This window comes from Microbispora rosea (assembly GCF_900156315.1).
Taxonomy (GTDB): domain Bacteria; phylum Actinomycetota; class Actinomycetes; order Streptosporangiales; family Streptosporangiaceae; genus Microbispora; species Microbispora rosea.
In genome coordinates this window covers 110,221-166,412 of the sequence record NZ_FTNI01000019.1, presented here as the reverse complement: position 1 = coordinate 166,412, position 56,192 = coordinate 110,221, and the positions used below count along the sequence as shown (strand labels likewise).

Sequence of the window (56,192 nt, the reverse complement as noted above, 5' to 3'; positions counted from 1 at the left end):
GCGAGCGGGTCCAGTGGGGCCGGCCGGTCGGCCAGCACGAGGCCATCGCCCGCAAGGTCGCCTTCATCGCCGCCACCGCGTACGCGCTCGAGTCGGTGGTGGACCTGTCCAGCCGGATGGCCGACGACGAGGGCAATGACATTCGCATCGAGGCCGCGCTCGCCAAGCTGTACAGCACGGAGATGGCCTGGCGGCTCATGGACGAGCTCGTGCAGATGAGAGGCGGGCGCGGTTACGAGACCGCCGAGTCGCTGCACGCCCGCGGGGAGCGCGGCGTGCCCGCCGAGCAGATGCTGCGCGACCTGCGGATCAACCGCATCTTCGAGGGCTCGACCGAGATCATGCACCTGCTCATCGCCCGCGAGGCGGTGGACGCCCACCTGTCGGTCGCGGGCGAGCTCGTCGATCCGAAGGCCGGCCTGCGTGCCAAGGGCCGGGCGGCCACCCGGGCCGGCGCCTTCTACGCCAGGTGGCTGCCGGGCCTGGTGACCGGGCCCGGCCAGGTGCCCACGTCGTACGCCGAGTTCGGCCCGCTCGCCCAGCACCTGCGCTACGTCGAGCGGACCTGCCGCAAGCTCGCCCGATCGACGTTCTACGGCATGTCGCGCTGGCAGGCGCGACTGGAGCACAAGCAGGGGTTCCTGTCGCGGATCGTGGACATCGGCGCCGAACTGTTCGCGATCACCGCGGTCTGCGTGCGCGCCCAGGAGGACGCGGCCGAGTTCGGGCGGAAGCCGTACGAGCTGGCGGACACCTTCTGCCACCAGGCCCGGCAGCGGGCCGAGGCACTGTTCGACCGGCTCTGGGACAACACCGACACCCTGGACGTGCGGCTGGCCCGGCGAGTGCTCGACGGGCGCTACACCTTCCTGGAGGAGGGCATCGTCGACCCGTCGCTGGAGGGCCCGTGGATCGCCGCCCAGCGCACCGGGCCGTCCATGTTCGACGACGTCCACCGGCGCATTGGCTGACGGGAACGGCACGGCCCCACCCCCGGGACGCGGGGGCGGGGCCGTGCGGCGAGGCCGGTCAGGCTCACACGTCGAGGCACCACATCGTGCCGTACCCCGGCACGTAGCAGCGGTACCAGCCCTCGGGCATCTGGGCGTGCGCCGGGGCGGACAGGACGCCGAAGGTGGTGACCGCGACGGCGGTGGTGGCGAGAACGGCCGCGACGCGCTTGAGTGACTTCATTGGTATCTCCTGTGCAGGGAACGTCTCTCTGACGCGGTTGAGTACACAGGAACCCACTTGTCGCAGTCTGGTGAGCCGCTTGGAAGCGGCTTGGTCGCCTTGGACGGAACGAAAACCCTTTGTCCGGCGATACGGCGGCTTGTTACTGTCATCCGCATGTGGATTCTCTACGGCGACCGCTGATCAGCTCTCTGAGCCGCTGATCCGCTCAGCTTTCCGGCCCTGTCCATCCGACGCGGCAGCTGAGTGACGGCACCTCGGTGCCGCGTTCCCGACGTACAAGGAGATCCCGTATGCGTACTCGCGCGTCCAGCAAGAGCGGCAAGCAGCAGAACCCGCGCACGCCGCAGCCTCAGCGTTCCTTCCCGCCGCCGCGCCAGATCCCGGCCCCGCCCATGCGACCGGTACGGCAGCCGCGGCGACTGCCGAGAGCCAAGTAACCGGCCCGGCAGGCAAAGGGCACCCCGGATCGATCCGGGGTGCCCTTTTTCTTTCGGCGAATGATCAGAGACGCTCGATGATCGTGACGTTGGCCTGGCCGCCGCCCTCGCACATCGTCTGCAGGCCGTACCGCCCGCCGGTGCGCTCGAGCTCGTGCAGGAGCTTGGTCATGAGGATCGCGCCGGTGCCGCCCAGCGGGTGCCCCAGCGCGATGGCGCCGCCGTTGGGGTTGGTCCGCGCCGGGTCGGCCCCGATCTCCTTGAGCCAGGCCAGCGGCACCGGGGCGAACGCCTCGTTGATCTCGATGACGTCGATGTCCTCGATGGCGAGCCCCGCCCTGGCCAGCGCCTTACGCGTGGCCGGAATCGGCGCCGTCAGCATGTAGACCGGGTCGTCACCGGTCAGCGCGAGCGTGACGATACGGGCGCGCGGCACCAGGCCGTGCTCGCGCACCGCCTGCTCCGAGGCGATGAGCAGCGCCCCGGAGCCGTCGGAGATCTGCGAGGAGGTGGCCGCGGTGATCCGGCCGCCCTCGCGGAGGGTCTTCAGCTCGGCCATCTTCTCCAGCGTGGTGTCGGGCCGCGGGCCCTCGTCGTCGGTCACGCCGTTGACCGGGGCGATCTGGTCCTTGAAGTGTCCGTTGGCGATCGCCTTCGCGGCCCGCTGGTGGCTCTCGTAGGCGTAGCGCTCCAGCTCGTCGCGCTCCAGGCCCCACTTCTCGCACATCAGCTCCGCGCCGCGGAACTGGGAGATCTCCTGCTTGCCGTACCGCTCGACCCACTTGTCGCCGAACGGGAACGGCATGCCCTTCTCCAGCGCCGCCGAGATGCTCGACCCCATCGGCACGATGGACATCGACTCGACGCCGGCCGCGACGACCAGGTCCTGCGTCCCCGACAGCACACCCTGCGCGGCGAAGTGGATGGACTGCTGCGACGAGCCGCACTGCCGGTCGATCGTGACCCCCGCCACGGTCTCCGGGAGGCCCGCGCTGAGCCACGCGTTGCGCGCGATGTCCATGGACTGCGGGCCGAACTGCATGACGCAGCCCATGATCACGTCGTCCACGGCGGCGGGGTCGACGCCGGTGCGCTCGATGAGCGCGGAGAGAGTGTGGGCGGCCAGGTCGACCGGGTGGACCGTGGAGAGCCCGCCCTTCTTCTTGCCGACCGGCGTGCGGACCGCCCCGACGATGTACGCCTCTGCCACAGTGCCTCCATAAGAAACCGAGCAATGTTCGGTTAGTGAGAGGTTACATCAGAACTTTCGTCGGGGGAGGCGGCGATACGGGCACGGTTTATCCATGGGCAGGGCTCAGGCATATCCCCCCGGCAGCACGTCGGCAGGCTCGGCAAGCTGGAAACCCCGGCTGTCGGCCGCGATCCCCCGGAGCGCGTTGGCGAGCGTCACCGCGACGGCCGCCCGGACGAGCAGCGCCGCCCGCACCTCGTCGGCGCCCTCCGCGTCGTTCCCGCTCGGCACGTCCTCCGCGTCGGAGCCGGCGTCCGTATCGGATCCGGCGTCCGTGTCCGCGTCCGTGCCCGATGCGGCGTCCAGCGGGCCCGGGGCCGCGTCCGCGTCCGGCACGCCTTCCGCCGGGCCGTCGGCAAGGTCCGCGTCCTCGCCTTCCGGCTCCTCCGTACGCGTCACCGGGGAGACCCGGGCGATCGCGATCTCCGTGAGGTACGGCCAGCGCGTCTGCGCGGCGGGCGGCAGGCGGTGCCCCTCCTCGATCGTGACCAGCATGTCGGCCCCCGCGTAGACGTCGGCCACCCTGCCCCCGCGGACGGGGACGTGGACGACGCCCTCGATCAGCTCACCTTCCGGCCACCTCTCGGCGTCCACCGCCTCGGCATGCCGCAGCGCCTCGGACAGAACCGGCAGGATCTCCTCGGGCTCGGGCACGGCCGGCAGATAGACCAGCGGGTCTCCGGCGTCCTCCGCCGGATCGAGCGGCTCGCCCTGGCACAGCGACCAGCCGCCCAGGCGGTAGGCGATGCCCTCGGCCAGGCTCTTGTCGAAGAAGTCCACCGGCAGCGGCCCCTCGGCCGCGATCCGGCACGCCCAGAGCCCGTCATCGTCGGGCACGCCGAGTTTGGCGAGGACGTCCGCGGTCAGTTCGACGGGCGGCTGGATGCGCGATCCGCCCGCGAGGATGTCGTCGCCGTCGGTTCTCGCCTCGGGATCGGCGAGCTGTGCGACCGCCAGCAGTGTCTTCGGATCCGGCCGGGCAGGCAGCAGCGCCGTGGGCCCTGTGCGCAGCCGACCGGGCAGCAGGAGTTTCGAGAACCAGCTCACAGGCCCTCCTCATGATCGGTCGAAGAGACCATAGCCTCCACGGCCTGCCCGCCACGAGCCCTTCCCGGGAGGTGCTCCGGCTCAGGACTTCGTTTTCGCCAGACGCGTTCCGGTCATCGTGGCGTAGACGATGACATTGTCGAAGTAGTGACCGGTCGAATAGTTGTATTTGCCGCCGCAGGTGATCAGCCTGAGCTCGGCGTTGTCGGCGTGGCCGTACACCCGGTTGGTGGGGAACGTCTGCTTGTCCGCCTGCTCGATACCGCCCACGGTGAAGATGGCCACGGTCCCGTCGAGGCGGTACACCTCGATCTTGTCGCCGTACGCCAGCTCGTGCAGGCGGCTGAAGACGGCGCCGCGCGAAGTGGTGTCCTTGTGGCCGAGCATGACCGCCGGGCCCGCCTCCCCCGCCGTCGGGCCACCGCGATACCAGCCGACCAGGTTCGAGTTGCTGATGGGAGGCGTCTGGATCGCGCCTGAGCGGTCGAGGCCGACCGACTTGATCGGCGCGTTGATGCCGATCTTGGGGATGACCAGGCGCTTGGGTGTGGACGGCTGCATCGCCGGAGCCGCCGGAATCTTCGGAACCGGCGGAGGCGCGGTGGCGACGGCCTGCGTCAGCGGCTGCCCGACGCCGCCCGGCCCCACCGAGGGGGCGAGCCCGTTCTGCGGCGCCGCGAGCCTTACCGTCGAGCGGCTCGGCGTGCCGTACTCGTCGGGGTTGTTCACCATGATCACTACGCCCACGATCACGACGACCAGGCCCACGATGGCCGCCGTGATCAGCAACCGCCGGACCGCCGCCGCACTGTCACGGGGAGGCTTCTCCTCCGGTGGCTGCGGCGGGGGCACCGGCTGCATCTGGGGCAACATCACCGGCTGGAAGACCGGCTGGCCGTAAACCGGCTGTGGGTAGCCCTGCCCGCCCGGCCCGGGAGGCACGCCGTACGGCTGGCCCGGCGGGTACTGTCCAGGTGGCGGGGTGGTCATGGTTCGTCCTACTGCCTCACCGGGCGGCGCCGGGCCCGGAGCACGAGGCCGCCGGCGCCCGCCGCCAGCATGAGCGCGGTGCCGGTGAGGACGAAGAGCCGAGCGTCGGGGCCCGCCTCGCCTCCACCGCCGGTGGCCGCGCCACCCCCGGGCGTGTTCTCGACCTGGGCGGCCTTCGTCTTCGTCTTGACCGGTGTGGGCGATGCGAAGACCGTTTCGAACACCGTCCTGGTGCCGCGCGGCGAGGGCGAGGCGCTCGCGGAGGGGCTCGCGCTGGGGCTGGCACTCGCGCTCGGAGACGCCGAGGGGCTGGTCACCGCGATCGTCGCGACGGCGGGCGCCGTGTTGGCGCCCGTGGTGGCGATCAAGCAGTTGTAGAGCGCGGTCGGCGTCGTGGTGGTCGTGCCCGTGCCGGCGGGCGCGATCATGCTGATCTTGAAGTCCTTCGCCGTCAGCACGACGGAGGTGGCTCCGGCCGACGGCGTGACGGTCAGCGTCGCCGTGGGAAGCGGCGGCATCGTCCCCTGGGCCGTGACGGCCGCAGTCAACGGCGTGCCGATCGGCGAGGGCGTGGACACGCCCGCGGTCATACCGGCAGGAAGCGCCGACGCCGACACGGTGGGCTGCAGCTCGATCGTCGCGCCGCTCGCGATCTGCACCGGCGCGGGGAACGGCGAAGTCGATACAGGTTGGATGCTCAGGGTCGCGGTGTACTGGGTGCCGGTCACCGCCGAGGTGGCGGCGGTGAGCGTCACCGTGAAATCGTGCGCCACCGCGGCGCCGCCCGCGCTCGGACTACAGCTGTACGTCACGGTCTTCGTGTCGGCATGCGCGCCGAGCGCGCCCAGGCCCAGGAGAAGGCCCGCGCTGACCACTCCGGCCGCGGCGGCCCTTCCGGCGACACGGCCCCGCGCCTTTGACTTCAGCACTGACGTCTCTCCACTTCGATGCTCGCAGTCAACAGGCGTACCAGCATTCCAGCATACGGTCACAGTCAGGTAGAGATCTTACGGACAAAAGCCCCAAGACCGCCTCCGATTGCTCAAACTTTCTTCCGTTCTCGGCATGTTCATGTCAGCCGAACGCTAGCGCCTGCCGTACGAGCCGGGGTTCGGACCGAAGCGCCGCAGCAGCAGCCCTCCGGCCGCCGCGGCTGCCATCAGCGCCAGGCCGGTGAGCACGACGAGCCGGGCGTCCGGGCCCGCGTCGCCACCGCCCCCGGTCTGCGCGCCGCCGAGCGGCGTCGTCTTGATCTGCTTGGTCGTCGTACGGGAGACCGACGCGGTCGCCGTGACCGTGGTGGTCGTCGTGGTCCTCGGGCTCGGGCTCGGGCTCGTCGATGCCGCGGCGCTGGGACTGGGCGAGCTGCTCGCGTTGCCGTTGCCGGCCGGGCTCGGCGAAGCGGACGGTGACGGAGACGGCGAGGGAGACGCCGCGGAGGCGGCCACCGTGACCGCGAGCGACGCCCGGGTCGCGGTCGCCGGCAGCGTGCACGTGTAGAGCGCCTCACCCGCGCCTGTCGTGTCCCCCGCGGCTCGCAGCCTCAGCGTGAAGTTCCCGGCCGCGACTCCGACCGTGCCCACCGCCGTCGGAGTCAGCGTGACGAGCAGTTCGGGGATCGGCGTCAGCGTGGCCGACGGCGAGAGCGACGACGCGAGCACCGTGGAGGCGGACGGGGTCAGCGTGATGGCCGGACTCTCCTCCTGCGTGCCGGTCTCCGTGTCATCCGTGGCGGAGCCACTGGCGGAGGGCGACGCACTGGCGGAGGGTGACGCGCTGGCGGAGGGTGACGCGCTGGCGGAGGGTGACGCGCTGGCGGAGGGGCTCGGGGAGGTGCCCGTCGCCACCCGAGACTGCGTGCCGCCCTCCGACCCGTTGAGGGAAGGTGATGCCGAGGGCGACGCCGAGGCGGATGGAGAGGCCGACGGACTCGGCGTCGGCGAGCCGGAGGGGCTGGGGCTCGGCGACGCGTCCGCGGGCTCGCTCACGACGGGAGCGCCGGTCACCTCCACCAGACCCTCGGCGATCATGACGTCGTTCGCCGCGATGCCCGTCGCCGGCGCCACCATCGCGCTCTGGCCCTCCGGCGGCGACGCGGGCGCGATCCGCCAGGTCACGGTGGCCGTGCTGCTCACCACCGGGTCGTCGGGCGCGACCAGGGTCACGTTCACGGGGTAGGTCGCGGCGGCGCCGCCGGCCGGGGTGCAGGAATACGGCACAGTCGTGGTTTTGGACGCCGCGAGAACCGGCCACGTCATCAGGGCCAGCGCGGCCGTCGCTCCCGCCGCCGACCGGGCCGCGATGCGACGCCGGGCACTCCTGCGCCGGGCACTGGGGTCGGGCACGACGTCTCTCCTGCCACCTCAGTCACGTACACGTGGCGAACAGTCTCTCAGAGTTGACCACCGACATAACCCGTGGGTGCCCGATGTCAGGAAATTCCCAGGGAACCTTCATCCCCCTCCCACGGTAGGGAGGGGTGGAGGTGGTGAACATGAGACGACTACTCGTGGCCCTCGCGGCGATGGCGGCGTTCCTCGCGCCGGCCCTGCCCGCTCACGCGCGGGCCGGCTTCTGGGCCGTGACCGAACTCGACCCGTTCCCCGGCAAGGTGCGGCCCGACGTCTCCTACACGGTGGGCTTCTGGGTGCTCCAGCACGGCACTCATCCGTACGAGGGCCCCGGCGCGCTCGAACCGATCGGCCTGCGCCTGACCGGGGAGGACGGCACGACACTGACGTTCGACGGGACGCCGCTGCCGGAACCCGCGCACTATGCGACGTCTGTCACTGTGCCCGCCGGCCGGTGGCGGGTGCAGGGTCTGCAGGGCATGTTCGCGCCGTACGAGATCGGCACGCTCACGGTGCCGGGCGGGCTGAAGGCGGCTCCGCCGCAGTTCCCGGTGCCCGCCGGCACCGAGGTCATGGACTATTGGGGGCCCGTGAAGCCGCCTGGGTTCCCCTGGAAGGCGGCGGCCGTCACCCCCAACCGCCTGCCTGCGGCGACGCCCGCCGCGTCCGCGCAGCCGGTTCCGGCCGCCCAGCCGGCCCTGGCCACCCAGCCGACCCGGGTCGCTGCGGCCGGCGGCGACTCCTCGCCGTGGCGTCAGCCGTACGCGCTGGTGATCGTCGCGTTGGCAGCGGTGGCGGGCACGCTGCTGATCCAGCGCGCGGCCCGGACGGTCGCACGGCGCAGGCCCCACGATCCGCCCGAGCGCGAGGCGCGGGAGGGCGAAGAGGTGATCAGCGCGGGCTGATCACCCCGTGATCACTTGCCCTTGGTCTCGGTCAGCGTCGCGTAGACGATGATGTTGTCGGTGTAGTGGTGCTGCTTGGCGTTGTAGACCCCGCCGCAGGTGATCAGCCGCAGCGACGACGTGATCGTGTTGTTGTAGACCCGCTTGGTCGGGAACGTCGACTTGCTGACCTGCTCGATCCCGTCCACCGTGAAGATCGCCATTTTGCCGTCCGCACGGAGAACGGCGATCTTGTTGCCGCGCTTGAGCTCGCGCAGACGGCTGAAGACGGCGGCGCCCTTGCGGGTGTTCACGTGCCCGAGGATGATCGCCGGCCCCTGGTCGCCGGGGGCCGGTCCGTAGCGGTACCAGCCGGTGAGGCTGGGCTTGCTCAGCGGGGGCGTCTGGATGACGCCGGACTTGTCCACGCCCACCGAGCCCACCGCGGCCTTCACGCCGATCGCAGGGATGCTGATCTTGAGCGGCCTGCCGGTGACCTTCGTGGTCGTCGTCTTCTTCGCGCCGGACGACGAGGACGACAGCGGCTTCGAGGACGACGAGGCCGCGCTCGTGAGGGTCAGCGGAGCGATCGGCTGCAGCGCGGGAGCCGGCGGCGGCGCGGTCGGGTCCGCCGCCGTGAGCGGCACGCCCGGCCCGCCGGGGCCCACGGTCGGCGGCAGGAAGGCCACGTTGCCCGCGTCCTGGACGTTCACCGCGCCCGGAACCGGCCCGCTCTCCTGCGGGTCCGAGGGGCTCAGCACGACGAGCATCCCGGCCATCACCGCCGCGATGCCGGCGAACGACCCGGCCACGAGCAGGGTCGCGAGGACCGGCTGAGGCAGCGGCTTGCGCGTCTTCTTGGCGTCGGTGTCCGCGCCGCCCTGGTCGGGAGCGCCGCCCTGCTCGGGAGCGCCGTCGTCAGGAGTGCCGTTCATCGTCATCCTCCTCAGCCCCGCTCGCCCGAGTGCGCCGCCCTGCGCCGGAGCAGTGCCACACCGCTGAGCATGCCGATCAACAACAGCGCGCCGCCCGAGCCGATCAGCAGCATGCCCGAGAACGAGACACGCTCCGGAGCCTCACCGGTCTGCGCGCCGCCCTGCGGCGTGATCGCCACCTGCGCCACGCTCGGCGTCGCTGTCAGAGTCACCGTCCTCGTCGCCGTCGGCGACGGACTGCCCTGCGTCACCACCGCTGTCACGACGTAGTTCTGCGTCTGCACCGCAGCCGGCGACGGACTGGCCGACGGAGAGGGCGAAGGCGTGGCCGAAGGCGAAGGCGACGGCGATTCATCGCCCGGGTTGTCGTCCGTGGGACTGGCCGAAGGACTCACGGAAGCGCTGGCCGATGCGCTCGGCGACGCGTCAGGCGAGCTGTCCGGCGACGGGCTGGCCGGATTGTCGCCACCGCCACCGATCTTGACCTGAACGGCGACCGGCGCGCTGACGATCTCGCACGTGGCGCGGTACTCCTGCGGCGGGTTGGCCAGCTCCCGCGTGACCACACGGAAGGCGTCAAGCTGGCCCCACTTGCCGTCCTCGACGTTCTTGACACTGATCGTGTGTTCGCCGAACTTCAGGCCCCGGAACTTCCACAGGGTCTGTCCGCCCTTGTTGGCGTCGTTGACCACCGTGCCGTCTTCGTTCCTGGAGGGGTCGACACGCGGCGGGGTGCCCGGCTCATTGTCGACGTAGATGTCGACCGGTCCGGCGCGCTGGTCCCTCTGCGCGATGTAGTCGATCCCGGTGCCCGTGAAGGTGAACGACGCCCACGCGTCCTTGGCCGTGGTCCTGTGCAGGTCCAGATGATTGTCGTTGTTCTGGCTCGGCTGGTCGTTGAGGTCTTCCCACCCGGGCCCGTAGGAGATCCGAGGATCGTCGTCGTTGACCACGACCTCCGAAGCAGGCGGGCGGAAGTCGATGAACAGCCTGCCGGGCTTGACCGTGAGGGTGCCCTCCCGGTCCGTGTAGGCGAAGTCCGCGATGCCTTCGGGAAGCTTGAGCGGAGTGCCCTTGACCATCGCCCCCGGCTGGTCCACGAACCCCTTCGGCTGAAGCTGCCCGATCCAGCTGCCGCTGAGGTTGACCCGTCCGGTCACCTCGACGCGGCCGCCGTTGGGCAGGAGCGCGGGCGCTCCCAAGCGCGTCGCGTCCTTGTAGCCGAGCTTCCAGGAGACGTTGAGCGGATCGCCGACGTTCAGCGTCGTCGGGACGGTGAGCTTCGTCCGGAGATGAACGGTGCCCGAGCCCGAGGTGGCGATGCCCTGCTGACAGGCATAGTCCACCACGAGGTCGGCGGTATTGGCCTCCGCCGTCACCGCCGGGACGACAATCGCCGCCGTACCGGCCAGGCCGAGGGCCAGAGCGGCCATGGTCCTAGGGAGACCAGCTTTCCACCGAATCACCGCATACTCCGATCACAGGACCGCCCTGGCGGGCCTATAGCAAACCGAAGGTAGATCTTAGAGGCAACCGAAGCGGTCAAAGGGGGCGTTATGGCGATGGTTTCGGAGTTGTGACCGTCCGTACAACGTGGAGCCGATCGACCGGGGATGACTAGAATCGTATTCTGGTGCGGCCAACAGACCCTGAGCCGGAAGGCGTACCCGATGCGGCGAGACCTCTTCGACGAGGAGCACGACCTCTTCCGCGAGACCGTCCGTGAGTTCATGGCCCGCGAGGTCGTCCCCCACCACGCGCAGTGGGAGAAGGACGGCATCGTCCCCCGCGAGGTGTGGAAGAAGGCGGGCGAGCTGGGCATGTTCGGCTTCTCGGTCCCGGAAGAGTACGGCGGTTCCGGGATCACCGACTTCCGCTACAACACGGTGATCGTCGAAGAGATCATCCGCGTCGGCGCCACCGGCCTGGGATTCGGCCTGCACAACGACATCATGGCGCCCTACATGGTCGATTTGACCAACGACGAGCAGAAGCAGCGCTGGCTGCCCGGCTTCGCGTCCGGGGAGCTGATCACGGCCATCGGGATGACCGAGCCGGGGGCCGGCAGCGACCTGCAGGGCATCCGTACCACCGCCGTCCGCGAGGGCGACCACTACGTGGTCAACGGGCAGAAGACGTTCATCACCAACGGCATCAACTCCGACCTCGTCGTGGTCGTGACCAAGACCGACCCGTCGGCGGGCGCGCGCGGCACCTCGCTGCTGGTGGTGGAGCGCGGCATGGAGGGCTTCACCCGCGGCCGCAATCTGGAGAAGGTCGGCATGCACGCACAGGACACCGCCGAGCTGTTCTTCGAGAACGTCCGGGTGCCGGTGGCCAACCTCCTGGGCGGCGAGGAGGGCCAGGGCTTCTTCCAGCTCATGAACAACCTGCCGCAGGAGCGGCTGTCGATCGCGGTGGCGGCCGTGGCCGCGGCGGAGACGGTGCTGGAGGAGACGATCGAGTACTGCCGCAACCGCACGGCCTTCGGCCGCAACATCGGCAAGTTCCAGAACACGCGGTTCCTGGTGGCCGAACTCGCCACGGAGGTGGAGATCGCCCGCCACTATGTGGACAAGTGCGTGCGGGCGCTCAACGCCAAGGAGCTCACGGCCGTCGACGCCGCGAAGGCCAAGTGGTGGACGACCGAGCTGCAGAACAAGGTCGTCGACCGGTGCGTCCAGCTCCACGGCGGCTACGGCTACATGCTGGAGTATCCGGTGGCCAAGGCCTGGCTGGACAGCCGCGTGCAGACGATCTACGGCGGCACCACCGAGATCATGAAGGAGATCATCGGCAGGTCCTTCGGCTTCTAGAGCCACACGTCAGCTCTGCTGCTGTCCCCAGATCAGCAGCATGGCCACCACGAACACGACCATCACGCCTCCGTAGGCCACCGGGCCCAGCCGGAAGAACCGGCGCACCTTGTTCAGCAGCCACGCGAACAGGAGCGCCAGGAAGACCAGAAGGATGAGTCCGGTGTCCACACTGATCAGTATGCGCGGGTTTCCCCGGCCCCGCGTGTCCCTCGGCACAAGCGGCGCGGGAAGACTCAGCGAGGGTCGCCGTCTTCGCGGGCGCTGCCTTCGAGAATCACCCGCGCGACCAGGTCAGGGTCGTCGCTCATCGGCACGTGGCCGCAGCCCCGCAGCAGCAGCGTCCGCTGCCCCGCCCACCGCGCCGCCCGTACGGCTTGACGGCACGGCAGCAGCCGGTCGCGGTCGCCCCAGGCGATCGTGACCGGCACCTGGGGCGGCGCGGGCGGCGCGGCCCACGCCAGCGAGTCCAGCGCCTCTTCGAACCCCACGCACTCACGCATCGCCGTGGCCGCCGCGACCACGGCCTCGCGCGACAGCCGCTCCGGGCGGGCCACCAACAGGCCCATGGCCAGCGCCCTGCCCTCGCCCGTGCCGGCCGCGAGCGCGGGCAGCCCGTCCGCCCGCGTCGCCAGCCGCAGCAGGCGCAGCACGGCCCGCGCGTACGCGTGCTCGGTCCGGGACCAGAACCCCGCGGGCGACAACGCGACGGCCGTGCGGACGTCGGCGGAGGACGCCAGGTCGAGCGCGATGTAGCCGCCGAGCGAGTTGCCCGCGACGTGCGGCCGGCTGAGGCCGAGCCCGCTCCAGAACTCGCGCACCGCCCGCCCCAGCGTCTCCACGTTGTACGGCGTGCCGTACGGCAGCGGCGGAGACTCCCCGAAGCCGGGCAGGTCCACCGCGATGACGTCGTGCCGCTCGGCGAGCAGATCGAGGACCGGCAGCCAGCCGTGCCTGTGGTGGCCGATGCCGTGCAGGAGGACCAGCGGCGGACCGCTGCCGCGGCGGTCGTGGGCGAGCTCCATCAAAGTCTCCCGAGGGGACCGTCGCCTTGAGAAGACGGTGGAATCGGGATCGGGAGGGCGGCCAAGGTTCGAACGTGCCCTGACCTTCGTGGTCTGCGCATCACAGATTTCCTTCCGGGTTTTGTCGGTGCCTTCCAGTAGCGTGATGATCTGATTACTGAGTGTGGGAGGTGGGTGTGCGCCGGTCGTTCAAGTTCCTGCTGCGCCCCACCCGTAAACAGGCCGCCGCGCTCACGCAGTGCCTGCACGACCACCGGGAGCTTTACAACGCCGCCTTGGAGCACCGCCGTACGGCCTACCGCAGAGCCGGGGTGACGGTTCGGTACGGCGACCAGTCGGGCGAGTTGAAGCACATCCGCGCCGACGACCCCACCGGTCAGGGCCGGTGGTCGTTCTCCTCCCAGCAGGCCACGCTGCGCAGGTTGGACAAGGCGTTCCGTACGTTCTTCGCCCGTGTGAAGGCCGGGCGCACGCCGGGGTTTCCTCGGTTCAAGGGGTGGGGCTGGTTCGACACGGTGGAGTGGCCCAAGGACGGCGACGGCTGCCGGTGGGACTGTCAGCCCGAACACCCGGCCGTGACCTACGTGCGGCTGCAGGGCATCGGGCATGTCCGGGTTCACCAGCACCGCCGTGTGCTCGGCACCGTCAAGACGATCAGCGTCAAGCGGGAAGGCGCCCGCTGGTTCGTCGTGCTGTCGTGCGATGAGGTGCCGGCCGGATCCCTGCCCGTGACGGGCGCGGTCGCGGGGATCGACATGGGCGTTGCGTCGCTGGCCACCACATCCGACGGTGATCACATCGAAAACCAGCGGCACCTGGCCGCGTCCGCTGACCGGCTGGCCGCCGCTCAGCGGGATCTCGCCCGTAAGAAGCGTGGGTCCACGCGTCGCCGTACGGCGGTGGCGCGCGTCGCCGCGCTGCATGCCAAGGTGCGCCGTCAGCGGTTGGACGGCGCGCACAAGGCCGCGCTCACTCTGGTCCGCGCATACGACGTGATCGTGCACGAGGACCTGCGGATCGCCGGTATGACCCGCTCGGCCGCCGGCACGATCATCCAGCCTGGGCGGAACGTCGCGGCAAAGTCCGGGCTGAACCGGAGCATCCTGGACGCGGGGTGGGGGGTGTTCCTGCGTGTGCTCGCGCACAAGGCTGAAAGCGCCGGTCGAGAGCTGATCGCAGTGAACCCCGCCAACACCTCCCGCACCTGCTCGCGTTGCGGGCACTGCGCGAAGGACAACCGCCTCACCCAAGCCGAGTTCGCCTGTAAGGCGTGTGGGCACACCGCGCACGCCGACGTGAACGCGGCCAAGAACATTCTCAGGGCAGGGCTTGCCCTTCGCGACGCTGCGGAAGCGGCTTAGCGAGAAGCCGCTCCCTTCAGGGAGCGGAGGAGTCACGCGTCCGAGTCAAGCACCCGGGACGGCCGGAAAGAAGCGTCAGCGCGTCGCGTTCGTCGATGTCAGTTAACAGGCCCGCCGTTCGCTCGTCTTCTGCGCCTGCAATCATGTTCCGTCGCAATGGTTGAAAATGGAATGAATCGACACATGACTATCACCAAGCCGGAGGAACACTCCGGCCTCGCCGATCTGCCGGAGCCGGACACGAAACCCGGCGTCGTCGATCCACCGGAGCCGGACGCGAAGGCCAGCGTCGTCGATCTGCTGGAACGCGGCGGATCGGTCGTGGTGCCGATCGGCATCGCCCTCTACGCGCTGCTCTACCTCGGCATCCAGCAGGTCTACGGCATCTTCAACATCAGCCCCGAGCAGGCGGGCATCGACCAGGCCACCATGTTCGGCCGCCTGGTGGGGTCGCTGGTCCTGCTCGTCATCGCCGGCGCCCTGCTCACGGGCATCGTCGTGGCTGTCGTGTGGCTGCTCGACAAGGCGACCCTCGGCTATCTGTTCCGCCTCGTCCAGGCCACAAGGGTGCGCCCGTGGGCCGCCGCGATCGTCGGCGCGCTGTGGTGCGGGGCGACTTACTGGGGCTTCCTCGGCTACCTCGGGCTGGGCGAGGGCGTATCGATGGCCGGCGTCGTGATCACCTCGGTGCTGATCGGTGCCCTGGCCTTCCTCGTGCCGTTCCGGCTGCTGCGGCGGCGGCCGTCCGGCCGCGCGGGCATGAAGATCGTGGTGGCGGCGTTCACCGGCATCGGGCTGGGCTTCGCGCTGATGGGGCAGATGGAGAGCGACGCGATCGCCGTCGCCGAGAAGGGCAGGCCCGCCAGCATGCTCCTGTCCATGGTGGGCTTCCAGGACCAGTGGGTGGTGCTCAACGACCGCGAGAGCGGCAAGGTGCTGCGCGGCGGTGCGCAGGTGCTGCTGCTCGGCGAGCGCGAGGGCACGTACGCGTTGTACGACTGCGCGCACCAGGAGACCTTCCGCATCTCCATGGAGGCGACCGTGCTGCGGCAGGTGACGCTCGAACCCGAGCGCCCGGATGGATACAGCTGCCTGGACCAGAAGAACTGACGGTCACGTGTCGCGCCCCCCGCGCCGGGGGGTGCGACACGACCTAACGACCGCCGATGGGGATCTCGAACCAGACCGCCTTGCCCTCGGGGGTCGGGCGTGACCCCCAGCGCCGCGCGAGCTGGTCGACGAGATAGAGGCCGCGACCGCCCTCGTCGTTCTCCCCCGCGCTGCGGATGCGGGGCAGGCGCAGATCCTGGTCGAAGACCTCGACCCAGACGGACTCCGCGCCCCTGCGCAGCCGCAGGGTGAACTCCTTGTCGCCGGTGATCTCCTCCTCGAAGCCCGGCACGTCCCACGACTCGTCGAACGGCAGCGGCGGCCCGTCGAGCACCAGCTCGCGGCGCGGCACGCTGGCGCTGGCGGCGTGCAGGACCACGTTGGTGACGACCTCGGAGACGAGCAGGCAGGCCAGCTCCGCGCGTTCCTCCGGCACCTGCCACCCGTCGAAGGCCTCGGACGCCATCCGCCGCGCCTCACTCACCATGATCGGCTGAGCCGGGAACGTGCGCTCCTGGGACTGCAGCTCCGCGCCCGCGGAACGGACGACGAGGATGGCCATGTCGTCGTCGATCTCGCCGGGGACGGCCACCGTGGCCAGGTCGGCGATGCGCTCGACGGACTCACCCGACGCCTTGACGAGCTTCTCCCGCAGGATGTCGAGCACCTCGTCGTCGCCGGGGACGCCCGTGGCGGAGTCGCGCGGCGGCCTGCGGTCGACCAGGCCGTCGGTGTAGAGGAGCAGGGTCGCGCCGGGCGGCAGCACCCTCGTCTCCTCCTTGTAGACCAGATCGGCGTGCATGCCCTTGGCCCGCACCCCGAGCGGCTGGCCGACCTCGGTGATGTCCAGGTCTCTGACCTCGCCGTCCACGATCAGCAGCGGCGGCGCGTGCCCGGCGTTGGCGAACGACAGCTGCCTGGACCACGCGTCGTACACCATGTATTGGCAGGTGACGATCGGCGGGTTGGTGATGTCGGCGCCGAAGTCGTCGTGCTCCGGCGCGGCGACGATCCTGGTCCACTCGTCCAGGCGGGCGAGGATGTCGGCGGGCGGTTTGTCGTCCTGGGCGAAGGCCCGCAACGCGGCCCTGAGCTGGCCCATGACCGCCGCCGCCTTGGCCCCCCTGCCCTCGACGTCGCCGATCACGATGCCGACGCGGCCGGCCGACAGCGGGATCACGTCGTACCAGTCGCCGCCCACCTGGGTCTGGATGCCCTGGCCGTGCGAGGCGAGCGGAGCGGCCGGGTAGTAGCGGACGGCGATCTCCAGGCCGTCGAGCGAGGGCAGCGGCTGACGCGGGAGCAGGTGCTTCTGGAACGACTCGGCGGTGTGCCGTTCCTCCTCGAACAGCAGCGCGTTGTCGACGGCGAGCGCGACGCGGGTGGCGATTGCGCCGACGAAGTCGCGGTCGAAGGTGTCGTAGTGGGGCGATCGCCGGTTGGTGAGGTTCGACAGGCCGAGGTACATGAGGCCGAGCGTCTCGCCGCGCACGCACAGCGGGGCGACGATGGCGGAGGTCATCCCGATCTCGCCGCACAGCCGCGCCGCGCCCTCGCTCGCCGACGGGTAGCTGACCTGGGAGAAGTCCTCGACGAGGATGGTCTCCTGGCGGCGCAGGGCGGTCTCGGCGTAGTGCCCGAGGGGGTATCTGATCTCCGCGCCCACCGGCCGCCAGGTGTCCGGCGGCGGCGTCCAGCCGTTCACGTGGGTGGAGACCTTGCGCACCAGGCGGTCGCCCTCGTTCAGCTCGATGAAGCAGTGGTCGGCGAACTGCGGGACGAGCATCTCCGCGACACGGTTGAGCGTCTCCTCGACGTACAGGGAGCCGGCGAGCCGCTCGCCGATCCGCTCCAGCAGGCCGAAGCGGTCCTTCTCACGCTCGTTGCTGCGCATCGCCTCACGTGCGGTGATCACGATGCCGCTCACGGAACCGGAGGGGTGCCGCAGCGGCACGGCCTGCGCGCGCACGTAGATCGTCGTGCCGTCGCCGCGGGCCACGTCGAACGTGCCCTCCCACACTCCGCCGCGCAGCACGTGCTTGGCCAGTTCGGCCGCGAGCGGATGGTCCTTATCGGAGATCCCGAGGGTGTGCAGCGACTCCCTGCCCGGAGACGCGCCCACGCGGCCGAACAGCTGCTCGGCGAAGGGGTTCCAGTACAGGACATTGCTGAAGCGGTCGGTCACGACCACGGCCATCTCCGCGTGGTCGAGCACGGACCCGGCGGAAAGGTGGTCGTCGGCGTCCTGTGACAGATCTCCCCATCGCCTCATGCCACGACCGTCCCTTGACGAGGTGGGTTCGCTATGCCGGGCACGGGCGCTCCTGCGATGGCTGGGTCGCGAGAAATGAAAGGACTCCCTAGGGGATTCAACCAGGCACAACTCATTCCGTCATCGTCTGGTGACAAAAACGTGTGAGGCGACGTCCCTCGGAAGGTCCGCGGTCGTGGTTCCCACCTCACCATCACCAGTCACCGTTACACCGTTGTCACTCGCCGCGAGCGTCACCTCGCGTCCGGGTTGTATCCCAACTTGCTTGAGTTTAAGCATCACGGCGGGGTCGCTTTGCACTTGTTCGCTGATTCGGCGCACTACAACGGGCACGGGGGCCTGTCCTGCGAGGGTCACCATGGGAGAGACCGTCTCATCTCCGGCCGAACCGGACTGGGGCACCCCCAGCTCGTCGAGACCAGGGATCGGGTTGCCGTGCGGGCACACCCGGGGGTTCTTGAGAAGGTTCACGAGCCGGGTCTCCACCGACTCCGACATCACGTGCTCCCAGCGGCACGCCTCGATGTGGACCTCTTCCCAGGGCATGCCGATCACCTGGGTCAGCAGGCATTCGGCGAGGCGGTGCTTGCGCATGACCCGGATCGCCAGCGTGCGGCCCAGCGCGGTCATGCTGAGGTGCCTGTCTCCCTCGACCTTGACCAGGCCGTCGCGCTCCATGCGCGCCACCGTCTGGCTGACGGTCGGACCGCTCTGCTGCAGCCGCTCGGCGATCCGAGCGCGGAGCGGGACGATGCCCTCCTCTTCGAGCTCGAAGATCGTCCGGAGATACATCTCCGTCGTGTCGATCAGGCCGTGTGCGGTCAAGGCTCCTCCAGTCCTTGTAAATCGATGCTACGACCTCCCCCGTGTTCGCAGCCGACCCTATTGGGGAAGCGACCCAGGATGGGAAACATCGGCGCCGAGCGATTCCTTCCTGCGGAGATCAGCCTGCCCGCGCTCAGGGAGGCCGCAGCGCACTGCGAGGGTTGCGACCTCTACCGCGCCGCCACGCAGACGGTCTTCGGCGAGGGCGTTCCCGGCGCGCGGTTCATGCTGGTCGGCGAGCAGCCGGGCGATCAAGAGGACCGCGAGGGCGCGCCGTTCGTCGGGCCCGCGGGGCGCGTGCTCGATCGGGCCCTCGAAGAGGCGGGCATCGAGCGCGAGGCGGTGTACGTGACCAACGCGGTCAAGCACTTCAAATACGAGCCCCGCGGCAAACGCAGAATCCATCAGAAACCCACCGTGGGAGAGATCAACGCCTGCCGGCCCTGGCTTGAGGCCGAGATGCGCCTGGTGGACCCGGAGGTGACCGTGGTGCTGGGGGCCACGGCCGCCCGGGCCCTGCTGGGTCCGGAATTCCGGGTCACCAGGCACCGGGGAGAGCCGGTCCCCCGGCGCGAGGGGGCGTACTACGTGGCGACGATCCACCCCTCGGCGATCCTGCGCGCGCCCGACCGGGACGAGGCGTACTCCGGATTCCTCGCCGATCTCAAGGTCGCGGCCGGGCTGCCCTGATCACATCGACGGGCGGGACATCAGGGGGCGAGGCGCTCCAGCGACCAGGTCGCGCCGGTGCGCCGATAGCGGAGCCGGTCGTGCATGCGGTCGGTCTGGCCCTGCCAGAACTCGACCTCCGCCGGCACCACCCGGAAGCCGCCCCAGAAGTCCGGCAGCGGCGGGTCCTGCGGCCAGCGTGCGGCCAGCTCCCGGAACCTGGTGTCGAGCTGCTCCCTCGACTCCACGACCGCCGACTGACGGGAGGCCCACGCGCCGATGCGGGAGCCGTACGGGCGAGAGTGGAAGTAGGCGGCGCTGTCCTCGCGCGGGAGCCGTACGACGGAGCCCTCCACCCGGACCTGCCGCCTGATGGGATGCCACGGGAACAGCAGGCAGGCCCGCGGGTTCTCACCGAGGTCGCGGCCCTTGCGAGACTCGTAATTCGTGAAGAAGACGAACCCGCGCTCGTCGAAGCCCTTGAGGAGGACGGTGCGGGCGGAGGGACGGCCACCGGCGGAGCTGGTGGCGACGACCATGGCGTTCGGTTCCGGCAGGCCCGCGGCGACGGCGTCCGCGAACCACAGCGCGAACTGCGTCACCGGGTCGGCCGCCATTCCGGTTTCGAGCAGGGGCTCACCTTCATAGCTGTGCCTGAGCCCGGGGAGGTGCGAAGCGCTGTCCACGGAACGGTATTCTCGCCTGCTCGGCGTACATCTTGCTCGGTGGCCCCCACCTGGGGGAACCCCGTTGGGTAGGGCCGGGGGCGCGGCAGTCGGGCGCTGCGGGTTAAATTGACCCGCCGGTATCTCGACATCAAGGCTCTGGACTTCACAAGAGAGGGAGGCGGCCGAGAATGTCCGACTTCAAACCCGGGCTCGAAGGCGTGGTGGCGTTCGAGACCGAGATCGCGGAACCGGACAAAGAAGGGGGCGCCCTGCGATACCGGGGCGTCGACATCGAAGAGCTCGTGGGCAATGTCTCCTATGGACACGTCTGGGGCCTGCTCGTCGACAACACGTTCCAGCCGGGCCTGCCCCCGGCGGAGCCGTACCCACTTCCCGTCCATTCCGGCGACATCCGAGTAGACGTACAGAGCGCGCTGGCCATGCTGGCGCCGTCGTACGGCTTCCGCCCGCTGCTCGACATCGACGACGACCAGGCCCGCGACGATCTCGCACGCGCCTCGGTGACCGCTCTGTCGTTCGTCGCGCAGTCGGCCCGTGGCCTGGGCCTGCCCATGGTCCCGCAGAAGCGCGTCGACGAGGCCGAGAGCATCGTCGAGCGGTTCATGGTCCGCTGGCGCGGTGAGCCCGATCCGAAGCACGTGAAGGCCATCGACGCCTATTGGACGTCGGCCGCGGAGCACGGCATGAACGCCTCGACGTTCACCGCCCGCGTCATCGCCTCCACCGGCGCCGACGTGGCGGCCGCCCTGTCGGGCGCGGTGGGCGCGATGTCCGGCCCGCTGCACGGCGGCGCGCCGGCGCGGGTGCTGCACATGATCGAGGGCGTCGAGAAGATGGGTGACGCCCGCAAGTACGTCCAGAGCGAGCTGGACAAGGGCCAGCGGCTCATGGGCTTCGGCCACCGGGTCTACCGGGCCGAGGACCCGCGCGCCCGCGTGCTGCGGCGTACGGCCAAGGAGCTCGGCGCGCCCCGCTACGAGGTCGCGGCCGCGCTGGAGACCGCCGCGCTCGAGGAGCTGCACGCCCGCAAGCCGGACCGGGTCCTCGCGACCAACGTGGAGTACTGGGCCGCGGTGGTCCTCGACTTCGCCGAGGTGCCGTCGAACATGTTCACCTCGATGTTCACCTGCGCCCGGACCGCCGGCTGGGCCGCCCACATCCTGGAGCAGAAGCGCACGGGCAGGCTCGTCCGCCCCAGCGCCGACTACGTGGGCCCGAAGCAGCGCTCCATCAGCGAGGTGCCCGGCGCCGCCGAGGTCATCGGCAAGGCCTGAGCCTCGGCGCGGGTCGCGGCCCTGCGGCGTGCCACAAGCTCCGAGAGACCACAGGGCCCCGCCCGTACACCGTACGCTTGACGGCCCGCTCCTTCCGGGGAGCGGGCCGTTTGCGCGTCCGGACGCGTCATCGGCCGGAGTCCGCGGCGTCCCGGCCCGGCGGCGCGGACGGGCTCGCGGGCCGGCTCCCGGGCGAGGCCGGGGGCGAGCCCGCCGCCGGCGCGTTCTGGGCCGCGCGCTCCCCGTCGAGGTCCAGGCAGATGCTCCTGGTGTCCTCGGGCTCGGTGGTCGCCAGGCGCCCGCAGCGCACCGCGACCTCGGACTTCCCCGAATCGGTCACTTTCAGGATCGCGATGGCCTTGTTCTCGGGCTCGTGGACGGTGGCGCCGAAGGAGATCACCCCGCTGGAACCGTTCCACCTGTCGCGCGGGGAGACGAGGGAGATCTGGTAGAGCACGTCTCCCCTGCTGGGCAGCCCGCCCCGGTAGGCCGCGTTGACGCGCTCGTAGAACAGCTTGACGGCGTCGTAGCTGAGGATGAGGTTGTCGTCGGACTCCTTCGCGTGCCGGCCGCCCAGCAGGCCCTGGACGAAACCCGTGGGCGCCGCCGCGCCGTCACGCCACAGTTCGCGGCTCGCCAGCGCCGCGTAGTAGACCTGGACACGCCGGTAGTCGCCGATCGCGGCGCCGCTGTTGGCCACCGCCTTGATGACGTCGTCGCCCGCGAGGACCTTGATCTGTTCCTTGCCGCAGTCCTTGCCCTCGACGTAGCGGAGGAAGTCGAGGAAGTCGGCCGCGCGCCCCGCGTAGAGGAGCAGGTCGGGCCGGCGGCCGCAGGCCCGGCTCACCGCCATGTCCATCCCGGTCCCCCGGTCCTTGTACGGGACGCTTTCGGCGATCCTGATCTTCGCCGCCCGGGCCTCGCTCACGTAGTCGTCGGCGAGGTTGTTCGTGTAGTTGTCGTTGTCCGTCTGGTCCTTGACGACCACCGCGGTCGGCTCGGGCACAGCACCGAGGAGCCGCTCGCGGGCGAACCGGACGGCCAGCCGCGCCTGCCGCCGGTTCGACGACCCCAGCCGGAACACGTACGGCGAGGGGTAGTCGGAGCCCGCGGACCCGTCCGGCACATACCCGAGCCGGTCCGCCGTCGCGGTGGTCACCAGCATCGGGATCTTCGCCGTGTGCAGGGTCTGGATGGCGTCCTCGACGCCGCTGACGCTGCGCTGGAAGCCGATCACCCCGAGCACGCGAGGGTCCTCGGCCGCCATCTCGCTCACGAGCTCCGCCGTACGCCGCCCCTGGTCGAAGTTCGTGCCGGCGTTGGCCACCAGCACCTGGAGGCGGGGCGCGCCCGAGACGCCCTGCTGGTACTCCTGCACCGCCGTGAGCTCCGCCCGTGCCCCGACGAACGCGCTGTCGTTCTGGTCCTGCGCGACGGAGTACTCGCCGAACAGCACCACGCTCACGTACGTCCCGGCCTCCCTGGCCAGGGCGTTGTTCTGGTCGATCTGGGCGACCAGCTTCGTTATCTCTTTCGACGGGAAGAGCCCGTCCGGGGAAGGGCCGCCGGCGTTCACGACTCCGACGCACTCCTTGCCGATGCGCTCGACCCAGAACAGGCCGCCGCAGTGCGCGTTCCGGTCCTGCTGAATGCGTCCCAGCAGGACGACGGGGCCGATCAGCAGCAGCGCCATCACGCACCAGTAGCCGACCGCCCGTAGCCGGGGGGCCAGCAGATGCGGCCGGTAGTCGTCGTCCACCGGCATCTCGGGCGTGCTGACCATGAGCCGCAGCGGCGGCACCCGCCGCCGCGCCGCCGTCCGCCACGCCGCCACGAGCGCGGGCAGGTCCGCCAGCCGGCCCGCGGTGACCGGGCGGTGGCCCGGCGCGAACGACTCGGGCACCGCGGCCATCACCAGGAGCGGCGGCAGCAGCCCGGTCTCCTCGACCGACTCCTCCAGCGTGCGCAGGAACCGCTCGTTGACGTCGCCGGACCACCGCGCGTCGAGGACCAGCATCGCGTAGAGGCCGCGCCCCCAGCTCGGCCACGGGATCAGCCACTTCTGGTAGGCCTGGCGCAGGTCCTGGCACAAGGCGTGGACGAGCAGCCGCTCGACCTCCGCCTCGCTCGCGTTGGCGATGCGCAGCGCGTACTTCGGCAGGCGCTCGAAGGGCTTCCTGGCCAGGTAGGGCTGCTTCCTGAACCAGCCGTTGAAGAACGACCCCCGGATCGACAGCATGGCCTGGATCAACGTGCCGACGACGGCGACGAGCACGCCGAGCGCCCACGGGATCAGGCCGACCAGGTCGGAGGCGCCACCGAGCGACCAGGCGGCGAGCGTGCCCACCGGCACCCAGGTGGTGGCCGCGCGGCCGAGGAAGTCCGCCGCGGTCCTGCGCCCCCGGTCGCCGCCGTACCTGCCCCTGCGCCAGTCCTTGAGCCGCTCCTTGAACGCCTCCTGGCCCGTACGCGACTGGGGGTCGGGCGGCCAGATCCGGCCGGGCACGTCGACCGGCTCCCCCGGAGGTGGTTCCTCGCGCTGGCGGCGCGCCCACAGCACGAACTGGACGAGCGGAAACCGCGGCGGCGGCAGGAACGAGCCGCCGACCGGCTTGCCGAGCTGCCCGTGCTCCCCCGCCAGCGCCTCGACCAGCTCGCGCAGCGTGTCGTACTCCCCCGCCCTGACCGTGGCCTGCGGGAGGAAGTCCTCGAAGGGCGCGGCGAGCCGCCGGGCCGCGTCGAAGGCGCCGCCGTCGCGGCCGACCACGAGAACGAGGGGCAGGGGGCGGTCGGAGCGCCAGAAGAACGGCCTGCGAACCAGTGCCTCGATTACGGCGTGCGGGTCGGCCACGCGGATGTCTCCCGGGGGGCGGAGTCCATTCTTGAGGTGCTACGTGATCTTAAAACCAGACCATGATGTCTCACGATCCGGACCATGGTCTAGAGCATCCGCAGGTCTCACTAGGCTTGAACCGTGGCTGACATCGTGATTCCCGCTGACATCAAGCCCGCCGACGGCCGCTTCGGCTGCGGGCCCTCGAAGGTACGCCCCGAGCAGCTGGCCGCTCTCGCCGACGCCGGGGCGAAGGTGATGGGCACCTCCCACCGGCAGAAGCCGGTGAAGAACCTCGTCGCCCGCGTCCGCGCCGGGCTCACCGACCTGTTCTCCCTCCCGGAGGGGTACGAGGTCGTGCTGGGCAACGGCGGCACCACGGCGTTCTGGGACATCGCGTCCTTCGGGCTGATCCGGGAGAAGTCGCAGCACCTGCACTTCGGGGAGTTCTCCTCCAAGTTCGCGACGGTCGCGAAGAAGGCTCCCTGGCTCGCCGACCCTTCGGTGATCAAGTCGGAGCCGGGCAGCCACCCGCTGCCGGTCGCCGAGGAGGGCGTGGACGTCTACGCGCTCACCCACAACGAGACCTCCACCGGCGTCGCCATGCCGATCAAGCGGCCGACCGGCGCGGACGACGAGTCGCTGGTCCTCGTGGACGCCACCAGCGGCGCCGGCGGCCTGCCGGTCTCCGCGGAGGAGTTCGACGTCTACTACTTCGCCCCGCAGAAGAGCTTCGCCTCCGACGGCGGCCTGTGGATCGCGCTGTTCTCGCCCAAGGCGCTGGCCCGGGTGACGGAGATCGCCGATAGCGGCCGGTTCGTCCCCGAGTTCTTCAGCCTGCCGACCGCGATCGACAACTCGGTCAAGGACCAGACGTACAACACCCCGGCGGTCGCCACGCTGTTCCTGCTGGCCGACCAGATCGACTGGATGAACGCCCAGGGCGGCCTCGGCTGGACCACCGCCCGGTCGGCCGACTCCGCCTCGCGGCTGTACACCTGGGCCGACAAGACGTCGTACACCACGCCGTTCGTGGCCGACCCGGCGCAGCGCTCCAACGTCGTCGGGACCATCGACTTCGACGACGCCGTCGACGCCGCGGCGGTCGCGAAGGTGCTGCGGGCCAACGGCATCGTGGACACCGAGCCCTACCGCAAGCTCGGCCGCAACCAGCTGCGGATCGCGATGTTCCCGGCGATCGACCCCGCCGACGTCGAGGCGCTGACCACCTGCGTCGACTACGTGGTCGAGCGTCTCTAGCGGTTCTCACGGCGGCCGCCGCTCCGGCCGACGGTCCACGGACCGTCGGCCTTCTCGCGTTAGCGGGTCAGGCCGCTCTGCGGCGGCGTAGCAGCCAGGCGGCGATCACGCCGCCGATGAGGCCGAACAGGTGGCCCTGCCAGGAGACGCCCGGCTGGGTGGGCAGGGCCCCCCACAGGATCGAGTAGTAGAGCACCGCGACCACGACGCCGAGCACGATGTCGAGGGTCCGGCGGTCGAACAATCCCCGGGCCACCACATAACCGAAATATCCGAAGACGAGGCCGCTCGCGCCGATCGTCAGTGTGTCCGGCGGGCTGGTGAACCACACGCCCAGCCCGCTGACCAGGATGACGACCAGGCTCGCCGCGAGAAACCTGCCGATCCCCCTGATGGCGGCCACGAACCCCAGGATCAGCAGCGGCACCGAGTTCGCCATCAGATGGCCGAACCCGGCGTGCAGGAACGGCGCGAACAGGATCCCGGGCAGGCCGTCCGGCTCGTGGGCGATGATGCCGTACCTGTCGAGCCGCCCGTTCTCCACGTAGTCGACGATCTCGATCGCCCACATCACCGCGACGAGCACGATCATCAGGATCGCGCTGCCGAGGGCACCGGTGAGCAGCGCGGTCGTCCGCTCCCGCATCGACCGGCCCGGCCGGGGAAGCCCGGGCCCGGAATCACTCATGGTTTCACCGTACGCAGTCCCGCTCACAAACGAGCGGACTGCCCCGATCCACCGGGATCATGCCGCCGGGTTGCGAGGAGAGACCAGACGGCGGTATTAATAAATGAACAGTCATTTATCAATGGGAGGGACCGGTGGCGGGACGACCCCGCGGAGTGGACGATTCGGTGATCCTGCGTGCGGTGGCCGAGGTGATCGGCAAGGTGGGTCCCGCCGGGCTGACCCTCGCCGCCGTCGCCGACGAGGTGGGGCTCGTGCCCGGCACCCTCGTGCAGCGCTTCGGGTCCAAGCGGGGGCTGCTGGTGGCGCTCGCGAGGCAGTCCGCACACGAGGCGGAGGCTCACCACGAGCGGCTGCGGCGGAGGCGTCCTTCGTCTCTGGATGCGCTGACGGCGCTGGCCGAGGAGTCGATGGCCCTCATGGACACCCCGGAGCGCTTCGCCAACCACCTGGCGTTCTTGTGCATGGACCTCACCGATCAGGAGCTGCACGAGTACGCCCTGGCCGTCCACGAGGCGCAGCGAAGGGCGATCCTGGCCCTGCTCGACGAGGCGGTGGCCGAAGGAGAGCTGCGGACCGGGACCGACACCGCCGCGCTGGCCGAGTCCGTCCAGGCGCTGATCGCCGGCACCGGCCTGACCTGGGCTCTCGACCGGCAGGGCACGCTGCAGGAGCGGCTCCGGCGGGCGGTCACCGCGCTCCTGTCGCCCTATACCCGTTCGAAGGAGACGTCGTGAACGACAGACAGCCGCTCGCCGGGAAGGTCGCCCTGGTGGCCGGAGGCACGCGGGGCGGCGGACGCGGAATCGCCGTCGAGCTCGGGGCCGCGGGCGCCACGGTCTACGTCACCGGCCGCAGCAGCACGGCCGGCCGCTCCGACCTGGACCGCCCGGAGACCGTCGAGGAGACCGCGGCACGGGTCACCGCCGCCGGCGGCACCGGCATCGCCGTGCGCACCGACCACAGCGACCCCGGGGAGGTGCGCGCCCTGGTCGACCGCATCGCCGCCGAGCAGGACGGGCGGCTCGACGTCCTGGTCAACTCGGTGTGGGGCGGCGACGCGCTGACCGACTGGGAGCATCCCCTGTGGGAGCAGGACCTCGACACCGGCCTGCGGTTGCTGCGCCGGGCGGTGGACACGCACATCGTCACGAGCAGGTTCGCGCTTCCGTTGATGGTCGCCCGCCGGAGCGGCCTGGTCGTGGAGGTCACCGACGGCAACACCGCCCGCTATCGCGGCTCGTTCTTCTACGACATCGCCAAGTCCACCGTGATCCGCCTCGCCGTCGCTCAGGCCGCCGAGCTGAAGCCGTACGGCGTGGCGGCCGTGGCCGTGACGCCGGGCTTCCTGCGTTCGGAGGCGATGCTCGACCACTTCGGCGTGACCGAGGCCGCCTGGCGGGACGCGGTCGCGCAGGATCCGCACTTCGCCCACTCCGAGACCCCCGCCTACCTGGGACGGGCCGTCGCCGCCCTGGCCGCCGACCCCGGCGTCATGACCAAGACCGGACGCGCCCTGGCCACCTGGGGTCTGTACAAGGAGTACGGATTCACCGACGCGGACGGCGCCCAGCCAGACTGGGCCGCCCACTGGGCCGACGTCCTGGAAGAGGAGCACGGTCCCCTCGGCGACCCGCTCTGACCCGGCTCGTACTGGCTGGCTCACGCTGACCCGGTTTCGCGCTGTCGCGGTTTCGCGCTGACCCGCCGCCCCCGGAGATGGCTCGGGGCGCCCCTGGCCGGAGCGCCCCGAACGGTCCTGCGAGGGGTGTGGTCACTCGCCCTTCCAGACGGGAGCGCGCTTCTCGGCGAAGGCCGCCGCGCCCTCCATCGCGTCCTTCGAGCCGAAGACGGGCGCCATGATCTCGCCCTGCCTGCGGAACATCTCCTCGCGCGACCAGTCGGCCGACTCGACGATGATCCGCTTGGTCGCGGCGAGCGCCAGCGGCGCGTTCGCGGCGATCGTGCGGGCCAGTTCGAGCGCGCCGTTGAGCGCCTCGCCCGGGTACGTGATCCGGTTGACCAGGCCCAGCTCGTACAGCCGGGCGGCCGGGTAGTGGTCGCCGGTGAGGGCGATCTCCATGGCGACGTGATACGGGATCCGGCGCGGCAGCCGCATGATCCCGCCCGCGCCGGCGACCAGGCCGCGCTTGGGCTCCGGCAGGCCGAACTTGGCCTCCTCGGACGCCACGACGATGTCGCACGACAGCGCCAGCTCGAAGCCCCCGGCCAGCGCGTACCCCTCGACCGCGGCGAGGATCGGCTTCTTCGGCGGCGCCTCGGTGATGCCGCCGAAGCCCCGGCCCTCGACCACCGGCATGTCACCGGTGAGGAAACCCTTCAGGTCCATGCCTGCGGAGAACGTGCCGCCGGCCCCGGTGAGGACGATCGCGGACACGTCGGGACTTTCGTCCAGCTCGTCCAGGGCGGCCGCGATCCCGCGCGCCACCGCGCCGTTCACGGCGTTCCTGGCCCTGGGCCGGTTGATGGTGACGACGGCCACGCCGCCGTCGACGATCTCTACGAGTACCTCGTCCGGCTCGGCGGCCGGCCCGGAGTTGACCTCGGACACCTGACCTCACTCGGCTTACTTGGGCTGGAAGCGGATGCCGCCGTCGAAGCGGATGACCTCGCCGTTCATGTAGTCGTTCTCGATCAGCGCGCGCACCAGGTGGCCGAACTCGGAGGCCTTGCCGAGCCGCTTGGGGAACGCCACCGGCCCGATGAGCTTGGCCTTGAACTCCTCGGCGTTCTTGTCGCCGATCTTCCCGTAGATCGGGGTGTCGATGATGCCCGGGGCGATGGTCAGCACGCGGACGCCGATGGCCGCGAGGTCGCGGGCCGCGGGGAGGGTCATGCCGATGATGCCGCCCTTGGACGCGGAGTACGCCACCTGGCCCGTCTGACCTTCGATGCCCGCCACCGACGCGGTGTTGATGACGACGCCGCGGGCGCCGTCCTCGTCCACCGGCTCGGTCGCGGCCATGGCCGCCGCGCCGATGCGCATGAGGTTGAAGGTGCCGATCAGGTTGACGTCGATCACCCTGCGGTAGGACGCCAGGTCGTGGGGGGAGCCGTCCCGTCCGACGGTGCGCTGCGCCCAGCCGATGCCGGCGCTGCTGATCACGGCGCGCAACGGCTTGCCGGTGGCGACCGCCGTCTCCACCGCGGCCTGCACCGACGCCTCGTCGGACACGTCGGTGTGGGCGAACACGCCGCCGATCTCGTCGGCCAGCGCCTTGCCGCGCTCCGCGTTCAGGTCGGCCACGACCACGGTCGCGCCCACGCGGGCCAGCTCGCGGGCCGTGGCCTCGCCGAGGCCGCTGGCACCGCCCGAGATGATTGCTGCTGCTCCGTTCAGATCCATAGCCGGACCTTAACGCGCGAACCGAATGAAGTTCTACTCGGGGTGCTGCAAAATCGCGGTATCGACGTCGGGGTAGACCTTGATGCGCCGGTCCAGGCCGGTCGTGCGCAGGATGCGGGCCACCGGAGGCTGCGGTGAGGCGAGGCACACCCCGCCGCCCTCGCTCGTGGCGAGCCGCCAGGCCTCGATGAGCACGCTCAGCCCACTCGAGTCCATGAACGACAGCTCGCCGAGGTCCAGCACGAGCGTCGGGCCGTCGTCGCGTATGGCGTCCCGTATCTCGTCACGCAGGAACGGCGCCGTGAACAGGTCGAGCTCCCCCTCCACCGCCACCACCACGACGGCGTTGGAAAGCGATTGGCGCGCGAGCCGCAGCTTCATCGTCGGGACCTCCTCAGCTCCGGCCCACTTTACTTATCCATCACCCCGGCTGAGCAGGGACGGCGAAGCCGTAGGGAAGTTCGAGCCGGTGCGCGGCCAGCAACCGCTCGTCGGCGAGCAGCGCACGCGTCGGTCCGTCGGCCGCGATCACCCCCTCGGACATGACGAGCGAACGCTCACACAGCTCCAGCGCGTACGGCAGGTCGTGGGTGACCATCAGCACGGTCACGTCCAGGCTCTTGAGGATCTCGGCCAGCTCGCGGCGGGACGCCGGGTCGAGATTCGACGACGGCTCGTCGAGGACGAGAATCTCCGGCTCCATCGCCAGCACCGTGGCCACCGCCACCCGCCGGCGCTGGCCGAAGGACAGGTGGTGCGGCGGCCGGTCGATCGCGTCCAGCATGCCGACCCGCTCCAGCGCGTCGCGCACGCGGCGGTCGAGTTCCGCGCCGCGCAGCCCGAGGTTGGCCGGGCCGAACGCGACGTCCTCCCGCACGGTCGGCATGAAGAGCTGGTCGTCCGGATCCTGGAACACCAGCCCGACCCGGCGGCGGATCTCCCGCAGGGTGTCCGCGCGTACGGGGAGCCCGGCCACCTCGACCGTCCCGTGGCCGGCTGTGAGGATGCCGTTGAGGTGCATGACGAGGGTGGTCTTGCCCGCGCCGTTCGGGCCGAGCAGGGCGACCCGCTCCCCCCGCTCGATCGTCAGGTCCACGCCGTACAACGCCTGCGTCCCGTCGGGGTAGGCGTACGCGAGCCTGCTCACCGTGAGCGAGGGGCTGCCGGAGGTCATGTCGTGCTCCACGCCAGTAGGGCCGTCACCGCGGCGAGGCAAGGCAGCATGCCCGCCATCGCCCAGTCTCGCCCAGTTGCCGATATATCCCTAATCGTTGGCATCTCACCCGTGTAGCCGCGGCTCAGCATGGCGAGGTGGACCCGCTCCCCCCGCTCATACGAGCGAATGAACAGGGCGCCCGCCGACTTCGCCAGCACGGGAGCCTGCCTGAGGTCCCTGGCGACGAATCCCCGCGACTCCCTGGCGACCCGCATGCGCCGCATCTGGTCGAGGATCACGTCCAGGTAGCGCAGCATGAACGTCGCGATCTGCACGAGCAGCCGGGGCAGCCGCAGCCGCTCGGCGCCGAGCAGCATCATGCGGGGTTCGGTCGTGGCCGCCAGCAGAATCGAGGCGACCACCCCCAAGGTGGCCTTGGCCAGGATGTTCCAGGCCGCCCACAGGCCGGGGGCGCTCAACGACAGGCCGAGCACCTGGACCCGCTCGCCCGTGCCGATCAGCGGAATCGCCAGCGCGAACAGCACGAACGGCACCTCGACCGCCATGCGCCGCACGATCGCACCCGCCGGCACCCGGGCGGCGGCCGCGACGGCGGCCAGCAGCAGCGCGTCGACGGCGAACGCCCAGAAGCGCTCGCGCGGCGTGGCGACCACGAACACCGCGAACGCGACGACCGCCGCCAGCTTGCACTGGGGCGGCAGCCGGTGGACGGGCGTGTCGGCGGGCCGGTAGATCGGGTGATGGTGACCGGCGCTCACTTCGCACTCACCGTGTCATCATCGCCGACCCGCCCTGCCCGGCATGCGGGCAGGGCGCTCACGGCCTCGCCGTCGCCGTGCTCGGCAAGTCCGCCCGGCTCACCGAGCTCATCGGGGTCACAGGGTTCACCGGGCGCTCGCGGGCGTCATCGCGTCGGCTCCCCGCCGACGGCGGCGGATGACGTAGAACACGCCGCCTCCGGCCACGACCGTCAGCGCGACCCCCGCCACCCCGGCCAGGCCGCCGGACAGCCGCTGGTTCTCCACGCCCTTGATGCTGTATCCGGCCAGCGGGCCGTTCTCCGCCGTGTGCGGCTTCTCCTGCGCGCTCAGGCCCTTGTCGGCCGCCACCTTCTCCAGCCCGTCGGGGGCGCTGGAGGCGTAGAACGAGACGACGCCGGCCAGCAGCACGGCCACGAGCGCGCCGCCCACCAGGACCGGGCGCAGGCCCATCCCGGCCGAGGGAGCCTCCGGAGCCGCCGGCCCGACCTGGACATCCCCCTCGGCGGTGCGCAGCGTCAGCGCCCTGGTCATCCCGCGCGCGCCGTACACGAGGTCGGGACGCACGGCCAGCACGCTGCTCACGGTGAGCGCGGTGATGAAACCCTCGCCGAGCCCGATGAGCAGGTGCACGCCGCCCATCGCGGCCGCGACCGAGCCCAGCTCGATCGGCGCGGTGCCGCCGAGCCAGAACAGAGCCGTGAACACGAGTGCCGCCGCGGGGACGGAGACCAGCGCCGCCACGAACGACCCGGCCACCAGAGTCGCACGCCCGCGCGGCGCACCCCTGGTGATCAAACGGAAGACCGCCCAGCCGACGACCGCGGTCACGATCGCCATCAGCGTGATGTTGACGCCCAGCGCGGTCAGGCCGCCGTCGGCGAAGAAGAATCCCTGGACGAGCAGCACGACCGCGACGCATAACACGGCGGTGTAGGGCCCGACGAGTATCGCCGCCAGGGCCCCGCCGAGCAGGTGACCGCTGGTGCCGGCCGCCACGGGGAAGTTGAGCATCTGCGCCGCGAAGATGAACGCGGCCACCAGACCCGCCATGGGGGCGGTCCTGTCGTCGAGCTCCCGTTTGGCGCCCCGAAGGCATACGGCCACCCCTGCGGCCGCGAAGACCCCGGCACCGACGGACACGGGGACGTCAAAGAACCCATCGGGCACGTGCACGGCTATAACCCCTTCGAAACGGGCGAATCTCCTCACACTTTAGAGCACCGGGTTGTAGTTGCAAATGATTCGCAATTAGCGCTGCCGCAGGGTCCTGGCCATCCGCCTGACCACGGTCAGCGGGGTCGCCACGCGCACCGACACGCTGAGCCGCCGGTTGACCGCCGTGGCGTACGGCCGGACGGTCCACTGCGCCACTCCCCCTCGCAGCGCGCCGCGCCACCACCGCAGGGGCCGGTCCAGCGTGTCGGCCTCGGCGACCTTGACCGGGAAGCGCACCGGAGGACCGCCGAGGCCGAGTTCGAGGTAGGCGTCCCAGATGCCGGGCCGCAGACGTGCCGTCTCGGCCGCGAACTCCCGTGGCCCGACCGCCATCGCCTGCTCACGGTGTTCGCGTCCCGACGCCCGCTCGCGCCAGATCAGGTGCCGTACGGCCGCGGCGGCGGCCTCCTCGCCCACCAGCGCCCTGCCCTCCACCCGCAGCCGCCTGCCCCGCCACCACGTCCGCGTCAGCCGTACGACGGCGGGGACCCGGACGACGTGCCCTCCGAGGTCGAGGCCGAGGTGGCCGTGGGACCGGGTGAGGAAGGGCACCGCGACTACCCCGCCCACCAGGTGGGCGGCCGGAACGCCCGCTCCGGGTTCGCGGCGGGAGCCGAGCCGGGCGAGCCTGCGCGCCCCCTCGCACTCCACGGCCACGTGGACGTCCCACACTCCGGGCGGCAGCGCCGCCACGTCGAGCACGGCGGTGAAGGATCCCGAGGCGGCGGTCCCGCCGCGGGTCACGAAAGGAACGCGCTCCTGGCGCGACATGCGCTCGCGCAACACCAGGCTCACGGTGCCGGTCAGCACAGCGCCCTTGAGCGAAGTGCCGTCCAGCGCGGCGCCTTCATGCGCGGCGCCGTCCGGCCCCGCGCCGGCCGATGCGCCGTCCGCGTCGCCGAGGGCGGCCCACCCCTCGATCACCAGGCGGTCGCCCCGCCACTCGACGCCGGTCAGCCGATGCCGCAGCGGCGCCGCCTCGACGAGCGCGAGCCGTACGAGCCGGTCGGGGTCGTCGAGCGCGGCGACGCGGGCGGCGTCGACGCCGTCGAGACCGGCGCGCACGCCCGGCGTCAGCCACTGGCCGCAGATGTCGGCCACCTCGACGGCGATCTTCTCGCGCTCGGCCTCGCACGCCGCCAGGAACGGCACCCCGAGCTGGGCCAGCACGTCACGGCGCAGGTGCCGCAGGAGCAGGCGGTCGCGCAGCGCGCCGGGCGGCACGTGCCGCACCATGACCTCGATGGGTGTGCGGACCACGCGCAGCCAGCCGAGCGGATCCCGCGCGGACGCCTCGCCCCCGCCCTCCGCGTGGTAGCAGTCCCCGTCCGCGACCACCGAGATCACCCGCGCGTGGCAGTACGCGTGGACGGCGAAGGTCATGTCCTCGCCACGCCGCTGCGTCTCGTCGAACCGGATGGCGTGCCGTTCCAGGAAGTCCCGGCGGAAGAGCTTGAAGCAGGACAGATCGTCGTAGACGGCGGTTAAGGAGGCCCTGTCGGCGCTCTCCCGCAGTCCCTGGCGGGCGCCGGCGACTCTTCCCACGACGACGTCGGCGCCGTTCCGGTCGGCCGCGGCCACCAGGCGGGCCAGCGCGTCGGGGGCGAGGTGGTCCCCCGCGTCGCAGAAGAAGACGAATCTGCCGGCCGCTCGCTCGAGTCCACGGTTGCGGGCGCCGCCGGGCGTGCCGGGCTGGGCGTCCTGGATCACGGTGATCAGTCGCGGGTGGTGTGCGGCGTAGAGGCCGAGCAGCGCGCGGGTTCCGTCCCGGGAGCCGCCGTCGACCACCACGATCTCCTTGGCGACCCGCTGCACGAGCAGCGAGGTGAGGCAACGGTCGAGCGACGCCCGGCGGTTGTACGCCGGGACGACGACGCTGACGTCGATCCCCCGATCGGCGTCCTGGTCACTCCCCGTATCCATTGCCTTTCATTATGTGCCGACGACCCGCCCCACCCCCGTCTGCGCCGCGCCGGGCGCGCTAATCAGGTTCGCAGGTACGGAGTAGCGGGTCCGGCGCGCGAGGCGGCAAACTGAGCGCTCACCGAGTCACCGGGGGTTTCGCGTCGATGCGTACCGCGTTGTTCCCAGAGGGTTTCGTCTGGGGAGTGTCCACGTCCGCGTTCCAGATCGAGGGCGCCACCGACCGCGACGGCCGGGGCCCCTCGATCTGGGACGCCTTCGCGGGCGGGGGGTACGGCGACCCGGCCTGCGACCACTACGGGCGCCATCCGGAGGACGTCCGGCTGATGCAGGACCTGGGCCTCGCCGCCTACCGGTTCTCGGTCAGCTGGCCGCGTGTGCTGCCCGGGGGGCACGGTCACGTCAACGGGCCGGGGCTCGACTTCTACGACAGGCTCGTGGACGAGTTGCTGCAGGCGGGCATCGCGCCGTACGCGACGCTGTACCACTGGGATCTGCCGCAGGCGCTGCAGGACGCCGGGGGATGGGCCGCACGCGACACCGCCCACCGCTTCGCCGACTACGCCCAGGTCGTGTACGACAGACTCGGCGACCGCGTGGACACCTGGTTCACGTTCAACGAGCCGTGGGTCGCCGCCTTCCTCGGCCACGCCTCGGGGGTGCACGCCCCGGGGCTGCGGTCGGCGGCCGACGCCTTCGTCAGCGCCCACCACATGCTGCTCGCGCACGGGCTGAGCCTGGAGGCGCTGCGCGCGCGGGGCGCCGCGAAGGCCGGCGTCGTGCTGAACCTCTCCCCCGTCCTCACCCCCGCGCAACTCGGGGACATGTCCACCGGCATCCCCGAAGAGGACGCCGAGGCGGTGGCGCGGATCGACGCCCTGCACAACCGCCAGTTCCTGGAGCCGGTGCTGCGCGGCCGCTACCCCGCCGAGCTGCTGCCGCTGATCGAGAAGGCCGCCGGGCTCGGCCACATCCACGACGGAGACCTCGACCTCATCGGCCGGCCCATCGACCTGCTGGGCGTCAACTACTACACGCCCATCGCGGTGCAGGCCCAGCCCAGCGCCCCGGCCGACCCGGCCTTCCCGGGCAGCGAGGGCGTCCTGTTCTGCAGCGTGCCCACGGCCGTCACCGCGATGGGCTGGCCCATCATGCCGAGCGGCCTGTCCCTGCTCCTTCGGCGCCTGTCGGAGGAGTATCCCGAGACCGAGCTGATGATCACGGAGAACGGCGCCGACTTCGAGGACGTCGTCACCGCCGACGGCATCCACGACGTCGACCGGATCAGCTTCGTCGAGGAACACCTGCGCGCCCTGCGGACCTCGATCGACGAAGGCGCGCGGGTCCGCGGCTACCTGCTGTGGTCGCTGCTCGACTGCGTCGAATGGGCGGACGGCTATCGGCGCAAGTTCGGCATCGTCCACGTCGACTTCACCACGCAGCGGCGGCTGCTCAAGGACAGCGCGCTGTGGTATCGCGACGTCATCGCGCGCAACGGGCTCGGGGCCGAGCGGCCGAAGCGGCCCACGCTCGAGACCGTCGCCGCCCGTGCGGGCGTCTCCCGGGCCACGGTCTCGCGGGTCGTGAACGGGGAGGCGCGGGTCAGCCCCGACGTGCGCGCCGCGGTGCTGCGCGCCGTGCAGGAGCTGGGCTACGTGCCCAACGCCGCTGCCAGGAGCCTCGTCACCCGGCGGACCGACTCGGTCGCGCTCGTCCTGTCGGTCCCCCGGCACGGCGGCGAGGCGCTGACCTCCGCCGTCGTTCAGTACGTCACCAGCGTCCTGGAAGGAGCCGGCAAGCAGATCACCCTCATGCTCGCCGACACGGCCGAGAGCCATCGGCGCATCATCCGGCACGTGGAGGCGCGGCAGGTCGACGGGGTCGTGCTCGTCCCCCCGGACGGCCCGGACACGCTCACCGAGCGGCTCGCCCGCACCGGGGTGCCGGTCGTGCTGCTCGGCAAGCCCGCGATCGCGTCCCTCGTGCCGCACGTGGACGTGGACAACGCGGGCGGCGCGAGGGCGGCCACCCGGCACCTTCTCGACCGGGGCCGCCGCCGCATCGGGGTGATCTGCGGCCCCATGGACCTCGTCGCCGTACAGGACCGCCTCGCCGGGCACCTGGCCACGCTCCACGAGGACGGACTGCGGCCGGTGATCGCGCTCGCCGGCCTGGACAGCGGGTCGGGCGCCGCCGCGGCCCGCGAGCTGCTGTCCGGCGACCAGACGCGGCCCCTCGTGGACGCCGTGTTCGCCACCTCCGACGAGCTGGCGATCGGCGTGATGGAGGCGGCGCGTGAGAAGGGGCTGCGGGTGCCGGAAGACCTGGCGGTCGTCGGCTTCGGCGACATCCACGCCGCCTCCTGCACGACCCCGGCGCTCACCACCGTCCGGGTGCCCGCCGCGGACCAGGCCCTGGCCCTGGCGCGACTGCTCCTGTCCCGCCTCGACGGCCGCCACACCAGCTCCGTCGTCCTCCCCACACGCCTGGTGGTCCGCGCCACGGCCTGACCCTCGCGGGCGGTACTGCTGCCAGGGAACGCAGGATGCCCGGCCGGCTCCGTCCCGTGTCAGGGTTGGGTGTCGAGCCACTCCTGGAAGGTGGGGCCGGCGAGCTTGGCGTGAGGGCTGGGCAGGAGGCCCCCGCCGGCGGCGTACTCGGCATCGGGCAGGCCGGGGTTGTCGACGCCGACGACCTTGATGCCCCGGCGGGCGCCGAGGAGTCCGGCCGCCTCGGACACGATCTCCTTGCGCGGCCCGGCGATCTCGGGGATGGGCGTTCCGGGAGCGGGCTGGGCGGGCGCGTCCGGGTCAATGGCCAAGTCGACCAACTCCTCGGCCACGGTGCGGCAGGCCACGAGCCGGCTGGGCCAGTTGGGAATGTAGGCGACCTCGCCCTGCTGCCAGTCCAGGAGCTGACCGACGAATTCGTGGAACTGCGCGGCCCGCAGAATGCGAGCGGGCAGCGGGCCGGACAGGTTGAGCTCCTCGTGCACCTGCTTGGCGACGCCGAAACCGGCGGTGGCCTTGTCTATGCCGATGATGGATGCGATGACGATCCGGCGGGCTCCCGCCTTCCGGCCGGTCTCGTGCAGGTTGCGGGCAGACGTGCGGAAGAACTCCGTCGCCGCCTCCTGTTCTGAGGCGTGCCACGACGCGACGTCGATGATGACATCGACCCCCGTGAGCGCCTCGGCGAGGCCTTCACCGGTGATGACGTCCACGCCGGTGGCTCGGGACATCGGAACGACCTGGTAGCCCCGTTCAGTGAGGACGTCGACGACGTGGCGCCCCAGCCGCCCGGTCGCTCCTGCCACCGCGAACTTGTCGATGCTCACGTTCCATGCCTTTCTTGAGAACTGAATGGTTCGGCTGAGAGTTACTCGCTGTAGTTCCGGCCTGGAGGCATACCGGGGATCGGCTTGGCGATGAGCGCGGCGGGGGTGAAGAAGCCGATGTGGGCGATCGCCATGATGAGCGTCCAGAGCGCCTTGTCGTCGTAGTGGGCGGACACCTTGGCGTACAGCTCGTCGGGGACGCGCTCCCTGGACGGGTTCGGGGTGAGGACCGCCTCCACGAGCTCCAGCGCGACCCGTTCGGCGTCGGTGAAGTAGGTGGCGTCGCGCCAGGTGGCCACGGCGGTGATGCGCTCCTCCGACTCCCCGGCCTTGCGGAGGTTGCCGGCCTCCCGGATGGTGAAGTACGTGCTGCCGAGCAGCTGCCCGGCGCGCAGCTGCAGCAGGTGGATGGTGACCTGCGGAATCGAGCCGTTCTTGATGACCTTGTGCAGACCTTCGCCGACCACCGCCATCTCGGGAACGAAGGGGAAGGGGATTGGGCATACGCGACCGGAGATCCTGCTGTTCGGTCGTCGTACCGGTTGTCGGGGGTGTGGGCATGGCGATGCCTTCCCTTCTCTCGATCACAATTCGTGGTGTCGCGTGCCGCCCGGATCGTTCGCACGGCGTCCTGACGAACACGAGACGCCGGTGCCCCGACCCCTGTGACAACGCGGTCATGTGACGTGAGCCACCGATCACGGGTGTCACAGAACGGCGGGGACCGGCGTCTCGTGCGTGTGGCAGGGCTGGAAGCGAACAGGAGGAGCCAGGCATGAGCGAGCGCAGCGGACGAACCACGGACACAGCCGCGCCACTCGATCGCGCCGCCGCTGTGGACGCCGTGGACGCCGTGGATTCCGCCACCGAGGCGTTCGTCGCCCACCGCAACCTGCTGTTCACCGTCGCCTACGAGATGCTCGGCTCGGCCGCCGACGCCGAGGACGTCCTGCAGGAGACCTGGCTGCGATGGGCGGGCGTCGATCTGGACACCGTGCGGGAGGAGCGCGCCTTTCTGGTGCGGATCGTCACTCGGCAGGCGCTGGACCGGCTGCGTACGCTCAGCCGCCGCAGGGAGTCCTACGTCGGGCCGTGGTTGCCCGAGCCGCTGCTCACCACGCCCGACGTGGCCGAGGACGTCGAGCTGGCCGACAGCGTCTCGATGGCGATGCTGCTGGTGCTGGAGACCCTCGCACCGACCGAGCGGGCGGTGTTCGTGCTGCGCGAGGTGTTCGACCTGGACTACGACGAGATCGCCGAAGCCGTCGGCAAGAGCCAGGCCGCCGTCCGCCAGATCGCCCACCGGGCACGGGCGCACGTCGCCGCGCGCCGGCCACGCGGCATGGCCTCCCCGGCCGAGACCCGGGCCGCACTCCAGGCCTTCCAGCGAGCGGTCGAAACCGGCGACCTGCAGAGCCTGCTCGACATCCTCGCGCCGGACGTCGTCGCCCTGAGCGACGGCGGCGGAATCAAACATGCCCTGCTTCGGCCCATCGTTGGGGTCGGCCAGGTGGCTCGCTTGCTGGCCGTCGGCTGGTGGCGGCGCGACGCCGACAGGTCGGCCGAGCCGGTGCAGATCAACGGCGGCCCGGGGCTGCTCGTCCGGATCGACGGGGAGATCGACGGCGTCCTGGCGATGCGGCTCGAGAACGGCTACGTCACCGGCGTCTACCACGTGCGCAATCCCGAGAAGCTGTCGCATGTGGAGCGGGAGACCGCCGTGAGCCGCTGAGGCCGCGGTTCGCAAAGCTCGGCCTGCCATCGATCTTTCGCGCCGTACGGCATAGGTTGTCTGGTGTCGTCCCCCGGTGCGAAGGCAGGTCCTTGTGACTCAAGATCTCAGCCACGAGCGGTTCGAGACCCTCAAGCGCGAATTCGAGGCGATCGACGGCGACGGTGACGGCTTCATCACCGAGGCGGAGCTGCGGTCGTACTTTCCCGACCTGCCGCCGGAGGCCCTCGGCGCGCTCGACCGCGTCGCCGACGTGGACGCCGACGGCCGGTTCTCCCTGGAGGAGTTCATCCGCCTGACCGGAGCGCGCGACTGACACGCTCGTCGGTCAAAAAGTGCGCCTCCCGCAAAAATACGTCTCACGCATCTTTGCGTCACACGCAAATAGTTGTATGGTGATGGCGTGAGCAGGGAAGGCGAGCGCCCGGGGCTGCGCGAGCGCAAGAAGCAGGAAACGCGCATCGCGTTGAGCTGGGCGGCGATCCGGCTCGCCGTGGAGCGCGGGCTGGAGAACGTACGCGTGGAGGACATCGCCGCGGAGGCGCGCGTGGCTCCGCGGACCTTCAACAACTACTTCTCCAGCAAGGGCGAGGCGATCGCCGCCAGGCACCTCGACCGCGCCCGCCTGATCGCACAGGAGCTGCGCCGCCGCCCGGCGTCGGAGCCTCTGTGGGAGGCCATCAAGATCGCCGTGATCACCCAGCTCGCGATGGGCGCGAGCTACGACACCAGACAGCCGGACCAGCAGTGGCAGACGGGAATCCGGCTCATGGTCAGCGAGCCCTCGTTGCAGGGCGAGATGCTCAAGGCCAACGCGATCGCCGAGGACGAGCTGGCCGCAGCGATCGCCGAACGGACCGGCACCGACGTCGCCCGCGACCTCTACCCGCGCCTGGTGGCGGGCGCGGCCGGGGCCGCGATCAGAGTGGCGATGGACCAGTGGTTGCGGGCCGATCCCCCGGTGCCCGTCAAACCCCTTATCGAGGACGCGCTCGACCGGCTCTCCGCCGGGCTGCCCGAGCCCGGAGCAGAAGCCCGGCCCTGACAGAAGAACCACCCTCGGGCCCGAACCCGCGATGTGACGTGCCGCTCCGGCACGCCGCCCGGCCTTTCACGCCCTGACGCGGGCGCCGTAAGCACGCGGCGCCGTCCCGTCACCCGCCATGCGGCGACACCGCCATGCCCCGAGTTCGCCATGCCTGGAAAGCGCCATGCCAGGCAAGCGCCACGCCTTTCATTCGCCATTCATTCGCCATGCCCGCCGAATCCCAGGGAGGGACCACCATGACCGCCGACGTCGTGATCGCCGGAGCCGGACCGAACGGGCTGATGCTCGCCTGCGAGCTGAGCCTTGCCGGAGTGCGGCCGATCGTGCTGGAACGCCTGAACGGGCAGACCAAGGAGAACCGGGCCAACGGACTCGTCGGCCAGGTCGTACGCGCCCTCGACCGCCGTGGGCTCCACGAACGCCTGAGCGGCAGCGCGGAGCCGCCCCGGCCGAGCCCGGCCTTCGTGTTCGGCGCGATGCCCCTCGACCTGGGCAGGCTAGACGACAATCCCATGTACGGCTTGGCGGTGCCGCAGCGCCGGATCGAGCAGGTGCTGGAGGAGCGCGCCCTCGAACTCGGGGTGGAGATCCGCCGGGGACACGAGCTGACCGGGCTCTCCCAGGACGAGGACGGCGTCACCGCGGAGATCGCCGGCCCCGAGGGGCCCTATCGGCTGCGAACCCGCTACCTCGTCGGCGCGGACGGCGGGCGCAGCGTCACCCGCAAGCTGTGCGGCATCGGCTTCCCCGGAGTGACCAGGGACGACTCGGTCTCCCGCAGCGCGCACATCACCGTGCCCGCCGAGCTGATCGACCCCGCCACCGGCGGGCTGAACGTGCCGGGCTACGGGCCGATCCCCCCGTTCATGCACCACCGCACCGATCACGGCATGCTCGCGTTCGCGCCGTTCCCCACCGGGACGCTCATCAGCACGACGGAGTGGAGCAGGAACGACGGCGACGACGGACCGCTGACCCTGGACGAGCTGCGGGAGAGCATCCGCCGGGTGCTCGGCGTCGACCTGCCGTTCGGCCCGCCCGAGGGCCCTGGCCCGCACCAGTTGCGCCGCCTGAGCGGCGGCAACACCCGCCTCGCCGAGCGCTTCAGGGACGGCCGGGTGCTGCTGCTTGGCGACGCCGCGCACGTCCACAGCGCGATCGGCGGTCCGGGCCTCAACCTGGGCCTCCAGGACGCGGTCAACCTGGGCTGGAAGCTGGCCGCCGAGATCCACGGCTGGGCCTCGCCCGGCCTGCTCGACACGTACGAGACCGAGCGGCGCCCGGCGGCCGAACGCGTGGTCATGCACACACAGGCGCAGTCGGCGCTCATCGCCCCCGGGCCTGAGGTCACGGCGCTGCGCGTGCTGTTCACCGAGTTGCTGCGCGACGAGCGGACCACCAAGCACATCGCGGACCTGATGTCCGGCGCGGACATCAGGTATGACCTCGAGGGAACCCACCCCCTCACCGGGCGCCCGGCCCCCGACCTGGTGCTGGAGACGGAGACCGGCTCCGTACGGCTGGCCGAGCTGACCAGGACCGCCCGGCCGCTGCTCATCGACCTGACACCGGACGCCGCGCTCGCCGGGGCCCTCGACGGGTGGCGCGACCGGGTGGACCTCGTCACCGCGAAGGGCCAGGAAGGCCTCCCCACGGCGCTGTTGCTGCGCCCGGACTGCTACGTGGCCTGGGCGTCGGACTCCCTCAATCCGGACGCGAAGGAGCGCGACACCCTGCGTACGGCCCTGGCCTCCGCCTTCGGCCCGGCCCGGCCCGCTGAGTCTTTCGGCGCTCCGCGCTGAGTCTTTCGGCGCGCTCCGCGCTGGGCGGATCAGGCGAAGGCGGCGAGGATCGACTCGGTCGTGTCGATCTGCGCGATCCTCGGCAGGATCACCCCGAGAGCGTTCTCGTGGGCCGAGACGACCAGGTCGGTGACCGCGTCGGAGGCCACCGCGATCTCGTAGCCCCGCTCCCGGGCGCCGCGCGCGGTGGACTCCACGCCGATGCTGGTGGAGATTCCCGCCAGCACGATCCCCGTGATCTTCCGGCGGCGCAGTTGCAGGTCGAGCTCGGTGCCGTGGAAGGCGTCCCAGCCGCGCTTGGTGATCGGGATGTCGGTCGGCCCGTCGGGTACGCGCTCGTCATAGTCGGCGAAGTCGGGAGCGGGCGCGATCGCGGGCCCGGGCGCGTCAGTCCGGGCCCGCAGCACGTCACCGCCGTCGGGGGAGAACGCCACCCGCACCCGCACGACCGGAAGGCCGCGCTCGCGCGCGGCCCCCGCGAGCCGGGCGGCGTTGGCGACGACCTCGGCCGCCGGATGCACGGTGGGCAGGGCGGTGATCCCCTTCTGCAGGTCGATCAGGACGACGGCAGTACGGTCGTCGAGCAGTGTGACGGGCATGTGAGCTCCTCCAAATATAGACAGCCGAACTGTACAGCCGTGCTGTATAGATTGCCAGCAATGCTGTCTATCTCGGCTACGCTGAGCCCATGAGGGACGCGTCCGAGGTCGCCGCCGAGCTGCGGCTCGTGGTCGGGCAACTGGTCAGGCGGGTGCGCGAGGACGACCCGATGCCTCCGGGGGTCATCGCGGTGATCGGCCTGCTCGGCCGGCAGGGCCCGATGACCACCAGCGAACTGGCCGCCGCCCGGCGGGTGCGGCCGCAGTCGATGGCCCGCACCGTCGGCCATCTGATCGACCAGGGGCTCGCCGAGCGCGGCACCCATCCCGTCGACGGCCGCAAGGCCCCCGTCTCGCTGACCGCCGCCGGGCTCGACGCCCTGGAACAGGTGCGCGCCCGGCGGGCCGACTGGCTCGCCGAGGCGATCGAGGACACGCTGTCCCCCGCCGAGCGGGAGACGCTGGCGGGCGCGGTGGACCTGGTTCGCCGCCTGGTCGACTGGGAGCCGTCCGGGCCGGGAAACCGCACGTGAGCCGTCAGCCGGTAGCGCCGGACAGCTCCGGGTTCTGCTGACGGATGGGCGTGAAGAACGCGGCGACCGCGATCAGCAGGCAGGTCGCCCCGGCCAGCAGGCAGACCACCGCGACCCCGTGGCGCTGCGCGCCCCAGGTGAGCACGGCCGCCCCCGCCGGGCCCAGCGCGTAGTGGATCGTCCAGAAGGCCGAGGTGACCCTGCCGAGCAGGTGGTCGGGGGTGACCTGCTGGCGCAGCGACATCGAGCAGATCCCGGCCACGCTGACGCAGGCGAGATAGGCGGCGGCCGTCCCCGCGGCCACCGGGAGGCCGGTGGACACGCCGAGTCCCACGATGGCGAGCCCGGCGACCGCGATCGCCCCGATCCAGGACGCGCCGAACCCCAGCCGGCGACGTACGGGACCGACGAGGAGCGAGCCGGCGACGGTGCCCAGCGCGGCGACCGCGAGCACCACCCCCACGGCGCCGTCGGACTGGCCGAGGTCGTGCTTGAGGTGATAGATCAGCACGTCGGTCAGCCCGAGGGTCAGGAAGATGAAGAACGACAGCAGGACGGTCAGGGCACGCAGCACCGGCTGCCGCCACAGGAAGCGGGCTCCGGCGAGCAGCTCGTGCCAGGGCCCCCGCGCCTCCTCCGTCGAGGACGAGGGCGCCGGCTGCCGCCTGAGCCGGATCAGCAGGACCCCCAGCGCGGAGACCCCGAAGCTGGCCGCGTTGATCGCGATCGCGGCCGTGGGCCCGAACCAGCCCGCCACCACCCCGGCCAGCAGCGGCCCGCCGACCCCCGCCGCGGCGGCGGTGGCGCCCAGCCGCCCGTTGGCCTCGGTGATCCGGTCCGCGTCGACCAGGCCGCGCACCGCCGTGACGTACGCGACCTGGAAGACCATGCCGATCGCCTCGCTGAGCGGCAGGACCACATAGAGCAGCCAGACCTTCGGCCCGAAGGCCCAGGCGACCGGGACGATGCCGTAGAGCGCCATCCTCGCCACGTCGCACCAGATCAGCAGGCGCCTGCGGTCGAGCCGGTCGACCAGGACCCCGGCGAAGACCCCCGCCGCCACCGACGCGGCGCTCGCGAGGCCGGTCAGCAGGCCCATCTGCGCGACCGACCCGGTCACGTGCAGCACGAGCAACGGGACGGCGATGAGGGCGAACGAGTCCCCCGCGACCGACAGCGTCTGGGACGCCCAGAACACGGTGAAATCCCGATTACGCCACAGCTGCGATCCTTCTGGCACCTGACCATGCTGCCGTACCTAGATCAGGTGCGGGGACGGCGGACGACGGGGACGGGCTGGCCCCGGCGGGCGGCCTCGGCCTTCAGGCGCTTCCTGAGCATCCTGCCCTGGCCCAGGAACGAGCGGTTCCGCTCGCGACGGCTCCCGGAGAGGCTCCAGTCGTTCAGGGCCCGCTCGACCCGCACGCTCAGCCGGTCGTCCTCCCCCGTCGCGGTGCCGACGAGCACCACGTTCTCCTGCCATTCCAAGCCCGGGCCGTGCCGATGGAAGGTGAGGCACACCGGTCCCGCGACGGCTTCGACACCCGCGGGCAGCAGCAGGTCGAACCCCGCCTCGGTGCGTACGGCCGAGCGGGTGCGCACGGCCAGCGGCATGCCGCCGGCGTCGACCATGGTGACGACGGGCTCGCCCAGGCGGGCCGCGCGGCCGGCGAAGGGCCGCCAGTCCGCCGGCGCGACGGACCGGCTCGGCAGCCGGGGGCCGTTCGGAGCGGGGTCGGAGACGGGCGCGTCCGCCTCACCGGGCCGGGTCCACACCTCCGGTGTCCCGGACAGGTCGCCCTCGGGCCACCAGACGATCCGCTCCGGGGTCACCTCCACGTAGATGCGGGCGAAGTACCACCCCAGCCGCTTCGTCAGGAACCACGGCATCCCGGCGAACCCGGAGCCCGTCTTGGCCAGGGAGTCCCGGACGTACCTGTCGGTGTTGGCCTGCAGATCGGCGTCGCGTACGGCGGCGCGGCCCTGCACGAGGACGACGGGCGGCCGGTCGAGGCCGCTGCCGTCGGCGGAGGAGAACAGCAGCGCGACCCGCGGGTCGCGGCGGGCCCGCTCCGCCTTGTCGGGATAGGTGAGGCCGGTGCTCACGTCGAGCGTGCCGCCCGCGCCGGTGTACGGCGTGACCGGCCAGGTGACGGGCCGTCCGTCGCGGGTGAGCGAGGCGTACTCGCAGACGACGGCGCGGTCGAACAGCTCGGCCGCCTCGCGCGGCCAGGTGGTGGTCAGGGTGCTCATCACGACTCCAGAGGTGCGGGCAGGGAGATGGAGGCGCCGTACAGCCGGGCGAACCGCCGCTGATAGGCGGGCCACCAGAACAGGCGGAACATCAGCCGGGCCACGACCGGCAGGTCCGCGAGCGCGGCCGTGAGCAGAGCGGGGCCGGCGCTGGAGGCGAGCCAGCCGAAGATGACGGGGATCCTGCGGCGGCCGAAGTCGGCCGTCGCCTGGCGCCTGTCCGCCTCGATGTCGTCAGGAGTGAGGTGCCGGAGCATCAGCGGCACGGCCGTGCGCTCCTCGTGGTCGAGGTGCTCGTTGAGCAGCTCGTGCAGCCGCCCCAGAGCGGGAGCGCGCTCCGGCAGGGGCACCGCGCGGTCGGCGGCGACCGCCACGAGCGGGTCGAGCAGGGCGTGCTCGGACTCCAGCTCGGCCAGCACGTCAGCCGCCTCGGGGGCGTGGGTGACGAGCGTGGGCCACAGCGTGGTGTCCTCGTGGGTGTGGTGGGCGTGGAGCATCTCCAGCAGGAGCGCGAGCTGCTCCTCCAGGAGTTCCTCGTGCTCGCCGTCGCGGGGGCCGCGGCACGCCTCGGCGAGGCGGCCGAACTCCGCCCGGAAGCCGGCGTGCATCAGCAGGAAGCCGGCGAGGTGTTCTTGTGTAATCATCTGCTCCCTCACGTGTGTGGGGAACAGCGTGCGTTTCCTGCCCTTATGAGCACTTGTCGAGGGCTTGTCGGGCCCTTGACAGCCAGTAGCCCGCGTCCGCCTCCTCCAGGACGCGCACCGCCTGGCGCAGATGGGCCCGTGCTCCCGCGCGGTCCCCCAGCGCCAGCAGCGCCTCGCCCAGGTGGCCGTCGTACGCCCCGTCGACGGTGGTGCAGGTGCCGTTCACGTGCAGCAGACCGGCGAAGGGAAGGAGCGCGTCGTAGACCTCCCGCACGACGCCGAGCTCGCCCAGCCGGATCGCCGCGTGCAGCCGGCACATGGTGGCCATCGCCCAGTTGTAGTCGCGCCCCGGGAGAGGGGTCTCCCGCAGCAGCCGCAGGGCACGGTCACGCTCGCCCAGGTCCGCCAGCGCGTACGCCAGGACGTAGGCGAGCCCCGCCAGGCCCGTGCGCCGGAACATCTCCTCGATCCATGCCACCTCCGCGCCGAGTCGGTCCTCCTGAAGGAGCGTCTCGGCCCGCACGGCGAGCATGCCCACCTCGAAGTACGCGAGGTCGGAGAAGGACAACGTCGCCCTGACGGGCTCGAAGTGGCGGGACGGATCCGGCACGCCCTGGAACAGGTCGAGCCCCACGTGCGCGATCGCCGCCTGCAGCGCCAGCGTCGGGTTGTGCAGGCCGCGCAGCAGCGCGTCGGTCTCCGTCAGCAACTCGCGCGCCTCCGGCACCCGGCCGTGCTCGACGAGATGAGCGACGAGGTGGAGCTGTGCGATCACCTGCAACTGGGACGACAGCTCCGGCTCCGCCAGCAGGCGCCGCGAGGTCTCGGCCAGCTGGTCGATGAAGTCCTGCCCCTGCATGGCGAGCAGCCGCAGGTGGAGCATGCGTCGCAGCAGCAGGGGGTCGTCCAGTCGCTCGGCCGCCGCCACTGCCTGCGACGAGACCTCGTCGACCTGGTCCTCGCCGCCGGTCTGGGCCAGCACGACGGCCCGCACGGCCTGCGCGGACGCCCAGGCGGGGGCGTTGCGCGGCAGCTCGCGCACCGCGCGGTCCATCGACTCCGCAAGGACGCGCACGTCGAGATCGTGCCGGAAGGGGACCCAGACACCGTGCCCCATCGCGATGTCGGCGGCCCTGACGGCCCGCTCCAGGTCGTCTCCGGCGAGGGCCAGCGCCTGTTCGATCGCCCTGTAGCCCTCGTCGTATCGCCCGGCGGCGTAGCGGCTGTCGGCCAGGCCGACCGCGAGCTCGAACCGCTCGGCCGCATCCGCCCCGGCGAGCTCGGCCGCCGCCAGCGCCTCCTGCCACGAGGTGGCCGCGTCGTCGGGCGCGTGCCTGCGCATGGCCGCGCGCGCGGCACGTGCGGCGTAGTCCATCGCCATGCGGGCCTGCTCCTGGCCCAGCTCGGCCGCCGCCAGCCAGTGCCGCGCGATGGCCGCCGCCTGGTCGTCCCGGTCCCCGTACACACGGGTGAGCACGCCGGCGAGCCGCGCGTGCACGCCCGCCCGCCAGAGGCGGGAGCGGCGCGACAGCAACGCGTCGGTCACCAGGGCGTGCGCGAAGGCGTACCCGCCCAGCCTGGCGCCGGACTCGCGGATCAGACCGGCCGTCAGTGCCGCCTCCAGCGACGGCACCAGGTCGCCCAGGTCGCGCCCGGCGGCCTCGGCCACGACCCGCGCCTCGAACTCGTCGCCCGCGACCGCGGCCAGCTCCAGCAGGGCGGCCGTCTCCTCCCCCAGCCCGGTCACCCGGTGCAGCACGACGTCGAGCACGCTCCGCGGCAGCTCCTCGCCCGCCCGGGCCAGCTCGGCGAGGAAGAACGGGTTCCCCCCGGTGCGGCCGCGCAGCTCCCCGGCCTTCCGGCTGCCCGGGTCGCGGCCGGACAGCTCCCGCACGAGCGCGCGCACCTCCTCGGTCGCGAGCCCGTCGAGCCCCAGCCTGCGCGCGCCGAGCCGGGACAGCGCCGACAGTGTGGCGGTCAGCGCCGACGTCTCGTGCCGCCGGAAGCTGGCCACGACCAGCAGGCCCGGTCGCGCGGTGGACGCGATGTGGACCAGCAGGCGCAGCGTCGCGTCGTCGGCCGCGTGGACGTCCTCAAGGACGACGGCCACCGGGCCGAGATCGGCCAGGAACGTCCCGACCGCCTCGAAGAACCGCAGCCGCGCCCCCTGTGCGTCGTACGCCGGGATTGCCTCCACCCCGCCCGACAGGAACGTGCGGACCTCCTCGGGCAGGACGGCCCCGGCGGCCGCGTCCGCGAGGTCGCGCAGCACCTGCTCCCACGGCCACAGGGCGGGCGCCGTCTCGTGGTCGGGGCTCGACCCCCACCCCACCGGGACGCCGGCGGTCGCGCGGAACCTCCTGAGCATGCTCGTCTTGCCGACCCCGGGCTCGCCGTCCACGAGCACGACCTGCCGGTCCGCAGCCGCCGCCGTCAGGGCGCCGGCCAGGAACTCCAGCGCGCTCTCGCGTCCCACGAACGGCCCGTCGTCCCCTCGCCGCCCCGGGTCATGTCGCTGCGGGTCGCCTCGTCCCGGGTCGCGTCTTCCAAGGCCGGACCGTCTCGGGGGCGGCGCGACGGGCCTCGCCGCCGCGGTCAGCGCGGCGTCCTGGCGCAGCACGGCGGTCTCCAGCTCGCGCAGCCGGGGCCCGGGATCGATGCCCAGCTCACCCGCCAGCACCTCGCGCACCCTGCGCAGGCACTCCAGCGCCGCCGCCTGGCGGCCCGACCGATAGTGGGCCAGCGCGAGCAGTTCCCAGGCCCGCTCCCGCAGCGGGTTGTCGTGCACGAACGGTTCGAGCCGCGCGACCACGTCCGTGTGGCGGCCCAGCTCCAGCAGCGCCCCCGCCAGCCCCTCGACCGCGTCGAGCCGCAGCTGCTCCAACCGGGCGATCTCCGGCCGCGCCCACTCCTCGGACCGCACGTCGGCGTACGCGTCGCCCCGCCACAGGGCGAGCGACTCGGTGAGCACGGCCGCCGCCTGCTCGTGCCGTCCCTCGCCCAGGTGCCCCGACCCCGTGGACACCAGGCCGTCGAAGTCCCGTGTGTCGAGGTCGATTCCGCCGGTCATCAGGCCGTACCCGTCCGCCGCGCTGACCAGGACCGTGGCCGGCGCGCCGGCCTTCCGGCCGGGTTCCAGGCGGCGGCGCAGGTTGGAGACGTACACCTGGAGGCTGCCCTGCGCGCTCGCGGGCGGGCTGCCGTCCCAGAGCCGGTCGGTCAGCACGTCCGTGGGGAGCACCCGATCGGCGTTCATGACGAGGAGGGCCAGGAGCGCTCGCTGCTTGGGCGGCCCTGCCGGCACGGCCTGCCCGGCCACGACGAGTTCCATGGGACCGAGGACGTTCAGCCGCACGCGCCAATGCTAGGGAGACGGCGTGAACCGGTCCAGCCGTCACTTTCCCGGCCTGCCGCACGGCACCGGCGGAGATACGATCGCCCGGCGGTGCGGACGGTACACGAGCGGAGGAAAGGGCCACATGGCGGACGAGGAGACCACGATCCGGCTCATCCGGGTGGACGACGCCGAGGTGATCGCGGCGCACCGCGCCCGCGACAGGCGCGCGTACGCCGCCTGGGAACCGGCCCAGCCGGACGAGTTCTACACGGCGGCCGGGCAGCGCCGGCGCATCGAGACGCTGCTCGGCGAGCACGACCGGGGCGAGCGCTGGCCGGCGGTCATCCTCGCGGGCGGCGAGGTCGTCGGTCAGGTGACCGTGAGCACAATCCTGCGCGGCCCCTTCAGGAAGGGCTTCCTGGGCTACTGGGTCGCCTCGGCCTTCGACGGCCGCGGGCACGCGACCCGGGCGGTGGGCCGGATACTCACCGTGATGGCCAGGGAGCTCGGGCTGCACCGCGCGGAGGCGCACACCCGGATGGACAACCTGGCCTCGCAGCGGGTGCTGCGCGCCAACGGCTTCCGCCCCTGGGGGATCGCGCACGCGCACATCCACCTCGACGGCGCATGGCATGACGAGGTGTTCTGGGAACGAACGCTGGACGACGCGCCCTCGTCTTGACCATCGCCTGGGACACCAGTTGCACACCCTCGGCGCGTCGCGGGCCGTCGCATGACCATGACCCCCACACTCACCCTCCGTAACCGAATCGCGGAGGAGGAGTTCGTGGTCTCAATCGACCGTCGGGGATTCGCCAGGCTGGCCGGGCTCGGCGCGGTGGGATCGGTCATCGGTCCGGCTCTGGGCACCGCCCCCGCCTCGGCGGCGCGCGCGCCGTACACAGGAGAGCGCTGGCAGACCTGTCTTCGGGTGGCGCGCGACCACCTGCTCGTCGACAAGGACGGCAACGACCTCAAGCACCGATATCTGCAGGTGCTCATCGACAAGGGCCTGCCCAAGGCCCGTACGCCCAAGAGGGTCCTGATCGTCGGCGCCGGGATCTCCGGCCTGGTCGCCGCGACGCTGCTGAAGCGGGCCGGGCACCACGTCACGGTCATCGAGGCCAACGGCAACCGGATCGGCGGCCGGATCAAGACCTTCCGGACGGGCTTCCAGGACAGGAGGCAGTACGCCGAGGCGGGGGCCATGCGCATCCCGGACTTCCACCCGCTGACGCTGGCGCTGATCGACAAGCTGGGGATCAGCCGCAGGCCCTTCTACAACGTCGACGTGCCGCCCGGCGCGGTGCCCCGCGGACCGGTGCCGCCGGTCGTCTACAGCTCATACACGGGACAGGTGTGGCGTTCCGGCCCGCCCAAGGGCGCCTTCACGGCGCCCCCGCGCGTGAACCACACGTTCATCCACGTCAACGGCATCACCCAGCGGCGCGACGAGTACGCCAGGGATCCGCGCAGGATCAACGCGTCGTTCGGCCTCAGGGACGACAGGACCGCCGCCGAGATCCTCGACGCCGCCCTGGACCCGGCGAGGGACTACTTCTCCGTACGCAAGGGCGGCAAGCGGATCGACAAGCCGCTGTCCGAGCAGATCGAGGGCTGGGCCCGCCTGCTGTACGACTTCGACGGCCACTCGATGTACGCCTACCTCAAGGAGCACGCGAAGCTCGGCGACGAGGCGATCGACGCCATCGGCACGCTGGAGAACCTCACCTCCCGGCTGCCGCTGTCGTTCATGCACACGTTCCTCACCCGTAGCCTCGTCAACCCGGCCGTGACCTACTGGGAGATGGCCGGCGGCAGCAGGGAGCTGCCGTACACGCTGGAGCCGGGCCTGCGGAGCGAGATCCGCATGGACCGCCGGGCGGTGCGGATCGAGACGTCCGGACGCGGCGTGCGCATCGCGACGGTCAGCGAGGCGGGGAGCACGGAGTCGGAGTTCACCCGGCAGACGCCACGGGAGACGTTCGAGGGCGACGTCGCGATCATCACGGTCCCGTTCTCCGCGCTGCGCCACGTCGAGATCGCGCCGGCCCTGTCCTACCGCAAGCGCCGCTCGATCATGGAACTGCACTACGACTCCGCCACCAAGGTGCTGCTGGAGTTCCGCAGGCGCTGGTGGGAGTTCACCGAGGAGGACTGGAAGCGCGAGCTCGGCGGCCGTTACCGTCCCGGCCCGGTGACGCACACGACGGGCGGCGGGTCGGTCTGCGACAACGCCAACCGGTTCATCTACTTCCCTTCGCACCCGGTGCCCGGCAGCGAGGGCGGCGTCGTGCTGGCCAGCTACTCGTGGGCCGACGACGCGACCCGCTGGGACTCGATGGACGACGAGGAACGGTACGGCTACGCGCTGCGCGGGCTCCAGGAGGTGCACGGAGACCGGGTCGCGGAGTTCTACACCGGCCGCGGCCAGACCCAGAGCTGGATGCGCAACCGCTACGCCTTCGGCGAGGCCGCGGTCTTCACGCCGGGCCAGATGACCGAGATCCACCCCGCCATCGCCGTCTCCGAGGGCCCGCTGCACTTCGCCGGCGAGCACACCTCGCTCAAGCACTCCTGGATCGAGGGCGCCCTGGAATCGGCCGTACGCGTGGCCCTCGAGGTCAACGGCTGACCCACTACTCCCGCGGGGCCCTTCGTGCCCGGGGCCCCGCGGGTTCACACGAGCGGGCCGGGGTCACCGCCCGGGGTCCGGCTCGATCTCGGCTCGCATCGGCTGCCAGGGCGACGCGTCGAACACCAGCATGATCGAGACGATCTTGCCGTCGTCCAGGCGGAAATGCTCGGCGGTGCGCTGCGTGCCGGCCGGCGTCGCGGTGTGCACGTCGTAGACGAGCGTCGCCTCGGCTTCGCCGTACAGCTCGCTGATGAGGTCGACCCCGGTCACGATCGAAACGAACCCCGGCAACGTCGCCAGATGCCCGGCCCGGTCGCCGGAAGTGAAGAACGGGCTCTGGAACCGGAAGGGCTCCCCCAGGTGCGCCGCGGCGGCGGTCGCGTCCCCGCGGAAACGGGCCTCGTGATAGCCGCGTACGGCGCGGCGCGTCTGTTCCAGGGTGACCGTCATGGCTGGGATCCGATCTGACGGAGGTGGGCGGACAGGCGCTGCTGGTTGGCGGCCAGGCGCAGGCAGAGGTCGCGCAGGACGACCAGCTCTTCGGGCGTGAATCCCCGGAACAGCGCCTTCATGGCGAGCCGTGACGGCGTGCGGAAGTCCTCGATCCACTTCCGGCCGGCCGGGGTGATCTCGGCGAGGACCGAACGCCGGTCACCCGGGTCGGGGACCCGGCGGACCAGCCCGTCGCGTTCGAGGGTGTCCACCAGGCCGGTGACGTTGCGGGAGCTGACCCCGGCGGCGCGCGCGAGCTCGCCGATGCTGATCCCCTGCCCGCGTGCGGCGAGCCGGATCAGCAGGTCGAGAGCGCCCGCGCTGACTCCCCTGCCCTCGGAGCCGTGGGAGCGGAGGCGGTCGACCGCGTGAGACGCGGTGCGGACGGCCGCGCTCGCCTCGAACGCGGGCAGATCACCGTCGTCACCGGCGATCCACGCCATCGCCGCCCTGGCTCGCGGGTCGTAAAGGTAGCCGTCGGGATCGTTTTCAAAGGTATCTACATCCTTCATAGTAAGAACATAGATTAGTACGTACTTCCAGATTTTTCGACAGACTGCCGGAAAATCAGGCCGGCAGGCCCGCTCTCAGCAGAGTGGGACTCCGTCGCAGGCGGCCGCCCCGGCACCGCCGGTGTCCGCCTCCACGCAGGCCGCCTCCACGCCGCCTGTGGCCACCTGCTGGAGCAGGCCGTAGAGAGTCTCGCGCTGGTCGTGACCGAGCGCGCCGAGCACCTCGTCCTCGACCGCCGCCAGCGCGCACTCGGCGCTCGCGAGCCGCTCCACACCGGCTTCGGTGAGCTCGACGATGTGCCGGCGGCGATCCTCCGGCGACCGCCGCCGCTCGATCAGCTTCTCGGCCTCCAGGTCGTTGAGCAGCCCGACGACGTTCGTCCCGTCCATCTCCAGCGTGCTCGCGAGCGCCTGCTGAGTGCTGCCACCCCGGGCCCGCAGCACCGTGAGGGCGACGAGATGGCGGGGGCGCAGGCCGAGCGGCGCGAGCACCGACTCGGAACGCAGACGCAGACGGCGCGCGAGGTATTCGAGCAGCGCACCGCACCGGTGCACCGGCTGCTCGACGGCGGGCGGGGACGTCATGACCCAACTCTAGCCGACTTGACCTGCGATAGACAGGAGACTAATCATTGGTTCAGCACCAATCATCTTTGAAAGGTTAAGCGATGCCTCATCTGCTGCACGTCGACGCCAGCATCCAGGGCGAGCGTTCCGTCAGCCGCAAGCTCACCGCGCGGGCCGTCGCCGCCTGGCGCGCCGCACATCCCGGGGGCACCGTCGCCTACCGCGACCTGGGCAGCAGCCCGCTCCCGCATCTCGACCAGGAGGGCGGCCTGGCCCGGGTGGTCCCGCAGGAGCAGCACACCCCCGCCCAGGCGGCCTCGTGGAGGTTGACGGAACAGTTGGTCGGCGAGGTGAAGCGGGCCGACACGATCGTGCTCGGGCTCCCGCTCTACAACTACGGGGCGCCCAGCGCCGTCAAGGCCTGGGTCGACCACCTCATCGCCCCCGGACTGTCGTACGACCCGACGACGAACGAAGGCCTGCTGGGCGGGCGCGACTTTCTGGTCCTCGCGAGCCGTGGCGGCGGCTACGGGGCGGGAACCCCCCGCGAGGGATGGGACCACGCGGAGCCGTGGCTGCCGCACGGCCTCGCCATGACGGGCCTGGAGCCGCGCTTCATCACGGCTGAGCTCACCCTCGCGTACGTCACGCCGACGATGACCGAGCTGATCCCGCTGGCCGACAAGAGCCTCGCGGCGGCGGAGCAGGCGATCGACGGCCTCTGGACGCCCGCCGCCGTCGCTTAAGGGCCCCGGCGGAAGCGGGCGCCGACCGGCGAAGGCCCCTTCCGAGCGAGAGAAGGGGCCTTCGCCGTCGAGAGCGGCCCGATAACCGCGTCAGCGGCCCTGAACGGCGCCGGCCTGGGCCTGCCGGCGGCGGAACTCGTCGAACGGCGTGCGGTCGAAGACGAACCGGTTGTAGACGATCTTCCCGTCACGGACCGTGACGCACTCGGCCGCGGGCGCGCTCTTCGCCGGGATCGTCTCCGCGTCGTACATCATCAGGGCCCGGTCGTCGTCACCGAACGCCGCGATCATCTCCGTTCTGACGAGGAACCGTTCGGCGAAAGGCGCCAGGAATTCCCGGTACGCCTGAATCCCGGCGAGCCGTCCCGCCGGAGCGTCGAGCACGACGTCGCCGGCGATATGGCCCATCGCGAGGTCCAGGTCCCCGCCGGTCCACGCCCGGTGATAGGCGAGGGCGATCTGCAATGCTGAGCTGGTCATCATGTCTCCTTCCGGTGCTGCCTTGTACGACACCGAAGACCCGCGGAACGGAACGCTCGTGGCGGAAATCGCGTTCGAAGAGCTCACGGCGTACCGGCAGGAGCTGTTGCTGCACTGCTACCGCCTGCTGGGCTCGCTGACCGACGCGGAAGACGTGCTGCAGGAGACGTTGCTGGCGGCCTGGCGTGGCCTGGACGGTTTCCAGGGCCGCGCGTCGTCGCGGTCGTGGCTCTACCGCATCGCCACCAACCGGTGCCTCAACGCCCTGCGCGACCGCGGCAGGCGGGTGCCACCCGCGCCCAGCCCGCCGTTCCAGCCGCCCGAACCCAGCCGCCACGGCGACGTGCGGTGGCTGCAGCCGTACCCGGACGCCCTGCTCGAGTTCGTGCCGGACGCCGCCCCCGGGCCCGAGGCGCGCTACACGGCACGGGAGGCGGTCGAGCTGGCCTTCGTCGCCGCGCTCCAGCGGATCCCGCCGCGGCAGACCGCGGTCCTGGTGCTCAGCGACGTGCTCGGCTATCCGCTGAGCGAGGTCGCCCCCATGCTCGGCACCACGCCGACGGCCGTCAAAGGCCTGCTGCAGCGGGCACGGGCCTCGATGGACCATCGTCGTGCCGAGCCACCTGCTCGGGGGTCGGCACCGGAACGGCATCTGGTCCGCCGCTTCGCCGAGGCCTTCACCTGCGACGACATCGACGCTCTGGTCGCCTTGCTCACCGACGACGCGTGGTTGTCCATGCCGCCCGCGCCGCACGAGTACCACGGTGTGGCGGCGATCGCCTCATTCCTGCGGGCGAGCGCCGAGTGGCGGGCGGGCCGGCGCCTGAAGCTGGAGCCCACCCGCGCCAACGGGCAACCGGCGTTCACCTGCTCCCTCGACGGAGAAGCCACCGGGGTCATCGTGCTCACGCTGACCGGCGACGGCGTTCGCGGCATCACCCGGTTCCTCGACGGCCGGCTACAGGAACATTTCGAAGCGAGACGAACTCCCTGTCGGGTCGAATGAGAACTATCGTGACCAGCATGGAAAATGCCCCCCAGCGTCGGGACTCCCCCACGTCTCACCTGCGCGCCTCAGACCAGAACAGGGACCAGGTCGCCGCCCTGCTCGGGG

General features: G+C 71.3%; 55 protein-coding genes (2 of these 55 only partly in view). 22 read left to right on the top strand and 33 right to left on the bottom strand.

Annotated features, from left to right (window positions below):
* Positions 1–971, top strand: partial view of an acyl-CoA dehydrogenase family protein gene (locus tag BXA11_RS25445; protein WP_076438556.1) — the 3' portion only. It extends 907 nt beyond the left edge of the window; only the last 971 of its 1,878 coding nucleotides appear in the window; its start codon lies beyond the left edge, outside the window; its stop codon occupies positions 969–971.
* 64 nt (positions 972–1,035) lie between these two features.
* On the opposite strand, the gene BXA11_RS43305 is transcribed toward BXA11_RS25445, so the two are convergent.
* The 6 genes from BXA11_RS43305 to BXA11_RS25420 all read right to left on the bottom strand — a co-directional run bounded on the left by BXA11_RS43305 (position 1,036) and on the right by BXA11_RS25420 (position 6,506).
* Positions 1,036–1,194 carry a hypothetical protein gene (locus BXA11_RS43305; protein ID WP_156081078.1) on the bottom strand — a complete coding sequence of 53 codons (159 nt, stop codon included), beginning with the start codon at positions 1,192–1,194 and terminating at the stop codon, positions 1,036–1,038.
* A gap of 504 nt (positions 1,195–1,698) precedes the next feature.
* Positions 1,699–2,844 (bottom strand): acetyl-CoA C-acetyltransferase, encoded by a 1,146-nt coding sequence (locus BXA11_RS25440; protein WP_076438508.1) that lies wholly within the window; start codon positions 2,842–2,844, stop codon positions 1,699–1,701.
* A 105-nt stretch (positions 2,845–2,949) separates the two neighbouring features.
* Positions 2,950–3,933: a hypothetical protein gene (locus BXA11_RS25435; protein ID WP_076438506.1), complete on the bottom strand. Its 984-nt coding sequence runs from the start codon at positions 3,931–3,933 to the stop codon at positions 2,950–2,952.
* 81 nt (positions 3,934–4,014) lie between these two features.
* Entirely contained in the window at positions 4,015–4,923 is a 909-nt protein-coding gene (locus BXA11_RS25430; RefSeq protein ID WP_076438504.1) for a class F sortase, read from the bottom strand.
* Between the two features lie 8 nt (positions 4,924–4,931).
* A complete protein-coding gene (locus BXA11_RS25425; protein ID WP_076438502.1) occupies positions 4,932–5,852 on the bottom strand; it encodes a hypothetical protein in 921 nt (306 codons plus the stop codon).
* A gap of 156 nt (positions 5,853–6,008) precedes the next feature.
* A complete protein-coding gene (locus BXA11_RS25420; RefSeq protein ID WP_143734510.1) occupies positions 6,009–6,506 on the bottom strand; it encodes a hypothetical protein in 498 nt (165 codons plus the stop codon).
* 16 nt (positions 6,507–6,522) lie between these two features.
* On the opposite strand from BXA11_RS25420, the gene BXA11_RS42395 reads away from it, so the two are divergent.
* Both BXA11_RS42395 and BXA11_RS43300 read left to right on the top strand, forming a co-directional pair.
* Complete coding sequence (locus BXA11_RS42395) at positions 6,523–7,101, top strand: hypothetical protein (RefSeq protein ID WP_143734509.1); 579 nt, start codon at positions 6,523–6,525, stop codon at positions 7,099–7,101.
* 316 nt (positions 7,102–7,417) lie between these two features.
* Positions 7,418–8,179 carry a hypothetical protein gene (locus BXA11_RS43300; protein ID WP_159454840.1) on the top strand — a complete coding sequence of 254 codons (762 nt, stop codon included), beginning with the start codon at positions 7,418–7,420 and terminating at the stop codon, positions 8,177–8,179.
* 11 nt (positions 8,180–8,190) lie between these two features.
* Here BXA11_RS43300 and BXA11_RS25405 read toward each other — a convergent pair whose 3' ends face one another.
* Entirely contained in the window at positions 8,191–9,093 is a 903-nt protein-coding gene (locus BXA11_RS25405; RefSeq protein ID WP_076438494.1) for a class F sortase, read from the bottom strand.
* 11 nt (positions 9,094–9,104) lie between these two features.
* Positions 9,105–10,526: a hypothetical protein gene (locus tag BXA11_RS25400; protein ID WP_076438492.1), complete on the bottom strand. Its 1,422-nt coding sequence runs from the start codon at positions 10,524–10,526 to the stop codon at positions 9,105–9,107.
* 237 nt (positions 10,527–10,763) lie between these two features.
* Here BXA11_RS25400 and BXA11_RS25395 point away from each other — a divergent pair, with 237 nt between their 5' ends.
* Positions 10,764–11,909: an acyl-CoA dehydrogenase family protein gene (locus tag BXA11_RS25395; RefSeq protein WP_076438490.1), complete on the top strand. Its 1,146-nt coding sequence runs from the start codon at positions 10,764–10,766 to the stop codon at positions 11,907–11,909.
* A 9-nt stretch (positions 11,910–11,918) separates the two neighbouring features.
* Here BXA11_RS25395 and BXA11_RS43715 read toward each other — a convergent pair whose 3' ends face one another.
* Positions 11,919–12,080, bottom strand: a complete 162-nt coding sequence (locus BXA11_RS43715; protein ID WP_167769274.1) for a hypothetical protein — start codon at positions 12,078–12,080, stop codon at positions 11,919–11,921.
* 65 nt (positions 12,081–12,145) lie between these two features.
* Positions 12,146–12,934: an alpha/beta fold hydrolase gene (locus BXA11_RS25390; RefSeq protein WP_076438488.1), complete on the bottom strand. Its 789-nt coding sequence runs from the start codon at positions 12,932–12,934 to the stop codon at positions 12,146–12,148.
* A gap of 161 nt (positions 12,935–13,095) precedes the next feature.
* Between BXA11_RS25390 and BXA11_RS25385 the strand changes: the two genes are divergently transcribed.
* Both BXA11_RS25385 and BXA11_RS25380 read left to right on the top strand, forming a co-directional pair.
* Positions 13,096–14,295 carry an RNA-guided endonuclease InsQ/TnpB family protein gene (locus tag BXA11_RS25385; RefSeq protein ID WP_239105158.1) on the top strand — a complete coding sequence of 400 codons (1,200 nt, stop codon included), beginning with the start codon at positions 13,096–13,098 and terminating at the stop codon, positions 14,293–14,295.
* A 183-nt stretch (positions 14,296–14,478) separates the two neighbouring features.
* Positions 14,479–15,405: a hypothetical protein gene (locus BXA11_RS25380; RefSeq protein ID WP_076438486.1), complete on the top strand. Its 927-nt coding sequence runs from the start codon at positions 14,479–14,481 to the stop codon at positions 15,403–15,405.
* Positions 15,406–15,448: 43 nt separating this feature from the next.
* On the opposite strand, the gene BXA11_RS25375 is transcribed toward BXA11_RS25380, so the two are convergent.
* Together BXA11_RS25375 and BXA11_RS25370 are read right to left on the bottom strand one after the other, a co-directional pair.
* Positions 15,449–17,677 carry an ATP-binding SpoIIE family protein phosphatase gene (locus BXA11_RS25375; protein WP_030510308.1) on the bottom strand — a complete coding sequence of 743 codons (2,229 nt, stop codon included), beginning with the start codon at positions 17,675–17,677 and terminating at the stop codon, positions 15,449–15,451.
* A 120-nt stretch (positions 17,678–17,797) separates the two neighbouring features.
* The gene (locus tag BXA11_RS25370) at positions 17,798–18,502 is read right to left on the bottom strand and encodes an iron-dependent transcriptional repressor DtxR (protein ID WP_030510309.1); all 705 of its coding nucleotides are present in this window, start codon (positions 18,500–18,502) and stop codon (positions 17,798–17,800) included.
* A gap of 78 nt (positions 18,503–18,580) precedes the next feature.
* Between BXA11_RS25370 and BXA11_RS25365 the strand changes: the two genes are divergently transcribed.
* On the top strand, positions 18,581–19,192 hold the full coding sequence (locus tag BXA11_RS25365; protein WP_076438484.1) for a UdgX family uracil-DNA binding protein: 612 nt from the start codon (positions 18,581–18,583) through the stop codon (positions 19,190–19,192).
* Between the two features lie 20 nt (positions 19,193–19,212).
* On the opposite strand, the gene pdxH is transcribed toward BXA11_RS25365, so the two are convergent.
* On the bottom strand, positions 19,213–19,857 hold the full coding sequence (gene pdxH, locus BXA11_RS25360; protein WP_076438482.1) for a pyridoxamine 5'-phosphate oxidase: 645 nt from the start codon (positions 19,855–19,857) through the stop codon (positions 19,213–19,215).
* A 170-nt stretch (positions 19,858–20,027) separates the two neighbouring features.
* Here pdxH and BXA11_RS25355 point away from each other — a divergent pair, with 170 nt between their 5' ends.
* The gene (locus BXA11_RS25355; RefSeq protein WP_030510312.1) at positions 20,028–21,134 is read left to right on the top strand and encodes a citrate synthase 2; all 1,107 of its coding nucleotides are present in this window, start codon (positions 20,028–20,030) and stop codon (positions 21,132–21,134) included.
* A 127-nt stretch (positions 21,135–21,261) separates the two neighbouring features.
* On the opposite strand, the gene BXA11_RS25350 is transcribed toward BXA11_RS25355, so the two are convergent.
* Complete coding sequence (locus tag BXA11_RS25350) at positions 21,262–23,985, bottom strand: ABC transporter substrate-binding protein (RefSeq protein ID WP_076438480.1); 2,724 nt, start codon at positions 23,983–23,985, stop codon at positions 21,262–21,264.
* A gap of 123 nt (positions 23,986–24,108) precedes the next feature.
* Here BXA11_RS25350 and serC point away from each other — a divergent pair, with 123 nt between their 5' ends.
* The gene (gene serC, locus BXA11_RS25345; protein ID WP_076438478.1) at positions 24,109–25,227 is read left to right on the top strand and encodes a phosphoserine transaminase; all 1,119 of its coding nucleotides are present in this window, start codon (positions 24,109–24,111) and stop codon (positions 25,225–25,227) included.
* Positions 25,228–25,294: 67 nt separating this feature from the next.
* On the opposite strand, the gene BXA11_RS25340 is transcribed toward serC, so the two are convergent.
* Positions 25,295–25,915, bottom strand: a complete 621-nt coding sequence (locus BXA11_RS25340; protein ID WP_083744569.1) for a rhomboid family intramembrane serine protease — start codon at positions 25,913–25,915, stop codon at positions 25,295–25,297.
* A 134-nt stretch (positions 25,916–26,049) separates the two neighbouring features.
* Between BXA11_RS25340 and BXA11_RS25335 the strand changes: the two genes are divergently transcribed.
* Both BXA11_RS25335 and BXA11_RS25330 read left to right on the top strand, forming a co-directional pair.
* Positions 26,050–26,652 carry a TetR/AcrR family transcriptional regulator gene (locus BXA11_RS25335; protein ID WP_076438474.1) on the top strand — a complete coding sequence of 201 codons (603 nt, stop codon included), beginning with the start codon at positions 26,050–26,052 and terminating at the stop codon, positions 26,650–26,652.
* Entirely contained in the window at positions 26,649–27,557 is a 909-nt protein-coding gene (locus tag BXA11_RS25330) for an SDR family oxidoreductase (protein WP_076438472.1), read from the top strand. The genes BXA11_RS25335 and BXA11_RS25330 overlap by 4 nt, the downstream gene beginning before the upstream one ends.
* Positions 27,558–27,689: 132 nt before the next feature.
* Here the strand turns inward: BXA11_RS25330 and BXA11_RS25325 are convergent, their stop codons facing one another.
* The 7 genes from BXA11_RS25325 to BXA11_RS25295 form a co-directional block, all read right to left on the bottom strand.
* Positions 27,690–28,487: a crotonase/enoyl-CoA hydratase family protein gene (locus BXA11_RS25325; RefSeq protein WP_051762170.1), complete on the bottom strand. Its 798-nt coding sequence runs from the start codon at positions 28,485–28,487 to the stop codon at positions 27,690–27,692.
* Positions 28,488–28,502: 15 nt separating this feature from the next.
* Complete coding sequence (locus BXA11_RS25320; protein WP_076438470.1) at positions 28,503–29,282, bottom strand: SDR family NAD(P)-dependent oxidoreductase; 780 nt, start codon at positions 29,280–29,282, stop codon at positions 28,503–28,505.
* A gap of 33 nt (positions 29,283–29,315) precedes the next feature.
* The gene (locus BXA11_RS25315) at positions 29,316–29,663 is read right to left on the bottom strand and encodes an STAS domain-containing protein (protein ID WP_030510322.1); all 348 of its coding nucleotides are present in this window, start codon (positions 29,661–29,663) and stop codon (positions 29,316–29,318) included.
* A 40-nt stretch (positions 29,664–29,703) separates the two neighbouring features.
* Entirely contained in the window at positions 29,704–30,456 is a 753-nt protein-coding gene (locus BXA11_RS25310; protein ID WP_076438468.1) for an energy-coupling factor ABC transporter ATP-binding protein, read from the bottom strand.
* Entirely contained in the window at positions 30,453–31,217 is a 765-nt protein-coding gene (gene cbiQ / locus BXA11_RS25305) for a cobalt ECF transporter T component CbiQ (RefSeq protein ID WP_030510325.1), read from the bottom strand. The genes BXA11_RS25310 and cbiQ overlap by 4 nt, the downstream gene beginning before the upstream one ends.
* A gap of 126 nt (positions 31,218–31,343) precedes the next feature.
* On the bottom strand, positions 31,344–32,393 hold the full coding sequence (locus BXA11_RS25300) for an energy-coupling factor ABC transporter permease (protein ID WP_030510326.1): 1,050 nt from the start codon (positions 32,391–32,393) through the stop codon (positions 31,344–31,346).
* 75 nt (positions 32,394–32,468) lie between these two features.
* Entirely contained in the window at positions 32,469–34,358 is a 1,890-nt protein-coding gene (locus BXA11_RS25295) for a glycosyltransferase family 2 protein (RefSeq protein ID WP_076438465.1), read from the bottom strand.
* A gap of 146 nt (positions 34,359–34,504) precedes the next feature.
* On the opposite strand from BXA11_RS25295, the gene BXA11_RS45660 reads away from it, so the two are divergent.
* Positions 34,505–36,868: a GH1 family beta-glucosidase gene (locus BXA11_RS45660; protein WP_076438463.1), complete on the top strand. Its 2,364-nt coding sequence runs from the start codon at positions 34,505–34,507 to the stop codon at positions 36,866–36,868.
* Positions 36,869–36,927: 59 nt separating this feature from the next.
* On the opposite strand, the gene BXA11_RS25285 is transcribed toward BXA11_RS45660, so the two are convergent.
* Together BXA11_RS25285 and BXA11_RS25280 are read right to left on the bottom strand one after the other, a co-directional pair.
* Positions 36,928–37,695: an SDR family oxidoreductase gene (locus BXA11_RS25285; RefSeq protein ID WP_076438461.1), complete on the bottom strand. Its 768-nt coding sequence runs from the start codon at positions 37,693–37,695 to the stop codon at positions 36,928–36,930.
* Between the two features lie 41 nt (positions 37,696–37,736).
* A complete protein-coding gene (locus BXA11_RS25280) occupies positions 37,737–38,168 on the bottom strand; it encodes a carboxymuconolactone decarboxylase family protein (RefSeq protein ID WP_143734507.1) in 432 nt (143 codons plus the stop codon).
* 443 nt (positions 38,169–38,611) lie between these two features.
* On the opposite strand from BXA11_RS25280, the gene BXA11_RS25275 reads away from it, so the two are divergent.
* From BXA11_RS25275 to BXA11_RS25260, 4 genes are all read left to right on the top strand, one after another.
* On the top strand, positions 38,612–39,427 hold the full coding sequence (locus BXA11_RS25275; protein ID WP_244303593.1) for an RNA polymerase sigma-70 factor: 816 nt from the start codon (positions 38,612–38,614) through the stop codon (positions 39,425–39,427).
* 94 nt (positions 39,428–39,521) lie between these two features.
* Positions 39,522–39,743 (top strand): EF-hand domain-containing protein, encoded by a 222-nt coding sequence (locus BXA11_RS25270; RefSeq protein ID WP_076438458.1) that lies wholly within the window; start codon positions 39,522–39,524, stop codon positions 39,741–39,743.
* Positions 39,744–39,830: 87 nt separating this feature from the next.
* Positions 39,831–40,472: an acyl-CoA-like ligand-binding transcription factor gene (locus BXA11_RS25265; protein ID WP_076438456.1), complete on the top strand. Its 642-nt coding sequence runs from the start codon at positions 39,831–39,833 to the stop codon at positions 40,470–40,472.
* A 239-nt stretch (positions 40,473–40,711) separates the two neighbouring features.
* Positions 40,712–42,277 (top strand): FAD-dependent monooxygenase, encoded by a 1,566-nt coding sequence (locus tag BXA11_RS25260; protein WP_076438454.1) that lies wholly within the window; start codon positions 40,712–40,714, stop codon positions 42,275–42,277.
* 29 nt (positions 42,278–42,306) lie between these two features.
* Here the strand turns inward: BXA11_RS25260 and BXA11_RS25255 are convergent, their stop codons facing one another.
* Positions 42,307–42,876 carry an isochorismatase family protein gene (locus tag BXA11_RS25255; RefSeq protein ID WP_076438452.1) on the bottom strand — a complete coding sequence of 190 codons (570 nt, stop codon included), beginning with the start codon at positions 42,874–42,876 and terminating at the stop codon, positions 42,307–42,309.
* A gap of 89 nt (positions 42,877–42,965) precedes the next feature.
* On the opposite strand from BXA11_RS25255, the gene BXA11_RS25250 reads away from it, so the two are divergent.
* Positions 42,966–43,409 carry a MarR family winged helix-turn-helix transcriptional regulator gene (locus BXA11_RS25250; RefSeq protein WP_076438450.1) on the top strand — a complete coding sequence of 148 codons (444 nt, stop codon included), beginning with the start codon at positions 42,966–42,968 and terminating at the stop codon, positions 43,407–43,409.
* Between the two features lie 4 nt (positions 43,410–43,413).
* On the opposite strand, the gene BXA11_RS25245 is transcribed toward BXA11_RS25250, so the two are convergent.
* Genes BXA11_RS25245 through BXA11_RS25230 form a run of 4 tightly spaced genes read right to left on the bottom strand, consistent with a single transcriptional unit; the run spans position 43,414 to position 49,661 of the window.
* Positions 43,414–44,649, bottom strand: a complete 1,236-nt coding sequence (locus tag BXA11_RS25245) for an MFS transporter (protein WP_076438448.1) — start codon at positions 44,647–44,649, stop codon at positions 43,414–43,416.
* Between the two features lie 23 nt (positions 44,650–44,672).
* Entirely contained in the window at positions 44,673–45,662 is a 990-nt protein-coding gene (locus BXA11_RS25240) for a pyridoxamine 5'-phosphate oxidase family protein (protein WP_204053886.1), read from the bottom strand.
* Positions 45,662–46,306: a hemerythrin domain-containing protein gene (locus tag BXA11_RS25235; protein WP_076438552.1), complete on the bottom strand. Its 645-nt coding sequence runs from the start codon at positions 46,304–46,306 to the stop codon at positions 45,662–45,664. The genes BXA11_RS25240 and BXA11_RS25235 overlap by 1 nt, the downstream gene beginning before the upstream one ends.
* Positions 46,307–46,349: 43 nt before the next feature.
* Positions 46,350–49,661 (bottom strand): ATP-binding protein, encoded by a 3,312-nt coding sequence (locus BXA11_RS25230; RefSeq protein ID WP_076438444.1) that lies wholly within the window; start codon positions 49,659–49,661, stop codon positions 46,350–46,352.
* Between the two features lie 124 nt (positions 49,662–49,785).
* On the opposite strand from BXA11_RS25230, the gene BXA11_RS25225 reads away from it, so the two are divergent.
* Together BXA11_RS25225 and BXA11_RS25220 are read left to right on the top strand one after the other, a co-directional pair.
* Complete coding sequence (locus BXA11_RS25225; RefSeq protein ID WP_076438442.1) at positions 49,786–50,325, top strand: GNAT family N-acetyltransferase; 540 nt, start codon at positions 49,786–49,788, stop codon at positions 50,323–50,325.
* A 105-nt stretch (positions 50,326–50,430) separates the two neighbouring features.
* Positions 50,431–52,278 carry an NAD(P)/FAD-dependent oxidoreductase gene (locus tag BXA11_RS25220; RefSeq protein ID WP_204053887.1) on the top strand — a complete coding sequence of 616 codons (1,848 nt, stop codon included), beginning with the start codon at positions 50,431–50,433 and terminating at the stop codon, positions 52,276–52,278.
* 63 nt (positions 52,279–52,341) lie between these two features.
* On the opposite strand, the gene BXA11_RS25215 is transcribed toward BXA11_RS25220, so the two are convergent.
* The 3 genes from BXA11_RS25215 to BXA11_RS25205 form a co-directional block, all read right to left on the bottom strand.
* Positions 52,342–52,731: a nuclear transport factor 2-like protein gene (locus tag BXA11_RS25215; RefSeq protein WP_076438440.1), complete on the bottom strand. Its 390-nt coding sequence runs from the start codon at positions 52,729–52,731 to the stop codon at positions 52,342–52,344.
* Positions 52,728–53,285: a MarR family winged helix-turn-helix transcriptional regulator gene (locus tag BXA11_RS25210; protein WP_076438438.1), complete on the bottom strand. Its 558-nt coding sequence runs from the start codon at positions 53,283–53,285 to the stop codon at positions 52,728–52,730. Before BXA11_RS25210 ends, BXA11_RS25215 begins: the two co-directional genes overlap by 4 nt.
* A 75-nt stretch (positions 53,286–53,360) precedes the next feature.
* A complete protein-coding gene (locus tag BXA11_RS25205; RefSeq protein ID WP_076438437.1) occupies positions 53,361–53,870 on the bottom strand; it encodes a MarR family winged helix-turn-helix transcriptional regulator in 510 nt (169 codons plus the stop codon).
* Between the two features lie 83 nt (positions 53,871–53,953).
* Here BXA11_RS25205 and BXA11_RS25200 point away from each other — a divergent pair, with 83 nt between their 5' ends.
* The gene (locus tag BXA11_RS25200; RefSeq protein ID WP_076438435.1) at positions 53,954–54,598 is read left to right on the top strand and encodes an FMN-dependent NADH-azoreductase; all 645 of its coding nucleotides are present in this window, start codon (positions 53,954–53,956) and stop codon (positions 54,596–54,598) included.
* A gap of 90 nt (positions 54,599–54,688) precedes the next feature.
* On the opposite strand, the gene BXA11_RS25195 is transcribed toward BXA11_RS25200, so the two are convergent.
* Positions 54,689–55,078, bottom strand: coding sequence for a nuclear transport factor 2 family protein (locus BXA11_RS25195; RefSeq protein ID WP_076438548.1), 390 nt, complete (start codon positions 55,076–55,078; stop codon positions 54,689–54,691).
* 58 nt (positions 55,079–55,136) lie between these two features.
* On the opposite strand from BXA11_RS25195, the gene BXA11_RS25190 reads away from it, so the two are divergent.
* The gene (locus tag BXA11_RS25190) at positions 55,137–56,084 is read left to right on the top strand and encodes an RNA polymerase subunit sigma-70 (RefSeq protein WP_076438546.1); all 948 of its coding nucleotides are present in this window, start codon (positions 55,137–55,139) and stop codon (positions 56,082–56,084) included.
* A 17-nt stretch (positions 56,085–56,101) separates the two neighbouring features.
* Positions 56,102–56,192 carry the start of a DUF1707 SHOCT-like domain-containing protein gene (locus tag BXA11_RS25185; RefSeq protein WP_076438544.1) on the top strand. 542 nt of this gene lie beyond the right edge of the window, so only the first 91 of its 633 coding nucleotides appear in the window; it begins with the start codon at positions 56,102–56,104; its stop codon lies off the right edge, out of view.

Excerpts from the sequence above, each read along its gene's own strand:
- BXA11_RS43305 (WP_156081078.1), bottom strand. The coding sequence starts at position 1,194 with ATGAAGTCACTCAAGCGCGTCGCGGCCGTTCTCGCCACCACCGCCGTC.
- BXA11_RS25430 (WP_076438504.1), bottom strand. The coding sequence starts at position 4,923 with ATGACCACCCCGCCACCTGGACAGTACCCGCCGGGCCAGCCGTACGGC.
- BXA11_RS43300 (WP_159454840.1), top strand. The coding sequence starts at position 7,418 with ATGAGACGACTACTCGTGGCCCTCGCGGCGATGGCGGCGTTCCTCGCG.
- BXA11_RS25405 (WP_076438494.1), bottom strand. The coding sequence starts at position 9,093 with ATGAACGGCACTCCTGACGACGGCGCTCCCGAGCAGGGCGGCGCTCCC.
- BXA11_RS25400 (WP_076438492.1), bottom strand. The coding sequence starts at position 10,526 with ATGGCCGCTCTGGCCCTCGGCCTGGCCGGTACGGCGGCGATTGTCGTC.
- BXA11_RS25395 (WP_076438490.1), top strand. The coding sequence starts at position 10,764 with ATGCGGCGAGACCTCTTCGACGAGGAGCACGACCTCTTCCGCGAGACC.
- BXA11_RS25390 (WP_076438488.1), bottom strand. The coding sequence starts at position 12,934 with ATGGAGCTCGCCCACGACCGCCGCGGCAGCGGTCCGCCGCTGGTCCTC.
- BXA11_RS25380 (WP_076438486.1), top strand. The coding sequence starts at position 14,479 with ATGACTATCACCAAGCCGGAGGAACACTCCGGCCTCGCCGATCTGCCG.
- BXA11_RS25375 (WP_030510308.1), bottom strand. The coding sequence starts at position 17,677 with ATGAGGCGATGGGGAGATCTGTCACAGGACGCCGACGACCACCTTTCC.
- BXA11_RS25365 (WP_076438484.1), top strand. The coding sequence starts at position 18,581 with ATGGGAAACATCGGCGCCGAGCGATTCCTTCCTGCGGAGATCAGCCTG.
- BXA11_RS25355 (WP_030510312.1), top strand. The coding sequence starts at position 20,028 with ATGTCCGACTTCAAACCCGGGCTCGAAGGCGTGGTGGCGTTCGAGACC.
- BXA11_RS25340 (WP_083744569.1), bottom strand. The coding sequence starts at position 25,915 with ATGAGTGATTCCGGGCCCGGGCTTCCCCGGCCGGGCCGGTCGATGCGG.
- BXA11_RS25320 (WP_076438470.1), bottom strand. The coding sequence starts at position 29,282 with ATGGATCTGAACGGAGCAGCAGCAATCATCTCGGGCGGTGCCAGCGGC.
- BXA11_RS25315 (WP_030510322.1), bottom strand. The coding sequence starts at position 29,663 with ATGAAGCTGCGGCTCGCGCGCCAATCGCTTTCCAACGCCGTCGTGGTG.
- BXA11_RS25310 (WP_076438468.1), bottom strand. The coding sequence starts at position 30,456 with ATGACCTCCGGCAGCCCCTCGCTCACGGTGAGCAGGCTCGCGTACGCC.
- BXA11_RS25295 (WP_076438465.1), bottom strand. The coding sequence starts at position 34,358 with ATGGATACGGGGAGTGACCAGGACGCCGATCGGGGGATCGACGTCAGC.
- BXA11_RS45660 (WP_076438463.1), top strand. The coding sequence starts at position 34,505 with ATGCGTACCGCGTTGTTCCCAGAGGGTTTCGTCTGGGGAGTGTCCACG.
- BXA11_RS25280 (WP_143734507.1), bottom strand. The coding sequence starts at position 38,168 with ATGGCGGTGGTCGGCGAAGGTCTGCACAAGGTCATCAAGAACGGCTCG.
- BXA11_RS25275 (WP_244303593.1), top strand. The coding sequence starts at position 38,612 with ATGCTCGGCTCGGCCGCCGACGCCGAGGACGTCCTGCAGGAGACCTGG.
- BXA11_RS25260 (WP_076438454.1), top strand. The coding sequence starts at position 40,712 with ATGACCGCCGACGTCGTGATCGCCGGAGCCGGACCGAACGGGCTGATG.
- BXA11_RS25255 (WP_076438452.1), bottom strand. The coding sequence starts at position 42,876 with ATGCCCGTCACACTGCTCGACGACCGTACTGCCGTCGTCCTGATCGAC.
- BXA11_RS25250 (WP_076438450.1), top strand. The coding sequence starts at position 42,966 with ATGAGGGACGCGTCCGAGGTCGCCGCCGAGCTGCGGCTCGTGGTCGGG.
- BXA11_RS25240 (WP_204053886.1), bottom strand. The coding sequence starts at position 45,662 with ATGAGCACCCTGACCACCACCTGGCCGCGCGAGGCGGCCGAGCTGTTC.
- BXA11_RS25235 (WP_076438552.1), bottom strand. The coding sequence starts at position 46,306 with ATGATTACACAAGAACACCTCGCCGGCTTCCTGCTGATGCACGCCGGC.
- BXA11_RS25225 (WP_076438442.1), top strand. The coding sequence starts at position 49,786 with ATGGCGGACGAGGAGACCACGATCCGGCTCATCCGGGTGGACGACGCC.
- BXA11_RS25215 (WP_076438440.1), bottom strand. The coding sequence starts at position 52,731 with ATGACGGTCACCCTGGAACAGACGCGCCGCGCCGTACGCGGCTATCAC.
- BXA11_RS25210 (WP_076438438.1), bottom strand. The coding sequence starts at position 53,285 with ATGAAGGATGTAGATACCTTTGAAAACGATCCCGACGGCTACCTTTAC.
- BXA11_RS25205 (WP_076438437.1), bottom strand. The coding sequence starts at position 53,870 with ATGACGTCCCCGCCCGCCGTCGAGCAGCCGGTGCACCGGTGCGGTGCG.
- BXA11_RS25200 (WP_076438435.1), top strand. The coding sequence starts at position 53,954 with ATGCCTCATCTGCTGCACGTCGACGCCAGCATCCAGGGCGAGCGTTCC.
- BXA11_RS25195 (WP_076438548.1), bottom strand. The coding sequence starts at position 55,078 with ATGACCAGCTCAGCATTGCAGATCGCCCTCGCCTATCACCGGGCGTGG.